37 protein-coding genes and 1 pseudogene are annotated in these 44,450 nt (G+C 45.2%); 16 read left to right on the top strand and 22 right to left on the bottom strand.

Annotation, left to right across the window (positions count from 1 at the left end):
• The 4 genes from mraW to KUL49_RS19320 form a co-directional block, all read right to left on the bottom strand.
• Window positions 1-357: 16S rRNA (cytosine(1402)-N(4))-methyltransferase (gene mraW / locus KUL49_RS19335; protein ID WP_131138317.1), on the bottom strand; the 357-nt coding region annotated here is incomplete at its 3' end.
• Window positions 354-812, bottom strand: coding sequence for a division/cell wall cluster transcriptional repressor MraZ (gene mraZ / locus KUL49_RS19330; RefSeq protein WP_012519465.1), 459 nt, complete (start codon window positions 810-812; stop codon window positions 354-356). The genes mraZ and mraW, both read right to left, overlap by 4 nt.
• 490 nt (window positions 813-1,302) lie before the next feature.
• Window positions 1,303-2,157 carry a putative porin gene (locus KUL49_RS19325; RefSeq protein WP_131138316.1) on the bottom strand — a complete coding sequence of 285 codons (855 nt, stop codon included), beginning with the start codon at window positions 2,155-2,157 and terminating at the stop codon, window positions 1,303-1,305.
• 158 nt (window positions 2,158-2,315) lie between these two features.
• Entirely contained in the window at window positions 2,316-3,086 is a 771-nt protein-coding gene (locus KUL49_RS19320) for a SapC family protein (RefSeq protein ID WP_014950439.1), read from the bottom strand.
• A gap of 393 nt (window positions 3,087-3,479) precedes the next feature.
• Between KUL49_RS19320 and KUL49_RS19315 the strand changes: the two are divergent.
• Window positions 3,480-4,707: pseudogene (locus tag KUL49_RS19315) on the top strand (dipeptidase).
• A gap of 85 nt (window positions 4,708-4,792) precedes the next feature.
• Here KUL49_RS19315 and KUL49_RS19310 read toward each other — a convergent pair.
• The 6 genes from KUL49_RS19310 to KUL49_RS19285 all read right to left on the bottom strand — a co-directional run bounded on the left by KUL49_RS19310 (window position 4,793) and on the right by KUL49_RS19285 (window position 13,992).
• A complete protein-coding gene (locus tag KUL49_RS19310) occupies window positions 4,793-8,023 on the bottom strand; it encodes an efflux RND transporter permease subunit (RefSeq protein ID WP_131138315.1) in 3,231 nt (1,076 codons plus the stop codon).
• A complete protein-coding gene (locus KUL49_RS19305; RefSeq protein ID WP_131138314.1) occupies window positions 8,016-9,779 on the bottom strand; it encodes an efflux RND transporter periplasmic adaptor subunit in 1,764 nt (587 codons plus the stop codon). Before KUL49_RS19305 ends, KUL49_RS19310 begins: the two co-directional genes overlap by 8 nt.
• Before the next feature lie 5 nt (window positions 9,780-9,784).
• A complete protein-coding gene (locus KUL49_RS19300) occupies window positions 9,785-11,194 on the bottom strand; it encodes a TolC family protein (protein WP_131138313.1) in 1,410 nt (469 codons plus the stop codon).
• A gap of 187 nt (window positions 11,195-11,381) precedes the next feature.
• Window positions 11,382-11,852 (bottom strand): hypothetical protein, encoded by a 471-nt coding sequence (locus tag KUL49_RS19295; RefSeq protein WP_242633898.1) that lies wholly within the window; start codon window positions 11,850-11,852, stop codon window positions 11,382-11,384.
• A 226-nt stretch (window positions 11,853-12,078) separates the two neighbouring features.
• Window positions 12,079-13,167 (bottom strand): carboxylesterase, encoded by a 1,089-nt coding sequence (locus tag KUL49_RS19290; protein WP_181412781.1) that lies wholly within the window; start codon window positions 13,165-13,167, stop codon window positions 12,079-12,081.
• Between the two features lie 84 nt (window positions 13,168-13,251).
• The gene (locus tag KUL49_RS19285; RefSeq protein WP_014950446.1) at window positions 13,252-13,992 is read right to left on the bottom strand and encodes a glutathione peroxidase; all 741 of its coding nucleotides are present in this window, start codon (window positions 13,990-13,992) and stop codon (window positions 13,252-13,254) included.
• A gap of 225 nt (window positions 13,993-14,217) precedes the next feature.
• Here KUL49_RS19285 and KUL49_RS19280 point away from each other — a divergent pair, with 225 nt between their 5' ends.
• From KUL49_RS19280 to KUL49_RS19265, 4 genes are all read left to right on the top strand, one after another.
• Window positions 14,218-14,913, top strand: a complete 696-nt coding sequence (locus KUL49_RS19280) for an AAA family ATPase (protein WP_014950447.1) — start codon at window positions 14,218-14,220, stop codon at window positions 14,911-14,913.
• Window positions 14,873-15,196 (top strand): hypothetical protein, encoded by a 324-nt coding sequence (locus KUL49_RS19275; RefSeq protein WP_014950448.1) that lies wholly within the window; start codon window positions 14,873-14,875, stop codon window positions 15,194-15,196. Before KUL49_RS19280 ends, KUL49_RS19275 begins: the two co-directional genes overlap by 41 nt.
• A 128-nt stretch (window positions 15,197-15,324) precedes the next feature.
• The gene (locus KUL49_RS19270) at window positions 15,325-17,457 is read left to right on the top strand and encodes a GGDEF domain-containing protein (RefSeq protein WP_131138310.1); all 2,133 of its coding nucleotides are present in this window, start codon (window positions 15,325-15,327) and stop codon (window positions 17,455-17,457) included.
• Between the two features lie 18 nt (window positions 17,458-17,475).
• The gene (locus tag KUL49_RS19265) at window positions 17,476-17,793 is read left to right on the top strand and encodes a hypothetical protein (RefSeq protein ID WP_039227925.1); all 318 of its coding nucleotides are present in this window, start codon (window positions 17,476-17,478) and stop codon (window positions 17,791-17,793) included.
• 93 nt (window positions 17,794-17,886) lie between these two features.
• On the opposite strand, the gene prsR is transcribed toward KUL49_RS19265, so the two are convergent.
• The 4 genes from prsR to KUL49_RS19245 all read right to left on the bottom strand — a co-directional run bounded on the left by prsR (window position 17,887) and on the right by KUL49_RS19245 (window position 24,877).
• Window positions 17,887-19,248 carry a PEP-CTERM-box response regulator transcription factor gene (gene prsR / locus KUL49_RS19260; RefSeq protein ID WP_131138309.1) on the bottom strand — a complete coding sequence of 454 codons (1,362 nt, stop codon included), beginning with the start codon at window positions 19,246-19,248 and terminating at the stop codon, window positions 17,887-17,889.
• 75 nt (window positions 19,249-19,323) lie between these two features.
• Window positions 19,324-21,396, bottom strand: coding sequence for an XrtA/PEP-CTERM system histidine kinase PrsK (gene prsK / locus KUL49_RS19255; RefSeq protein ID WP_131138308.1), 2,073 nt, complete (start codon window positions 21,394-21,396; stop codon window positions 19,324-19,326).
• 146 nt (window positions 21,397-21,542) lie between these two features.
• Entirely contained in the window at window positions 21,543-22,667 is a 1,125-nt protein-coding gene (locus tag KUL49_RS19250; protein ID WP_049586044.1) for a beta-ketoacyl-ACP synthase III, read from the bottom strand.
• Window positions 22,668-23,074: 407 nt separating this feature from the next.
• On the bottom strand, window positions 23,075-24,877 hold the full coding sequence (locus KUL49_RS19245) for a choice-of-anchor I family protein (protein WP_131138307.1): 1,803 nt from the start codon (window positions 24,875-24,877) through the stop codon (window positions 23,075-23,077).
• Between the two features lie 502 nt (window positions 24,878-25,379).
• Here KUL49_RS19245 and KUL49_RS19240 point away from each other — a divergent pair.
• On the top strand, window positions 25,380-26,177 hold the full coding sequence (locus KUL49_RS19240; RefSeq protein ID WP_014950456.1) for a M48 family metallopeptidase: 798 nt from the start codon (window positions 25,380-25,382) through the stop codon (window positions 26,175-26,177).
• Between the two features lie 144 nt (window positions 26,178-26,321).
• On the opposite strand, the gene KUL49_RS19235 is transcribed toward KUL49_RS19240, so the two are convergent.
• Window positions 26,322-27,164 carry a mechanosensitive ion channel family protein gene (locus KUL49_RS19235; RefSeq protein ID WP_014950457.1) on the bottom strand — a complete coding sequence of 281 codons (843 nt, stop codon included), beginning with the start codon at window positions 27,162-27,164 and terminating at the stop codon, window positions 26,322-26,324.
• 908 nt (window positions 27,165-28,072) lie between these two features.
• On the opposite strand from KUL49_RS19235, the gene KUL49_RS19230 reads away from it, so the two are divergent.
• The 4 genes from KUL49_RS19230 (at window position 28,073) to ruvX (ending at window position 31,012) form a co-directional block, all read left to right on the top strand.
• On the top strand, window positions 28,073-28,801 hold the full coding sequence (locus KUL49_RS19230; protein ID WP_131138306.1) for a 16S rRNA (uracil(1498)-N(3))-methyltransferase: 729 nt from the start codon (window positions 28,073-28,075) through the stop codon (window positions 28,799-28,801).
• A gap of 138 nt (window positions 28,802-28,939) precedes the next feature.
• A complete protein-coding gene (gshB, locus tag KUL49_RS19225; protein ID WP_049586041.1) occupies window positions 28,940-29,893 on the top strand; it encodes a glutathione synthase in 954 nt (317 codons plus the stop codon).
• 128 nt (window positions 29,894-30,021) lie between these two features.
• Window positions 30,022-30,588, top strand: coding sequence for a YqgE/AlgH family protein (locus KUL49_RS19220; RefSeq protein ID WP_014950460.1), 567 nt, complete (start codon window positions 30,022-30,024; stop codon window positions 30,586-30,588).
• Entirely contained in the window at window positions 30,581-31,012 is a 432-nt protein-coding gene (gene ruvX / locus KUL49_RS19215; RefSeq protein ID WP_014980071.1) for a Holliday junction resolvase RuvX, read from the top strand. The genes KUL49_RS19220 and ruvX overlap by 8 nt, the downstream gene beginning before the upstream one ends.
• 46 nt (window positions 31,013-31,058) lie before the next feature.
• Here ruvX and KUL49_RS19210 read toward each other — a convergent pair whose 3' ends face one another.
• The 3 genes from KUL49_RS19210 to KUL49_RS19200 form a co-directional block, all read right to left on the bottom strand.
• The gene (locus tag KUL49_RS19210) at window positions 31,059-31,376 is read right to left on the bottom strand and encodes a DUF2007 domain-containing protein (protein ID WP_039227917.1); all 318 of its coding nucleotides are present in this window, start codon (window positions 31,374-31,376) and stop codon (window positions 31,059-31,061) included.
• A gap of 140 nt (window positions 31,377-31,516) precedes the next feature.
• Window positions 31,517-32,629 (bottom strand): PilT/PilU family type 4a pilus ATPase, encoded by a 1,113-nt coding sequence (locus KUL49_RS19205; RefSeq protein WP_131138305.1) that lies wholly within the window; start codon window positions 32,627-32,629, stop codon window positions 31,517-31,519.
• Between the two features lie 8 nt (window positions 32,630-32,637).
• Window positions 32,638-33,681, bottom strand: coding sequence for a type IV pilus twitching motility protein PilT (locus KUL49_RS19200; protein WP_014950464.1), 1,044 nt, complete (start codon window positions 33,679-33,681; stop codon window positions 32,638-32,640).
• Between the two features lie 27 nt (window positions 33,682-33,708).
• On the opposite strand from KUL49_RS19200, the gene KUL49_RS19195 reads away from it, so the two are divergent.
• From KUL49_RS19195 to KUL49_RS19175, 5 genes are all read left to right on the top strand, one after another.
• Window positions 33,709-34,395: a YggS family pyridoxal phosphate-dependent enzyme gene (locus KUL49_RS19195; RefSeq protein ID WP_039227916.1), complete on the top strand. Its 687-nt coding sequence runs from the start codon at window positions 33,709-33,711 to the stop codon at window positions 34,393-34,395.
• Window positions 34,396-34,465: 70 nt separating this feature from the next.
• A complete protein-coding gene (proC, locus tag KUL49_RS19190; RefSeq protein WP_131138304.1) occupies window positions 34,466-35,287 on the top strand; it encodes a pyrroline-5-carboxylate reductase in 822 nt (273 codons plus the stop codon).
• Window positions 35,288-35,307: 20 nt separating this feature from the next.
• Window positions 35,308-35,844 (top strand): YggT family protein, encoded by a 537-nt coding sequence (locus KUL49_RS19185; RefSeq protein WP_131138303.1) that lies wholly within the window; start codon window positions 35,308-35,310, stop codon window positions 35,842-35,844.
• Window positions 35,845-35,940: 96 nt separating this feature from the next.
• Window positions 35,941-36,414 carry a DUF4426 domain-containing protein gene (locus tag KUL49_RS19180; protein WP_131138302.1) on the top strand — a complete coding sequence of 158 codons (474 nt, stop codon included), beginning with the start codon at window positions 35,941-35,943 and terminating at the stop codon, window positions 36,412-36,414.
• A 331-nt stretch (window positions 36,415-36,745) separates the two neighbouring features.
• Window positions 36,746-38,836 (top strand): NADPH-dependent 2,4-dienoyl-CoA reductase, encoded by a 2,091-nt coding sequence (locus KUL49_RS19175; protein WP_131138301.1) that lies wholly within the window; start codon window positions 36,746-36,748, stop codon window positions 38,834-38,836.
• A gap of 31 nt (window positions 38,837-38,867) precedes the next feature.
• Here KUL49_RS19175 and KUL49_RS19170 read toward each other — a convergent pair whose 3' ends face one another.
• The 4 genes from KUL49_RS19170 to KUL49_RS19155 all read right to left on the bottom strand — a co-directional run bounded on the left by KUL49_RS19170 (window position 38,868) and on the right by KUL49_RS19155 (window position 43,408).
• The gene (locus tag KUL49_RS19170; protein ID WP_131138300.1) at window positions 38,868-40,025 is read right to left on the bottom strand and encodes a tetratricopeptide repeat protein; all 1,158 of its coding nucleotides are present in this window, start codon (window positions 40,023-40,025) and stop codon (window positions 38,868-38,870) included.
• Between the two features lie 116 nt (window positions 40,026-40,141).
• Complete coding sequence (locus tag KUL49_RS19165; RefSeq protein WP_131138299.1) at window positions 40,142-40,477, bottom strand: VOC family protein; 336 nt, start codon at window positions 40,475-40,477, stop codon at window positions 40,142-40,144.
• A 209-nt stretch (window positions 40,478-40,686) separates the two neighbouring features.
• A complete protein-coding gene (locus KUL49_RS19160; protein ID WP_131138298.1) occupies window positions 40,687-42,531 on the bottom strand; it encodes a DUF885 family protein in 1,845 nt (614 codons plus the stop codon).
• Window positions 42,532-42,766: 235 nt separating this feature from the next.
• Complete coding sequence (locus KUL49_RS19155) at window positions 42,767-43,408, bottom strand: glutathione S-transferase family protein (protein WP_061486424.1); 642 nt, start codon at window positions 43,406-43,408, stop codon at window positions 42,767-42,769.
• Window positions 43,409-43,827: 419 nt separating this feature from the next.
• On the opposite strand from KUL49_RS19155, the gene sodC reads away from it, so the two are divergent.
• On the top strand, window positions 43,828-44,373 hold the full coding sequence (gene sodC, locus KUL49_RS19150) for a superoxide dismutase family protein (RefSeq protein ID WP_131138297.1): 546 nt from the start codon (window positions 43,828-43,830) through the stop codon (window positions 44,371-44,373).
• Window positions 44,374-44,450: the final 77 nt, after the last annotated feature.

Genomic DNA, 44,450 nt, shown 5'->3' with positions numbered 1-44,450 from the left:
AAAACCACGCTCGGCATCATCTAGCTGAGGTGATGACACCCCCAAATCCATAAGCACACCGTCAATCTTACCGGTTAGTCCCAGCGCTTCGATTTCTTCTGCCATATCACCAAACGGTGAGTGGATAATGCTAAAACGCTTATCATCGGCGAAACGTTCTGCCGCTTTGATTGCTTGCGGGTCACGGTCAAAGGCGATGAGTCGCCCTTGTTCGCCCAATGCATCCAAAATATGTGCTGAGTGCCCCCCACGGCCGAAAGTGGCGTCAATGTAGATACCGTTCGGTTTGATCGCTAGGGCTTCAATGCATTCATCAAGTAATACTGAAATATGTTTAAATTCGCTAGGCTGCGTCATAGAGAAAAGTCCTGTAATCGTTCGGTAAGTTCAAATTCGCCTTTGCGTTCGGTGTCTATATCAGCTTCAACTTGTTGTGCCCAAATATCGGCATCCCAAATTTCGAATTTGTTTAACTGACCAACTAACATGACTTCTTTTGAGAGTTTTGCGAAACTTCGCAGTGGAGTAGGAACAAGAATGCGCCCGCTTTTATCCATCTCACCTTCAGAAGCATAACCTAGTAGCAATCGCTGCAAGCGACGCTCGGCTGGGATCATGCTTGAAAGTTTAGAGAGTTTAAGCTCAATCTCTTCCCATTCGGGAAGTGGGTAAAGTAGCAAACAACTTTGTTGTGTATCGACTGTGCAGACCAGTTGTCCCTGACAATCATCCAGCAGCGACTGACGATACTTCGTCGGTATAGCCAGTCTGCCTTTTGTATCCAGATTGATTGCGTTAGCGCCGCGGAACATTCCCCTAGCCTTTTATTATTTGCTCTTGGTTTTCTTGTTTTTTGAGTACTAATCTGCAAAGTGATGATGATTTGATCCACAATTCGCCACATTTACCCACTGAGATACAGTTTAGGTATCAATGATCCCCACTGTCAAGTAGAAAAAAGGCGTGAAGGCCGCATAAACACTGGGTTTAAACTGGCTGGATATACAGTGTTTTTAGGAAGTGTATGATTAGGCGTGTAAAAAAGATTAAAAAATATTCAGCTGAGAAAAAATTAAGGTGTAATTAATCGATGAACTGCTGTTTTTGACTGTAAATGAGCGGCGAGATCTCACGATTATGTTTAACGCTGTTTTCAGCCCTATTGCACGTATGCTGAGTCGTAATTCAACCAGCTGCGCCACATCAGCACGTTAAAAAACGAGTGAGTTAACACGACTAGTGCTAACTCACTGCATTTACATCAACGCGTGTTAACGCATAGCGATGATCAAGTGTCCTAACTTAGAAACGATAGGATGCGGTAAGCGAAGCCACGTCGCTATCTACATCGCTATCAATATCTGTTTCATAGCTAGCTGACACTGAAAATTGCTCATTTACCCAGTAATCAAGCGCAACACCTGCGGTTTTTACATTATCGAACCCATCTGGTGCATTGGTATAGCTATAGCTTCCCTGAACGCTCAAACCTGGAGTGAAGAAGTATCTGGCGCTGCCCGATAAAACGTCAACATCGTCTGCTACGTACTGAGCTGTAAAGTCCCAGCCCGTTCCCGCGTTGCCTACCGTGGTATAGCGTGTAAAAACAAGTGGTGAAGTCTCATTTTCACTTTCGCTGTAACTTTCCGTACCATTATTAAAGTCGTAAGTGGCACGCTGATAGATGACACCTGCACCAATTTGCCATTGACGGGATAAGTTAAATCCTACCTTTAGGTCAATATTGGTATAATCTTCGTCACCGAATTCGTCGTCAAATTTACTGTGAGCGCCTTCTATGGCAAGCATCCACGTATCGTCTAGGTAAAAAGTGCTGCCTAAATTAAATACGTCAATACCATCTAAATTGGCGTAACCACCAGATAAACTCGATACACGCTGAAGATAAGGGTTGATAAGGTAAGCGCCGCTGTTTCCGCTAACTTCTTCAAGGTAGCGCACATATCTTGCACCGTAGAGGTTGTCATCTACCCCTTCAAAATCGACAGCAGTTACCTGTACTTCGTTTTGTGTAGTTGCATGTGCTGCTGAGACTGTAATTACTGAAGCCGTGATAAGTGATAGTGCAGTTAGCGTAGTTTTTAGCTTGTTAGTGTTAGTGTTAGTGTTAGTGTTAGTGTTAGTGTTAGTGTTCATGTCTTTTGTCCTTAAAAAATGTGTTGGGAACGAGGTGTAAGATAAGACATTAAAACTTAACGGTTTCTGAACGAAACATGACGAAGTCTGAACGTGAATTTTAGGTACAAAAAAACCCGCAACTTTGCGGGCTTTTAAACTTCAAAATGAGGGAGCGGTTACGCGTTTGGCGCCGCTTCAGGTGCGGCTTCTTCTGCTTTAACCGCAGAAAGCTGCATGCTGCGAATTGGGTTTTCTGTGTCATTAGAAAGCTCAACAAGGCGGTTTAGCTGACCAACAGACATCATTACTGCGTAGATAGCACCTAGGAAGCCTTGCTTGTGTAGCTCAAGCACCTGCTCTTCTGGCAGCTCAAGAAGCTTCTTCTCATTGATGCTCATCATGCCAGTAACATTGCGCTGTTTACCATCTTGGTATGTAAGGCGAATTTGAATTGGATCAAGAAGGTCCAGTTCAACGACTTTCGCAACAAAACGCTGAGTTAGCATTTCGCTATTCGCAAGGTCTGCTAGGAATTTCTGACGGTTATCTAGGAACTCGCTTGCTTCACCAGCTTCAGTGAATAGCGCTTGGCCTTCGTCAGAAATAAGGTCAGAGTTTTCATCAATGTAAACGCCAAGCTTGTCGCCGTCTGGACGCACGTCGAATGGATAGCGAAGGATGTTCATTGGAACGTGAGGGCCTTTCCAGCTGTCGCCAGTTAGAAAAAGGTTTTGACCTTGTTCCATACCAAGCATAGTCACAACGTGGTGACGCTTTGATGTAGTGTCTTCAATGAACACTAGCGGCATTGTCGCAGCTAGTTGTGCAAATTCACGGATCGTTGCTGCTGCAAGGTGTGTATTTTTCGCAAAGCTGAAAGATGTATTTACCGCAACCTTTAGGTCTTTATGCTTTTCTTTGTCTAGCGGTACAAAATTAATAGCCATATTTATTTCTCATACTTGTTAGCTGTGGCCCCGGCTTGATTATGTGAGAAGAGCGGGTGCCACTAAAAAATTACGTCGGCCGCGCTGATGCATAGTAGTCATCGATAATTGGCGGAGCGCTTGGGAGTATCCCGTATTCGCGCAATGAAGTCACGCAGTCTTCACAATAACAAGTTTTAAATTTTTATTGCAATGTAAACTTGAAGTAAACAAGCACAAGCGCTCTAAAAATGAGCAATATCGACTAATTTAGGGCTTAGCGAGAGCAATCTGGGGTAAATGCATAGCAAGTAAAAGCCTATTGTCGCAGTGCGCATTATCCTTTAGTCTCGTATTGCTATTAAGTTAGCGGTTGTTGACCTAAGCGATAAAAAAACAAAATAAGGATTTTCTATGAAGGGGCGCTTCCCACTCTCATCTTGCGCATTACTTATCTCTGCGCTTTTTGCTTCACACTCTGTACTTGCTGAGACCTCTACTTATTCAGCATCTGAAAAAGCTATCAAGATCGCACAAGAAACTATTATTGTTGATGGACACATTGATGTTCCTTATCGCGTAAAGGAAAAGTGGGTTGATGTCACTAAAGCCACGCAGGACGGCGACTTCGACTACCCTCGTGCAGTATCTGGTGGTTTGAACGCCCCTTTTATGAGTATTTACGTGCCTGCTAGTTTAGACAACTCTCCAGAATCTACGCAGCTTGCCCATGAGCTCATCGATTCAGTAGAAGCCATTGTTGCCCGCGCACCTGATAAATTTGCCATTGCTAAAAGCCCTTCTGACGTAAAAGCCCAATTTGAAAAAGGGTTAATTTCACTGCCAATGGGCATGGAAAATGGTTCTCCTATTCAAGGTGACTTGGCGAATTTAACGGATTTTTACGAGCGCGGGATTCGCTACATTACTCTTGCTCATAGTCAAGCCAACCACATTTCTGATTCTTCGTATGACCTGCGCAGAAAATGGAAAGGCCTTAGCCCGTTTGGCAAAACCTTAGTGGGCGAAATGAACAACATCGGCATCATGCTAGATATTTCTCATGTGTCTGACGACGCTTTTTATCAGGTTATTGAGTTAACAAAGGCGCCAGTCATAGCATCACATTCTTCACTGCGCCGCTTTACCCCCCGGTTTTGAGCGCAACATGGACGACGAGATGATCAAAAAACTCGGCGAAAATGGCGGTGTGATTATGATTAACTTTGGTTCTAGTTTTGTATCTAAAGAAGCTGGCAAGTGGCGTAGTGGCCTTACTGCAGCGCGAAAAGCCTTGGTTGAAAAAGAAGGCGAAGAAAGCCCTAAGCTAGAGAACTTTGAAGAGAATTATCGCAAAGAAGTGCCTTACCCTTATTCAACCCTTGATGAAGTGCTTGACCATATCGATCACGTGGTAAAACTGATTGGTGTTGATCATGTAGGTATTGGTTCAGACTATGATGGTGTAGGTGACTCATTACCTATTGGCCTTAAAGACGTGGCGAGTTTTCCAAACCTAGTACAAGGATTGCTGGATAGAGGTTATAGCCGTAGCGACATTGAAAAGATATTGAGCGGAAACCTTTTACGCGTTTGGCAACAAGTTGAAGATTATGCGAAAGATCACGCGGCAGCGCACTAATCGCACAATGCTTTAAAAATAAAGCGCAGGGAAGCGTGTTATCGCTTCCCCATGCTTTATCTACTCTACTACACTTTCAACTCTATTATTTTTTGCGTGACACAATTAAGTAAAACGCGCTTGGCAATGCCAACAGCGTTAATACCAGTGCACTCGCCATACCGCCTACCATAGGCGTCGCAATTCGCTGCATCAACTCACTACCGGTTCCAGTGGCATAAAGCACAGGTAATAAGCCCACAATAATTGAAAGCGATGTCATCATTACAGGGCGAAGCCTTGCCGAGGCGGCATGGACAATAGCCGTTTTAACAAGCTCATCTTTTTTAATGTTGCCATTTTCTGTTGCGTGCTTAGTAAGTGCATCTGATACATATTGGTTTAGATAGACCAACATGATAACGCCTATTTCTACCGCTACGCCGGCTAAGGCAATAAACCCTACGCCTACCGCCACCGAAAGATTAAAATTAAGAAGATAAAGCAACCATACACTGCCCACCAGCGCCAACGGTAAGGTAGCAAGTATGAGTGCCACATCGCGAAGACGTTTGAATGCCAGATAAAGCAAAAGGCAGATAATGGCTAACGTTAGCGGTATAACCACCGACAGTTTTGCTTTCGCGCGCTCAAGGTAAGCAAACTGCCCCGCCCACGTGATGGAGTATCCGGTGGGTAAATCGAGGTGCTCTGACAAATGACGTTTCGCGCTATCTACATAGCCCCCTAAGTCAATACCTGTGGCTGAGTCTGACGAGATATCAATGTATACCCATCCATTTAATCGGGCATTTTCGCTTTTAATTCCCGCCGGCCCGTCGTCAATACGCACAGTTGCCACATCTCCAAGGGTAATGTGAACACCGCTTGGCGTGACGAAAGGCATGGATGCTAAAGATTCAGGCGTATCGCGGTAGTGCTGTAAAAAACGCATGGCGATAGGAAAACGCTCACGCCCTTCCACTGACTGCGTAACCACTTTGCCGCCCACTGCCGAGCCCACAATACTGTGAACATCGTCTATCGTCATGCCATAACGCGCCGCCAACTGCCTGTCGATATCGATATAAACATAACGGCCACCTACCACCCGCTCAGCGTAAACTGATGCTGTGTTGGGCAGGTCTTTAAGCAGTGTCTCTATATCCATTCCGATGGCTTCAATGCCGCCGGTTGCCAACATGTCGATGCGGGTTTTAATTGGCATTACCCACGCATTGGTCAGCCCAGGAAATTGCACCAGAGCGTTAAGCTCTTCTTTGAGCTTTTCAGTGGTCATGCCCGCCCTCCACTGGGCTTTCGGTTTAAGCTGAATGAAGGTTTCAATCATCGTCAATGGTGCAGGGTCTGTGGCCGTATCTGCGCGTCCAATTTTCCCGAATACCGTTTCAACCTCGGGCAAGGTTGCAATAAGCTTGTCCGTCTGCTGTAAAAGCTCTCTGGCTTTACCCACTGAAATACCCGGGTAGGTTGTAGGCATATACATCAAATCGCCTTCGTCCAGTTCGGGCATAAATTCACTACCTAGTTGGCTTAACGGCCAGTACATGGAAAGCAACAAGCAAAATGCCCCCGCCAAAGTGAGCAGTGGGTAGTTAAGCAACCGCGTCAGCAATGGTTGATATACGCGCTCTAAAGCTCTATTTACCGGGTTCTGGGCTTCAGATCGTATTTTTCCGCGTACAAAATAACCCGCCAGCACAGGTACCAAGGTAATTGCCAGCGCCGCAGCTGCTGCCATGGCATAGGTTTTGGTAAAGGCAAGAGGCGCAAAAAGACGCCCTTCTTGTGCTTCTAACGCAAAAACAGGAATAAAGGATACGGTTATAATTAGGAGCGCAAAGAATAAAGCTGGGCCAACTTCGGTGGTCGACTTAATCACCAGTTCCCAACGTTTGACTGCCGAAAGCTTTGCAGATGTTGGCGCAGAGGCTGGTAAAGATGTTTGCGACTGGGCACTCCCTGACCCCACCTGACTTGCTGAATCCCTTTGACTCGCTGCCCTCACCTGACGTACTGAACCCACCTGACTTGATGAAACAGCATGCTGATGAATGTGCTTGTGTAAATTTTCAACCACAACAATAGCGCCATCCACCATTGCACCAATAGCGATAGCAATGCCACCTAACGACATGATGTTGGCATTAAGTCCCTGCAGCTTCATTACGATAAACGCGGCGAGAATACCAATAGGCAAACTGATTAGCGCAACCATAGATGAACGTAAGTGAAACAAGAAGATAGCGCATACCAAACCAACGACCAGCAATTCCTCCACCAACTTATTGGTGAGGTTATCGACGGACTTATCAATAAGGGAGGAGCGATCGTACACGGGAACGATATTCACCCCTTCCGGCAAGCTCGCTTTTAATGAATCCAGCTTAGCTTTAACCGCATCGATAGTGGCTTTTGCGTTTTCACCATAGCGCATCACTATAATGCCACCCACGGTTTCGCCATTCCCGTTTAGTTCAGCAATACCGCGGCGCATCAACGGGCTTTCTACCACTTGTGCTACATCGTTAATCGTTATGCTAACGCCGTCCTTGATAACGCCTGTAGGCAACGACAGTATGTCGTCAATGCCCTGAATGTAGCTTTGCGCACTAACCATGTACTCTGCCTCGGCCATTTCAATAACCGAAGCGCCTGACGCGCGGTTACCCCGTTTAAGGGCAATTTCTATCATGGATGGCTGAATGTTGTAGGCACGTAATTTTTCAGGGTCGACAATAACTTGGTATTGTTTAACCATCCCTCCAACAGACGCCACTTCAGATACGCCTTCAACTGACTGAAGCTCAAACTTCAAGAACCAGTCTTGCAACGCCCTTAACTCACCAGCATCTAGCGCATTTGGCTGACTAGCATCGTTCTCCAACGCATAAATGTAAACCCAACCTACCCCTGTCGCATCTGGACCTAACTGAGGTGTCACGCCTTCTGGAAGTTGCGAAGACGCTTGGCTTAGGTATTCCAGAACACGGCTTCGAGCCCAGTACATGTCTGTATCGTCATCAAAGATTATATATACGTAGGCATCGCCGAAGAATGAATACCCTCGCACCGTCTGTGCGCCAGGCACTGACATTAGCGCAGAGGTGAGAGGAAACGTCACCTGATCTTCCACCACTTGCGGCGACTGACCGGGATAGTTTACTTTCACTATAACTTGGACATCAGATAAATCAGGGATAGCATCGACGGGGGTGTTTTTCACCGCCCAGACACCAGCAATACTGAGCATAATAGCGCTCAGCAATACCAGTATTCTATTGTTTACCGACCAGCGAATTACCGATTCAATCATGGTGCATATGCTCCTTATGATTTATCGATTTTTGTTCTACCGACTTGTGAACCATTGACTTATGAACCATCGACTCGTGAGCATCGCTTTGCTCTCCATCGCCCTTCAGGTTGCTCGTATCATGTTTATGATTGCTGTGACCTGAGTCATGCACCATACCCTTGTCCACTGCATGTTCACTGCGCTTTCGCATATCGATAACCGTGAATTCTTTGCCAGTCACAAAGGTGAACATTATGTTGTCACCTTCTTTGAACTGAGATAAGTCAATATGCTTTGATACCGCAAATGACATTGTCGCAGGTCCCCGCCCCCATTTTTCAATCGGACCGCGAGCGATCACTAAGTTTGCGTTATTCCAAGCGCCATTCGTTTCGGCGTCAGCGGGCAATTCAATTGCCTCAATAGTACCTGTTGTCGTGGCCTGGTGTTCTGGCGCTTTCATTCGCTTAAAGTCACTGCTTTTCGACGACTCTGAATCAATCAAAAATTGTGCTGATACCACAACATCATCCTCTGGCAACAAGCCTTCGACTACTTCAAAATGTGTACTATCGCTTTGCCCCAGTGTTACGCGTACTGACTTAAAATTGCCATCGCCTTTACTGAGTACCACTTTTGCGCCCTCAGCCGTGCGAATGACGGCACTACGAGGAACCAGTAACGCCGCTTTACGTTGAGTAGGCTTTATTCCAACGTGGGCAAACATATTGGGCCTTAACGTGTGGTTGCTATTGTTTAGCGGTATGCGCACTTTCAAGGTTCGGGTTGTTTCTGACAAAGACGGATAAATATATTCTACGTGGCTTTCCCATTTAGCATCGAACCCATGGTCCATTTCGTCGAGGGTAACCACAGCGCTATTATGAGGCGCGATAATTAGCGCGTATTTTTCAGGTACCTCAGCAATCACCCACACCGTATCTAGCTGTGCGATGCTCATCAAGGTTGTCCCGGGCTGAACGTAAAATCCTTCCCTTATATTCAGCGCTTCTACCACACCGCTTTGCGGCGCGTTAAATGTGACGGTTTGTGTTACTCGTCTAGTTTTTTGCAACGCTTCAATAACGCCCTTTGATAGCCCCAGAGTTTTTAAGCGCTCGGCTGCCCCCTCAATTAAACGTGCGTCTCCTCGTCTAAGGGCTAGAACGAATTCTTCTTGTGCGCTAACTAATTCTGGCGAATACAGGGTATAAAGTGCCTGCCCTTTCTCAACTTGCTCACCTTGGGATTTAATGAAGAGCCTGTCGACCCAACCTGATACTCTAGGGTGGATGTGCACAATACTCTCTTCATCGTAGGCTACGTTGCCCACCGCCGTTACGGTCTTTTGAAGTGTTCCAATGGAAACAGGCGCGACTTTAACCCCCATATTGTGCTGTACATTTGGCGGAATCATTACGGTACCAGGCGAACGCTCATTACTTTTCGCAGATGTTGCGTCGTCATTGGCGTATACGGGCACTAAGTCCATTCCCATCGGTGACTTTCCCGGTTTGTCACGGCGGTAGCTGTCATCCATAGGCGCTACCCAATATAAAGGGGCTTTGTTGTCAGTTCCGTCGCTGTGGGCACTGACTCCGCTGTGGGTGTTTACTCCGCTGTGGGCACTTTCACCATTTCCGTGTTTTGATGAATCAGACAACAATAGTGAGGCCAAGCCAAACGCTAAAAGGCCGCCGAGTAGCAGACCTATTAGCAAGCCCCTTATTAGCGAGCTTTTTGTATCTGGAGCAGGTTGAGTTGAAGATGTCATATTTGCTACTCTTTATTCGAAAAATGGACGTGAGTGGGCAGGTACAAGTAAGCAAGTGACGCCAATGTTCTGGCGCGCTCGATGTCGATTTTGAGTAAATCATCCTGTACCTGTACTTGCTTGAGATTGGCATTGACAACATCACCGATATCACCGGTGTCTGTGGTATAAGCTGTCAGTTCAGCTTCAGAAAGTTGCCGTGTTTCACCAATTAACGCCGTTTCATAAAGCGCTTTGCGCTCACTTAGCGCTGACAAGCGTGATTTAAGCACCTCTGCATTCGCGGCAAGCTCGTTCACTTTTAATCGGAAGTCCGTTTCAGACGCACTCATTTTGGAAGCCGCCGCGGCTATTGAAGCGTCTTGACGAGACTTATTGAAAAACGGAAGGTCTACTTGAACACCCAATGACACAAAGTCAGCTCGGCTTGCGCCATTTTGCGCGTCTTGTCTGTATCCATAGCTTGCTTCAAATGCCCACTGAGACTTAGTTTGCTCTCGCGCTATGTTCACATTTTGCGCTTCTATCTGGGTCTGAATTTGAAGCAGCATAGCCTCAGGATGATGCTGTAGTATTGAAAAAGGCTCACTGTTCTCAATAACCGTTAAGAACGAAGAAAGGCTGAGGTTGCTGTCGTTTAAGATAACATCGAGCTCGATACGCGTTGGATAAGAAGGCGTTGATTGAGCCAGCGGTGCGCTTACAGAGTCATCTAGCGGCGCACCAAACCATTTTGAAAGTGCCGATCTCGCTTCATTTTTTTGCTGGTAGGCCTGCACATATTTGTCGTCTAGTGACAACAATGCCAAGCGCACTTGCAGTATGTCTTGTTGCGCCGCTGCACCAACGCCTTGGCTGTATCTGGAGTCAGTAAAATCGAGTAGCTGTGTAAGCAATGATTTCTCTTTGTCCAATAATCCAATGCGACGTGTTGCATAGACCCAATCTAACCAGGTAAGGGTAACCTCACGTTTAAGCCACGCCTTTCTCGCTTGGCTCTCTACCGACATTTGATCAGCCATAACCTGATACTTTTGCTGGCTGTAGAGGTTTTCATCGCCTCGCGGTAACTGCTGCTTCAAACCAACTTTAAATTGCGTCATAGGCTCTTGGTCAAATGCGAAGCCGTCGGTAGGCAAGTTTTGTACAGAAGCTGAAACCTGAGGACTTGCCCAATATGATGACGCTTCAGCTTCTGCATTAAAGCGATCCTTTCGATGCGCATTCCCTTTAAGCAAAGGGTCGTATTGAATAGCTAACTGCAGCGCTTGTTCCAGGCTTAGGGTCTGCGCGACAACGGGCTTATTAGCCATCAAAAAAGAAGAAAGCACAAAAATTAAGGCGAACAAAGCGCTTACTTTACAAGGTCTGTTAGCGCTTTCGTTCACTTTTTTGGGTACCGAATAGTTGCTCATGTATAACATCACTTTTCAGGTGTAAGGCGTAGTGACGTTGCATGCTTTTCGCTAAATTCGACAAAGGAAATTAGCAAAACCACTTACCACGCGTTACATAGATAAAAGATCAGAGATATCTCAAAACGAAAAGACACCTCGTTGAATCAAAAACGTCTCTGCGGCAAAGCAAATCCGCAAGATGGATCTATGCTGTGAAAAGTGATTTAGGTGGGCGAAACTGCCCGAAGTGAGGAGGTGTACTCTGCCCTAGAATAGGCGCAGTGGCAGCCATTCTGGCTACTGATATTTCGGTTTCAACGGTAGGCTGAATTAGCGCACTCGCGCTAAGATTAAAACAGTGATCGGCTGGGCAATTACATTCATCCTTGCAGCAAGACATGTCACTCATCTTCGATGCTTTCACGCTATTCACGCCTGCATCGCTAACTTGTACGCCGTCGAACTGAGCGGGTTTGCTCTTGCTGTTTTTAACACTTAAATCCGCATGTTGTGATGACAATTCTTGGTGCTGACAATGTGTATTAGCAGACTCAGGGGTTTGAACCTGATGGTTAGCATGAGCAGCATCCGACTGCGGTGTCATCACCGACATTGAATGGGCATGTTCGTATGAATGTTCGATAGATACAGCGCTACCTGACGACACGAGGGCCATCATTAAGAACAGTGTAAGGATAAACGAACTTGCATTCGCCGACCTATACCGTTTGCGCGTTAAACCAATCCGAAACTTTCTCAAATACTGTACTCAAAATATTGCTGTCTATTGTGCAACGAAATAATAGCGTGATGTAACCAAGCAGTAAAGCTAGCCTTTAATGTCGCTAAGCTAGGGCCTGTTGACCTTTGTTGTACACCAGAGGTCAACAGGCCCCAGTAACTTATTCAAACTGAGACAGGTAATCTCGCAACATAAGGCCCATGGTTGAAAATAGCGGGTTTGCTTTAGGTACCGCACACTCTTCTTGCTGATTAACCATGCTTGCGTTGAAATTCATTTTATTGAGCAAGCTTGTATTCACAACTAAATCTGCATGGCACAACCCGTACGATTCATCGATAACGAAAAAGGTATTCGGACCTTTACTTGCGTCCATTAACTGCTCTATGCCGCGAATTGGCGTGGTTACATCAGCTTGAGAATGAGCGGCAAATAGCGGCACTTCAATTTGCTGTCCTTCCTCGACTTTGTCCCGAATGATGTTTATTAAATCCATCAATTCCAACCCTGCTAAACCTGCCACATTTGGATACTTATAAGGGTTGGGGCCATGCGTTTGATAGGTTCCATCAATAATTCTGGCTAAAAGTTTAATGCCCCAAATTCGAGACATACTTTCAGCATTATCAGACAGCGCCAGCGCGCCAGAAAATAGCATAAGACCATCAATATTATTTACTTCGTTTCCTGCACTATCCAGATAATGTTCAACCGCCAGCGCACCACCTGTAGAGAAGCCACCTACAAGCAAAGTATCACCCATGCTATCAGCCAATTTAATGACTTCATCCACGTGTGACTGCCAGCGCTCAGCTAAATCCCAGTCAGACATGTCATCGTCAGCATCTCGTTTACCATGCCCAGGCAAAAGCGGCACGACTACAGTGAAACCCTGTTCAAATAAGATGTTGGCGATTTCACGCATGAAGAAAGGTGAGTCGCTTAAGCCGTGGATAAGCACTGCCACCTTGCTGCTTGATTTGTTGGTCAGCATGAAAGGCGAATTGCCTTCATTGCGCAATACGTTGCTGCATACCGAAAAACGATTGAGTGCCGTTTCTCTACACGGCTGGGTTTGGCCCCACTCTTTTTCGTAAAATGCTTTGAACTGATTTTGAAGGTCTGAAAAACTTCTGCTTTTCATTTCGCTCGTATCGGGTATAGATAAATTTGCGGCTATAGCCATATTTACACCTAAAAGCGCAACAATACCTATGAGCATTTTTACAAAAAACTTCGATGACACTATTATTCTCCGCTACGGATAATTAATAAAAAACGGGAGCAGTTTACCATGCTCCCGTTTCTTGTGACGATTAATACGTATATTACGTTAGCTAAAGTAAACCTCTAGATCGTCAGAACCACCAATATGTTTACCACCGATAAAGACCTGCGGCACAGTCTCACGACCGCTAATCGCCGTTAAGCTGGTTAGTGATGCATCTTTACCCAACACGATTTCTTCGTACTCGTAGCCTTTTTCATCAAGCAGTTTTTTCGCTTTAGCACAGAAAGGACAACCCGGTTTTGTGATAATAGAAACAGGCGCGTTAGTTTGCTCTTCTGGCGCAATGTAAGCCAGCATGGTATCTGCATCCGACACTTCAAACGGGTCGCCAGCTACATCAGGCTCAATAAACATTTTGTCTACCACGCCATCTTTCACTAGCATCGAGTAACGCCAACTTCTTTTGCCGAACCCCAAATCCGCTTTATCTACCAGCATACCCATGCCATCGGTAAATTCTCCGTTACCGTCGGGAATAACGGTTATGTTAGCGGCTTCTTGATCTGCGGCCCATGCATTCATAACAAAAGTATCGTTTACCGATACACAAACAATCTCATCAATGCCGTGTTTCGCAAACTTTTTCGCTAAAGCGTTATAGCGAGGCAAGTGGGTAGAAGAACAGGTTGGTGTAAAAGCACCTGGAAGTGAGAACACCACGACATTTTTGCCAGAAAATAATTCATCTGTCGTTTTCGTTACCCACGTCTCACCTTCTCTGCACGGAAATGAAACGCTAGGTACTTTTTGGCCTTCTTTGGAAGTGAAGCGACTTTCTGACATAACAACCTCTTATCGGTAATCTCAATTATAAAGTAAGAAGACTAGAATGAGTTTTTGCACAAATCAATAGGTATTGTCTTACATTCGTTAATATCGATTTTGATGCTGAACCTAGCTGATAGCCTGCCTATGCTTTGAGTGGAGGTTAGGTACGGTCGTGACACCATTCACGACCCACCGAAACGCTCAGTATTTTAACATAAGCGATATTCGAGGGTTATCACCATGATTATTTTGGTTGGTGGAGAAAAAGGCGGTAGCGGAAAGAGCTGCCTGGCGCAAAACATTGCAGTGTATCTTCGCACTGAAAAAGGTGCCAAGGTGTTAATGGTCGACTGTGACCCGCAGCGAACGACCTCAGACTGGATCCAAGAGCGTAAAGCTAACCCTCGTCTCGCTGAAATTAACTGTGTTCAGTTATACGGTAAAATACGTAACGAATTACTTAGCCTGCGTCAGTATTACGATTACGTTGTAATAGACTGTGGTGGACAAGATAACCTAGCGCTTCGCTCGTCAATGGCGGTTGCTGACCATATACTGATTCCACTTAGACCCAAACGTCGCGATCTCAAAACGGTACCTCACATGGAAGATATTTTATCTACCTGTAAAATGGTTAACCCGAAAATGAACGCCGCGTTCGTTATCACACAGTGCCCTTCTCTACCTAGCCTGGCAAACCGTATTCTAGAGGCAAAAGAAGTGTGTCGCTCATTTGGTATTCCCGTCCTAAACTCTGTTACTTTTAGTAGAAACATGTATGACGATTCAGAAGAGTCAGGGCAGTCAGTTATTGAGAGTGAACCAGAAGGTAAAGCGGCCACAGAAATAAGAACCTTGTTTGAAGAGCTACTAGCTGGCAAAGTGGAGGATGCTTATGAGTTTACTCAACCTCAAAAAGTCGAAGCCGTTAGCTAAGCCCAATCTACGAACTGTAGAAGATTTTATCGACGATGCGCTGCTTTATGCCCAAGGTAAAGTGGATAAAAAGCAACCATCGGCGGCAAAAAACGATTTAAAAGACGTTCGTACAGACCGCGTCGTGCCGATAAGAAAGCCTGCAAAATCAGAAGGTATGCGACATGCTACTTTTACGTTAACACCGCAATGTATTGAAAAACTTGCAAACATTGCCCAAAAGACAGGTAAAGCTAAGTCTGCACTGATTCGAGAGTGGATTGAAAATAACAGCATAAATTAGACTAAAGTATAAATCCAAATACGTATTTCATTCGTTTTATCCTTCACAATAATAATGTTGCCTTGGCGTTAGCCTACTGGGATACTCACCGACAGCATGTTCTGACAGCGTATAGGAGATACAATCGAATGGGCCGTGAAGGATTTAGCACAGTGCGCGTGCTGGTGTGTGCCCTGCTAATTGCTGTGCATGGCGCACAGGTTAAAACGGTAGAAGCGTTCGAGCTTTTCAATACCGAGATTGCTGATGTCGAGAACCTTTTAAATGCCAAGCAATATACTGACGCCGATAGCAAGGCACTGTTGCTTTTAGAGCAAGCGCTACAACAGCAACAAATGTCTGCTGATACATTTTCTGCCCTCGGACTCTTACTTCAAAACGCATCGCGTTTTGAGGTGTCAAAAGCCATTTTTAATGCCGCCTTAGAGCGCTACACCACAGATGGTGAATTAAACAAAATGGCGTCAACGCTATTACAACTAGCCACCTCAGAAAGACACCTCTCAAATTATGCCATTGCACTGACTTATGTGCGTCGCGCTATGTCTATTGCTCAAATTGAGCGTAATGAATTACTTAAGGCTCAATTGAACCTTGAGCTAGGCATAATTCAACAAGAACAAGGCGAAATTGAAACCGCTTTAGAGCCGTTAAAGCAAGCGCTACGTTACTTTCGTGAAAATAACATGGCCAGTGAAATGAGTGTTACGTTGCTGCGCATCGGAGAGATATACAGTTTGCTCAACCAAGCTACGTTGGCTCATACCTACTACCAAGACGCTTTCGACAGTATCGAGGAAACACAGGAGACCCGATTACTTGGTGTGATCAAAACTCGTATTGGTGCCTTATCTCTAAAAACAGGCTCTGTAGACCAAGCAATAAGAGCAATTAACGAAGGTCTTGAACTCCTGCTATCCACCTCTGATGTAGGGGCCATAGCCGAAGCAAAAATGCTATTGGGAAGAGCATTGGTTGAAAACGGCGATACGGCTAAAGGGCGAGAGTTATTGCAAGAAGCCATGCAATTTGCCGATTCATCGGGTCAGGCAAAATTGGTCAAAGAAGGCAGACTCGCTTTAGCGCAAGCCTATATGAAAGAGCAGAGTTTCGAATTAGCCTTGGAAGAGGCTCGCACGGGTACCATTGACGCGAGAAAAAATAGAGACCTTAGAGGACAGCTTAGTTTTCTTTCGTTACAGCTAAGCGCCTTTGTATCACTAGGCGAATTCAAAAAAGCCTTAGATATTCAATCTGTTATGCAGCAGCTGCGTGAGGTGCTACTTGATTCAGAAAACAAATCTGCCATTGAAGGCCTGCAGGCTGAGATTGAGCTTGTGAGGCAATCTAGGACGTTGGAGAAACTGGAAGAATCCAAGCAGCTGGCGTTAGCGCAAGCTGAGCGAGAAAACCTGCAGACGACTCTTTTTTGGAGCATATCATTAGCAGCGTTACTCTTGACGTTTTTAGTGTGGAGCCGCTACAAACAACGTCAGCAAACGATTATTTTGCGCCGAGAAGTACGCCAGCAAACACTCAATCTTCAAGAAAAAAATCAAGAACTGGAAAGAGCCTATAAAACGCTAGAAGAGGTAAGCCTGCGCGATCCGTTAACGGGTTTGTACAATAGGCACTACCTCGAATCGCAGCTTCCCGGTGAAATAAGGCGCAGCCAGTTCTCGGCAAAACAAAGCCCCAGTACAGGAAAGACGAAACAAGACTTACTTTGCTTACTTATTGATATCGACCACTTCAAGCGCATCAACGACGACTATGGGCATATTGCCGGCGATAAAGTGCTATCAGCGTTTGCCAATGTCCTCAAAGAGGTGTTCAGACAAACGGATTTAATTATTCGATGGGGAGGCGAGGAGTTTCTTGTGGTTTGTCGCCAATCCACTCGTGAAGAGCTCCCTGAGGTTGCCGAGCGCTGCCGAGAAATGGTCGCAAGCACCCCTTTTGATATCGGCTTAGAAAAACCAATCAATATTACTTGTAGCATTGGCTTTTCGCTGCTTCCTCCAGATAGAGAGGAAGACTTTGATACCGCGTGGAAACGTACATTCGCTGTTATCGATTACGCGCTGTATGCCACTAAGTTATCAGGGAGAAATGGATGGGTTGGCGTAATCGAAACGCTTAAAACTCAAAGGGAATACCCCACTCCACTAGATACGAAGTTTAATTTTCCTGGTTCGAGAATTGCCACATCGTTCAACAACGTGGCAAGTATCAAATGGCCGGAGACCCTCGAGAAATAGCAGTAGAGGAATAGAGATATGTACAGAGGAAGCTGCAGCTGCCAAGCAATTCAATATGAAATTGATCATATCGGAGAGCTTGACGCCGATGACGAAACGCTAAGCCATTCAGATACCAGTGAACTGCGCGTTACAATTGAAAAAGAGCAGCTGGTTATTGACTGTGCACCGTCAGCGCTAGCGGAACTACACGAGGCTAATGACGAAACCCACCACGTGTGTAACATTTGTGGGAGCGTTATCTTTGTTGAGCGTGGCTCTAACCAAGTGTCGGTTGAGGTGACCTTCAGCGGTCATGACGTCTTAGCAGAGTCTCACTGCCAGTTTGTATTTTAAGTGGGTACACAAGGATAAAGGTGAACTGCGAGTTCGCCCAGATATCAACAGGTGAGAAGTACATTTCTCTCCTGTTTGGTAGTCATGTCTACCCTAGTCGCTATTTTTGATGTCTTCCATATGGTATTTATCAATGAGCGAATACAACGTGGGACGAGTGACGCCAAGTAATTCTGCCGTTTTCGACATATTCTTATCTGCTTTTTGATAGGCCCTGCGAATAGCTCGACTTTCAGCAATTTCTCGCACTTCACGCAGATTCAACGTTTCAGGCTCATCATGGGCATCTACAGGCATCAAGCCTAAATCGTCAGGTTGAATTACCGTACCTTCAGCCATAATAACCGCCGACTTTAGCTTGTTTTGCATTTCTCGAATGTTGCCCGGCCACTTATGGGCTAGCATGGCGTTAACTGCAGTTTCTGAAAAGCTCTTCGCTTTAGCTTTGAATTCTTCGCGATAAATATTCAAGAACGTACGTGCAAGTAAAATAATGTCTTGGTCTCGTTCACGTAAAGGAGGGATCATGATCGGCATTTCCCCCACACGGTAATATAAATCTTCCCTGAACGTTTCTTGCGCCACCATAGCCTGTAAATCGCGGTGCGTTGCACAAATTACGCGTATATCAACGGGAATTTCATTGCGTCCACCAACGCGCTCGATCACGCGCTCCTGCAAGAACCGAAGCATCTTAGCTTGCAGACCAATGGGCATATCACCAATCTCATCTAAAAACAGTGTTCCGCCTTGTGCTGTTTCTATCTTGCCGATGGTGGTTTTGTTCGCGCCAGTAAACGCCCCTTTTTCGTAACCGAACAACTCACTTCCTAGTAAGTTCTCTGGGATAGACGCACAGTTAATAGCAACAAAAGGTTTGTCTTTTCTAGGGCTGTGTTCGTGAATACTGCGCGCAAAAACTTCTTTACCTGTGCCACTTTCACCAAGTAACAGAGTGCTTATGTCGGTATTGGCAATTTTCTCAGCGCGACGTACCACTTTTTGAATAGCTTCGCTGTTACCCACTATTCTGGACATGCCAGAACGGGTGCGGGCAAGAATGCTATTCTCATGCTCTAACTTAGACAGGTTAAGCGCACGGTGCACCAATAATTTGATGGTATCTGAATCGATAGGCTTCTGATAAAAATCGTATGCCCCAAAATCGATTGCTTTTAATGCGTGTTGTTTATCGTTATTACCTGTAACAACGATAACTTTGGTTCTAGGCGCTAGCGCAATGATGTCGTGAAGAATACGCAAACCTTCCGACGCATTCGCTGGATCTGGCGGAAGCCCTAAATCTAGGGTAACAACCTTAGGTTCAAAACGACGGAGCTGGGCTATGGCAGATGTGTGATCGTCCGCAAAAACAACGTTGTAATCGGTAAGACTCCATTTAAGTTGCTTTTGGATACCTAAATCATCATCTACTACCAAGATGGTATCGGTCATTTCATCATCCTATTATTCTACTTCATCCATCGAAAGGGAGTGGATTTGATAATATCCACTTTTTAGTTATACACCCTATCCTATCGGAAAATACAGCGTAAAACAGCTACCGCGTCCAGGTTCACTTTGAACAGTTAGTTTGCCACCGATAGACTCGATATATGTTTTTGCATCATATGCACCAATACCCATACCAGCATTGCCTTTCGTGGTATCAAATGGCTTGAATAGTCGCTCTTCAATAAACGCTTTATCCATACCTGACCCTGTATCTTCTATCAAAACTAGCTGCGTTTTGTTGTCAGAATTTCCAGTAATCACCACGTCGACTTCTCCGTCATCTGCGGTTGCCTGCTGAGCGTTGCTGATTAGGTGATAAAGCACGTTTGCCACCTTATCCTTATCAACCGTCACGGCCGTTTCTTTTAGCACATGAACTGTTGGTAGCGGACGTAAACCTGAACAGCGGTTGTTAACCACATCTTTGGCCAGCTCCGAAATCAAAAATTCTGAGTTTACACCTTCTTCAACGGCCTTCTTATCAGTCAGCTGCTTGAGCATTTTTTCCATTCTTGCCTTAGTATGCTCCAAGGTTTCGAAGGTGTCTTCGATAAATTCAGGGTTATGTTTATGCTGTTGAGCATTGGCAAGAATAAGGTCGACTTGAGCTAGTACATTTTTTAAGTCATGTAAAACGAACGCAGACATTCGATTGAATGCCGCAAATTGGGCGTTTTCTGCTACCACTTGAGCGGCCTCGTGGTGCTGCATGTACGTGCCTACTTGCTCAGATACGGCGGTTAGATAGTCTTTCACTTCCCAATTTAAAGTGATTTTTTCATTGTCTCCTGACGCGAGAACAGCAAATCCCCACAGTTTTCCCTCTTTTAAGAAAGGCACGAAGAGTTGGTAGCCCCATGCTTTTAGTGCATCTCTATCTAGCTTTAACCCCTCGTAATCGAATGGTTTGACGAGGTAGGCGTCCGTATCAATGATCCAGCCATTTTTGTCGCTGTAACTTGCGAGCGTTTCCAACGTTGTACAGGTAGCGTTGTTTTCTTTCGAATCAGTTGACGATTCATTGTTATCTGTTGCCGCAGTGTTTGTAATAGGTGATGCCTTAGCCACGCATTCATAGCCATTCTGCGTTACTTTAAACAGCAGACCTGACTCATATTGAATGGCGTTAAGCATTCCTGTTAGGCCAGCGTGGTAAACATCTGATGAGGTATCCCCTGCACGTGTTAACCACTGCGTTAATTTCACCCATTCAACCCGGTAGTCGAACTGATTCGCAAAGAAATGTTTAGTGATAAATACTTTTATCTTAGTGCGAAAGCCGTTGGACAAGAATACCGTGGCGAGCAATGCGAATGACATCACAACCAATATGATTTGAACCGTCGCTCCCCAGTTGCCTCCCATATAACTTATGGCGTAGCCGACAACAGCCATCACAAAAAGATAACCGCCCGCCACTAAGAGTAAAGAGCTGTGCAATACCACGTCCCGCGAGATAAAGATATCAATGCCCCAGTGATGAATTCGTCGAATCGATATGACGAGTAAGGGCATTAACAAAAAGTAAATATAGCCTCGTGCCGCTATGTAGCCAATTTCAACCTGGTTTACCATGGTAGCGTTTGCATAAGTAACGAACTCAAACAGGTTGGTTGCTCCCAGATAAATAATGATTGGTTTAAACGCCCACTGCTCACGCCCCGCCTGTCGATATACAACTTCCAGAAGAACAAGCACTTCTAATGACAGCACGATCAGTACAAGAAAGCTCCACGCGGGATTTACTACCAATAGATAAGGGGCTAGCAATGCTGCTAGTGCGGGGGCAATAATAATTAACGTTACAGGTCGTTTTAGAACGTCGAAGATGTTGCTAAAGCTGGTCTGTATACAGCCAGCCAAAAAGAGTAGCCATGCGAGCTGCTTAAGCACGTCAGCGCTGAGTAACCAGCTTAGCGAGATAGGTCCAAATAGCGAAGTGATTAAGGTTGTAGACCATAAAAAGGTGGCTGCGGTCGCCAATACCAACAAATGCTTGGCTACGCCGGGTTTGCGTACCGTTAACAACAGCAATAAAAGGGCTAAGTGCGCCAGACTATTTAACCCATAGCCTACATCTGAAATCATCCTTTTATCTCACCTTTATTATCATTATTTAGGAGATGAAATTCAGGGAGGCGCATTGATGCAACGTCCCTGAAACCTTCGATATACAGCACATAACGTTTTCAGCTAGGTACGGTGCGCAGGCATCGCCCGCGCTATGATAAAAACTATCGTTTACGGATCACTAGTGAGCCAATTGAATACCCTGCACCGAAAGAGCAAAGTACTCCCACGTCACCGGCAACCAGGTCTTCATGGTTTAAACCAAACGCAATCACAGAACCCGCAGAAGCAGTGTTGGCAAACTCGTCCAACACAATTGGCGCTTCAGTACGGTCAGCATCGCGACCTAACAGGCGTTTGCAAATCAAGGTGTTCATATTGATATTAGCTTGGTGAAGCCACCAACGCTTGACGCCTTCTGGCGTAATATCGTGACTCGCTAAATGCGCTTCAATATGCGCTGCTGCCAATGGACACACTTCCTTAAAAACTTTGCGACCCGCTTGATGGAACAGCTTATCAGGTCCATACGGATCAACGTCTTCGGCACGTGTCATGTAGCCAAAATTAGAACGAATATTGTTTGAGAATTTCGTCAATGCTTTGGTGCTTAGCACGTCGTACACGTGCTCACTTTTGGCGGTTTCAGCAAGCTCAAGCACCGTCGCCGTAGCCACATCGCCAAAAATAAAGTGACTGTCGCGATCAGCGTAGTTAATTTGCGGTGAGACCAACTCAGGGTTAATAACCAATACGCGAGTCGCATTTTTCGCGCTCAGCATTTCATAGGCGCGATGCATACCGAACGTTGCTGCAGAACAAGCAACTAGCATATCGAAACCAAACCCTTCAATATTAAGAGCTTCTTGTACTTCAATTGCAATCGCAGGATAAGCACGCTGGGTGTATGCACACGACACAATCACAGCATCAATTTCATCGGCCGTAACATTGGCGGATGCCAGAGCTAACTTGGCGGCTTCGACGGCAATTTCAGCTTGGTGAGAAAGTTCGTCATCTGCTCGAGGGGCAATCTTAGGCTTCATTCGAGTGATGTCTAGCGCACCCTCTTTTTGATAGATGTAGCGACTTTTAATTCCTGATGCTTTTTCGATGAACTCTGCACTTGAATAAGGCATTGCTGCTACATCACCTGATTCGATTTGCGCTTTATTTTCTTCGTTAAACGCATCTACGTAAGCATTGTAGCTGTCTACGAGCTCTTCGTTAGTTATACTGTCTTTAGGGTGCCATACACCCACACCACTAATCACAACTTGCTGAGACATAGGCATTCTCTATTATTTGATAGCACTATGGCGGTATTGAGCATTGCGTTACTCTGTGTCCTAAACGCATCTATACCAGTGCAATTGAGCCTAATCGTATTTACCTTAAAAAATACGACTGCGTTTTATGGGTTATAGCTTACCTTAATCCTTAAACGGTGTAACCATTGTGAACGCAAGGAAAGCTCTATTCCTCCTTTTAATACCAGTCCGCATAGATAATTACCCACTCAGCGAGACTTAAAATGTTCGTAATCGTGGCGTGTTTTCGCAGGTATAGTGGCTCTACATCAAGGTGACACAACAAAGAGTAAGGACATTTTAAACTCGCCCTTCGGGAAGGTCTGGCAAGCTACCAATAAAAAACCCCGCTTCAAAGCGGGGTTTCATGTAATCAACGCGGGAGCTTACAGCTGGTTGATTTGCCACACCGTTACTGTGCCGCTAACTTCGTTGCCTACAACAAGAAGAGGCACACCGCTTGGGCTGTCTTCAGCGCTAACAAAAACCAGGCTTTCTGGCGCTAAGTCACCAATGAAATCGTCGCTTGTCAAACCTTGGGTTAGGTCACGGTTAATTACATATTCTGCAAATTGAACGTCATAAGGGTTAGTAACGTCGTATACGAAAATACCGCCCATGCGCTCTGTGCCGATAAACGCGTAAGTGCGCTCGCCAACTTGACCCACGGTTAACGCTTCTGGCTCTGGACCTTTATTCTCTGAGCGCGAGTCGCTTGCATTTTCATCGTCACCATTGTTGAACTGCGCCCCATGAACCGACGCTGTAATGCGTTCAAAATCATCACCCGAGTCATAAACCACTAAACCATTTTGATCCCAGATAGTGAATGAACGTGCACCGTAAGCGTACGCTGCATCGTACTCGCCGTTTCCGTCAGCATCACCCATAGCTGAAGTTACACGTAAGTCGTCCGCTTCACCTGTCGCCTGTAGCATAGCTAATTCAGAGTTGGCGGCAGCGGTAAGATCTTCTACTTTAACTTCGTCTGTATAAGCTAGACAGCCATCATCTTCGTCAAAATCAACACCACCTGCAGCAGTACATGCCGCCTCATCAGCAGCGTCAAAGAAGTACTCACGGGCATCGCCTTCGTTAGCGGTAAGAATGAAAGTCGCATCCTTCCACGTAAAATTAGCAATGGTATCAGGCTGGTATACACCATAAATACCTGTGTACTGACCAAAACTCACCGCATCATTTTCTTGGATATCAATATTAAGTCCAGCCCAAGACTTAGTTCCTAGGCCGACGACATCTACCGTTAACTCTTCCAAGTCAATAATCGCAAGGCCATTGTTTTCCTGAAGACTAACGTATGCAACGTCGTTAGTAGCGGTGATGTATTCTGGTTCCAGATCTTTCGCTACCGTTGAGGTAATAGCTGTGCCGTTAATCGTGCGTCCTGCTGGGTTAGGAAACATCATTCCCTGCGCCATCAAATCTGCTTCAGTACCGTTTAGAGCAGTAAAGCCAACGGTCGTCCCCGTTTCTTCTGGCTCACCACTTGCAAGAATATTAATGACGCTAACAGAACCTTCAGGGTCAATGGTGTAGTCATCAGAAGGCTCACCCTCGTTCGCTACCAACACTTTGCCACCATCTGGCGTAAAAGTGACCATATCAGGTAGTGCGCCAACCTCGACAGAATCCAAAAAGGCTGGAGCAGAACTGTCTAGCCCGTTGTAGAACAACACATAACCGTTATCAGTTTTAACGTCTGCAGGTACAGCTACAGCCATAAGGTCACCGCTAACCGCAATACTTGTTAAGCTACCTAAAGTCACACCATTTATATCGGCAGGCAGTGCGATAGTGGTAAGCGTTAGCGTAGTGGTGTTTATCGGATCAGCCATAGTAGCCGTGCTTACGCTAGAGGCATCAATAACTGCTATTGTATTCGTCTCGCCGTTTGTCGCGTAAATCGTATTGGTCTCAGCATGGTACTGAACAATTTCTGCGGCCGTTTGATTACCTAAGAAAGCACGACCAACGATATCCATTGCAATGCCGATTGACGCGTCGGTACCATCACTTCCGTCTGTCCCTGGGTCACCTTGTTCCCCTTGAGGTCCTTGAGCTCCTGTTTCGCCCTGCGCACCGTCGTCACCATCAAGGCCACATCCCGTGAGCGCCGCTGATACTAAAAATGCAAGTAACCCGTATTTAAACTTATTACGCACTGCCATTTGATTTCCTTTTTATTTGTATTTTTGTCGTACGTTATGAGGCTCGAGAAACCCAAGGATTTTTCCACCTTGTTCTCGCAAAGCGAAGGAAGAAAACAGGGATCCCTAACCTTAGTACACCAGAAATTTTATGTAACTTCTATGTATAAATTAGAATCAGTTTATGACACAAATATTAAATAGGCAAAAGCGCGTAACTTTTCTATAACAATAGATGGCACACACGCTGCTTTAAATATGGACAGCACGGAGCAGTAGGCTCAAAGTAATCACACTTTGCTCATGCAATTGTAAGCATATATTTCAAATATCCTAATGCGTGTAAGGAAAAACGGTTTAGCTTAACAGCGGAACACGCTTCGCTTTTTCAAAGGTATAGTTTTATTTATAAGCACTATCTGATACTAATATTGCCAAATAGACGTATAAACTGAGTGGGATAGTGCTTTAGCGCGCAAAAGTGAGCGAAGCGAGAACATTCAGTGATAAAAAAGGATTAACCATGAAATTGAAATTCACAGCTTCGGCAGTTATTGCCGCAGCGCTTACTTTAACAGCCTGTGCAACATCTCCTACGGGTAGAAATCAAGTGTTGCTCTATTCTGAAACTCAGCTCGCGCAAATGGGTGATCAGGCATTCACGGGCATGAAAGAAGAATTAAAAATTTCGAATAAAGCGGTTCAAAATTCTTACGTAGAATGCGTTGCAAATGCCATCACTGCTCAAGTACCAGCCACGGTATTCAATGGTCAATGGGAAGTCGTTGTATTCGACGATGAACAAGTTAACGCATTTGCGCTACCCGGTGGAAAAATTGGTGTCTATACAGGCTTGCTCAACGTTGCAGAAAACCAGCATCAACTTGCTGCTGTCATTGGCCATGAAGTAGGTCATGTTATTGCAGAGCATGGTAATGAGAGAATGTCGCAGTCAACATTGATAAATATGGGCAGTCAGGCGGTAGGCCAAGTTTTAGCCGCGAATGAAGTGCCTCAGTCGGGTCCCATCATGGCTGCGATCGGATTAGGTGTTCAAGTCGGTGTCCAACTTCCTTTTAGCCGAACTCATGAATCTGAAGCCGATGTCATTGGTCTTCAGCTAATGGCGAAGTCTGGGTTTGACCCAAGACAATCTGTAAACTTGTGGCAAAACATGGACGCAGCAAGCGGCGGCAACCGCCCAATGGAACTTTTGTCGACTCACCCAGCACCCCAAACCAGAATTGATAATTTACAAGCGAACATGCCTAACGCCTATGCAGACTATCAAGCTACTGCTTACCGCCCGAACTGTCGCTAAAAGTAAGTAATACCATTTCGTATAGGTCATTACCCGCTCATCGAGAGTTAAAATGTTCGTAATCGCGGCGTGTTACGTCGCACTTAATCTTAGGATAAAAAAAACGCTGCGAAATGCAGCGTTTTTTGTTTGAAACCAACGAAATTATTCGCTGTCTGCTTTGTGAAGATGTACATCCATTTGTGGAAATGGAATTGAAATACCCTCTTCATCAAAACGCAGTTTAACGTTTTCAGTGAAGTCGAATTTAACACCCCAGAAATCGGCAGAATTCACCCATGGACGAACAATAAAGTTCACGCTGCTGTCGGCCAGTTCAGATACTGCAATTTTAGGCGCTGGCTCCGCAAGAATACGCTCATCAGCCGCCACCATTTCTTCAAGAATTCTTTTCGCTTTAAGAAGGTCAGCGTCGTAACCAATACCAACAACCATGTCTACACGACGCGTGTCTCTTGCTGAATAGTTAGTGATGTTGCCACCGTAAATATTGCCATTAGGAACAATAATTTCTTTATTGTCTGGTGTGTTCATTGTTGTGGTGAAAATACCAATCTTAACAATAGAACCAGCAGTACCTGCAGCTTCGACAAAGTCACCCGCTTTAAATGGTTTGAAAACTAGAAGCATTACGCCAGCTGCAAAGTTCTTAAGCGAGTCTTGCAATGACAAACCAATAGCTAAACCAGCAGCACCTAATATAGCAACTAACGACGTTGTATCTACGCCTAGCTGATCAAGCGAAGCGACAATAACAAACAGCATTAGAATGGCGCTAAGGATAGCTTCCAGGAAGTCCACTAGCATGTTGTCGTATTTAGACTTGGCCATTAGGCGTCTAAATACAGATAAAATGAATCCAACTACGATCCTACCTATTACATAAATCGCAATTGCCATCAGAATGTTAATCCCCCACGGGATGGCGTAATCGTTTATGTACCTTTCAACATCGCTTGCAGAAAAAAGCGAGAGTTTTTCTTCCATAATATGGTCCTTGTTATGGTTAGTTGATAATTGCTCAAATACGGTAGCAGCTATTTGATTTAAGACCAATATAATATGGGCTCAAACACAGTAAATTTGCTCTAAAGTCTAAGCTACATGGGTGTTTAAAAGCGTTAGTATTATACAAAAGTAGAGGAAATTCATTTGTTTTACTTTAGGATCTACTGTCCTTTTCTGTACATTTTTGCCGCGGTTTGTTGGCCATCTAGGCAAGGCGGATGTTTGACGGTGTAGTGGTTCTAAATCGACAAGTTTCTATGCCGTATAGGTGGCACACAGGCGCTAGAATGAAAAAACAAAAAATGAACGCTTTTTATTCGCTTGTCACACGCTTGTCACTCAACAAGCGCATCCTTCATCACGAAGCTTAAATGCGCTTTGTGTTTTTTTTCCATTTTTTGGAAGTTACCGAGTTATAAGACATTTTTTTTGATGATTTTTTAGCCTCAAAGTTTTAGACTAAAGTCTCATGAAAGTTGACTGTTCACTACGCCTCATCAGTGTGTGTTGAGCAACTTCATGAAGGAGCTTTAGCAAACTATGTCACGTAAAGGATTAACGCATGTTGCTTCTCATAACCCTGTTTTCGGTGGTTTTGTGTTTATTTTTATATTCACTGTGCACTGATAAAGGAAAACATACTAAGTACGCAAGAGCGGACTACCGCCCAGCAGCCCAATCGAAGTCTTCATCCAACGTGTTGAAATCTACTTCGAGAAACTCTTCGCCTTCCGCGGCCTAGAGAGTGAGTCATGTGATTCTTAAATAGGCAGCATGCTGTCGTTTGCGTAAGTTTTTGCATATTTACTTACGCGATGTTGTCGACAGCATTGCAACCTGTATCCACACACGTATTATACGCGTTAAAACTACACATCTGATTTGCTATGCGTATACCAAGAGTTTATTACCCCAATCCAATCCCGTTAGAACAAGAGTTTGAGTTAACTGAAGACGCCGGTCATCACATCGCGACGGTTCTGCGTATAAAGCCTAATCGCCCTATTGTGCTTTTTAATGGCGACGGCAATGAATACAGTGCGCAAATTATTAGCGTTCAAAGAAAAAAAGTGACGGTTGAAGCCGACGCTTGTTTATCGCTAGCGAAAGAATCCCCGCTTCATTTGCACTTAGGTCAAGGGGTATCTAAAGGCGATAGAATGGATACCGTGCTACAAAAAAGCGTGGAACTTGGCGTATCAGAAATAACGCCCGTGATCACTGAACGCTGTACGGTTAAACTCGACGAGTTACGCTGGGAAAAGAAAATTCAGCAATGGCAGAAGATCATTATTGGCGCCTGTGAACAAAGCGGTCGCAACATTATTCCCGCGCTCAACGCCCCGGTTAGTCTTAATCAATGGTTGTCGTCTTCAACCAATACCACAAGATTAGTTCTCGCACCGGGCGCTGTACAAAGTTTGGCAAGACAACCTTATAATGCTCAAGGCTTTCGTTTGCTTATTGGCCCTGAAGGTGGGTTATCTGAAACAGAAATTCATCAGGCAAACGAAAACGGCTATCAGTCGGTAAGTTTGGGCCCACGTATTTTGCGCACCGAGACAGCGGCGATTACAAGCCTAAGTATTCTTCAAGCTCAGCACGGCGACTTCTAAGTCAGTATTTTAGGCAGCTATATAGCAAGCATAGTGCTAGCTCAGTAACTTGAAGAATTCAGGTGTGCCCCCATATAAGTTTACAATCAGCTGGGCCATCTGAGCCGGCATTTTATCAACATTCAAGGTGAAAACATTATGCAATATACCGTTGGCGTAATTATGGACCCCATCGCGAGCATTAAGCCACATAAAGATACAAGCTTTGCGATGATGCTTGAAGCTCAGCGCCGCGGTGCAAAGGTTGTATATTTTGAATTAAAAGACCTGTATTTAGACAATGGTAAGCCTATGGGTTTAGGTAAAACCGTATCGGTCAAGGATCAAGCTACAGATTTCTACACCATTGAAGACGAGTCTACGTTGTATTTAGGCGACGTTGATGTGTTACTCATGCGCAAAGATCCTCCTTTTGACAGCGAGTTTTTGTATGCGACTCAGGTGCTGTCGCTTGCGCAGGACGCGGGAGCGCTAGTTGTAAATAACCCTCAAGCGCTTCGCGACTACAACGAGAAGCTTTTTACGTCGTACTTCCCAGAACACATTCCCAATACCTTAGTCACGAACAACCAAGCGCTTATCCGTGAGTTTCACGCCAAGCACCAAGACATTATTTGCAAACCCCTAGACGGTATGGGCGGCGCATCTATTTTTAGAGTGAAACCTGACGGTAATAACTTAGGCGTTATTATTGAGACCCTAACCAAGTTAGGCACGCGCTACATGATGGTTCAAGAGTACCTACCAGAGATTAAAGACGGCGATAAGCGCGTACTCATCGTTGATGGTGAAGTCATGCCGTACTGCTTAGCGCGACTGCCTACCAAAGGGGAAACCAGAGGTAACCTAGCCGCTGGCGGTACAGGACGCCCTCAGCCAATCTCAGATTCTGACCGCGCCCTAGCCGAAGCCATCGCGCCAACGCTCAAGGAAAATAACATTTTATTTGTAGGACTTGATGTTATTGGCAGCAAAATTACTGAAATAAACATTACTAGCCCAACTTGCGTAAGAGAAATAGAAGCAGCTTACGATGTTAATATAATGGGTGCGCTGTTTGACGCCATTGAAAAGCGCTTGGCCAGTAAATAAAGTAAGGTTGTATTGGTAACACAGTGCAGTTCGTATCGTAAAAAGCAAATATGAGTGGATAGAGCGCCTTTAGCTTCAATAGTGTAAAGGCCCTCACAGAGCAAAAGATAGTAGATAAAAGACAAACTATGACGGAATTAAAAAGCCTACAAAATCATTTTCTGGTCGCGATGCCTAGTTTGGACGATCCGTATTTTTCTCGCTCACTCATTTATATTTGTGAACACAACGCTGAAGGTGCTATGGGTATTGTAGTAAATCAACCCTCTACCATGAACGTGAAGCAGCTTCTTGAACAGACTGACAAAGAACTCACTGTGTCTGACGACAAAGCAGAGCAAATCGTGCTGGCTGGCGGTCCTGTAAGCCAAGAGCGAGGATTTGTGCTGCACTCGTCGCAAAGAGAGTGGGCATCTAGCTTAAAGCTTGCACCAGGGGTTATGGTGACCACCTCCAAGGACATTTTGACTGCTATTGCCAATGATGAAGGCCCTGAAGACGTTTTGATTGCTTTGGGGTACGCGGGCTGGACAGCCGGTCAGCTTGAGAAGGAAATGCAGGAAAACGCATGGCTCACCATCGAAGCTGACGAAGAAATTCTGTTTAACACGCCTATGCACAAGAAATGGCAAGCAACAGTAAATAAACTCGGTGTGGATGTATGGCAGCTAGCACCGGGAGCGGGGCATGCCTGATATAGGAAATCGTACGGTACTTGCGTTTGATTTTGGTACCAAAAGCATTGGCGTGGCGGTAGGTCAGGAAATTACCGGTACGGCTTCCCCTCTTGCAGCGCTGAAGGCACGAGACGGTATTCCTGACTGGACGTTAATAGAAAAGCTTTACGAAGAATGGCAACCGCATATCGTGGTGGTGGGTTTACCGCTTAATATGGATGGTACTGAGCAGGAGATGACTCAACGCGCCCGCAAATTTGCAAACCGTCTACATGGGCGTTTTAAAGTGGCCGTTGACACCTGTGATGAGCGACTGACTACCACAGACGCTAAAGCCATGCTGTTTGAGTTAGGTGGCTATAAGAAACTGACTAAAGATAAGGTTGATAGTGTGTCGGCATGCGTAATATTCGCTAGCTGGAGCGAGAGTCAGTACGAATAATTGTTAGGGGCTGTTGACCTTTGTATGCTGCTGGCTCTTGCTGTTATTACTTTTCTGCCCCACACTGCCAGCAGACATCAAAAGCAGCCCCGTTTTGTTCACTGCACTCACCACAAATCCAGTCTTCACTAGATACTGCCTTATCGTTTGATTTCTGAATGAAGAGCTCAATAACTTTCGACGCTCTTGCATACCAGCTATCGTCAACAAGCCACACTTCCTGCTGAGAATCTTGCCAAGGCAGCTCTCCGATTGCGCCACTGGCGAACTCATTTTTTACCATATAAGGAATAGATAAAGCGTCAAGCTCGCTGCGAACCGCTTGAAGTTCAAAAGCGTCTTGTGAAGTGAAGAGTTTTTTCAATGGCTACCCTCTTGTTAAACACAAAAGCAGCCCGTGGGCTGCTCATCATGCGAGAAAAACGTGTCTCTCTACTGCTTTATTTCAGTAAGCGTTTCAAACGCAGCTCCCCCTAAAGGGATTTCAGCATAAAGCGAAAGCAATTAGTCATCCATATCAATAGATACATTTGACAGTGTACCTAAGCTAGAACCGTCGCTGGTATCAAGCTTGATCATCAAGCGCAAATCGTTGGGCGAGTCGGCGTGGTGCAGCGCTTGGTCCATATCAATCTTACCCGCTTTGTACAAATCATACAGGGCCATATCAAAGCTCTGCATGCCCTGCTCTTTGCCTTTTTTCATTGCTTCTTTTAACGCGCCTATTTCATTGCGCTGTATTAGGTCGCGCACTAGCGGCGAATTAAGCAATATTTCTATTGCCGCAACCCTACCCTTGCCGTCTGGAGTTGGTACTAACTGCTGAGCCACGATGGCGCGGATGTTTAAGCTTAAGTCAAAGCGCAACTTATCGTGCTGATCTTTAGGCGCTAAATGCATAATACGCTCAATAGCTTGGTTCGCGTTGTTAGCGTGCAGCGTAGCCACACACAAATGCCCTGTATCAGCAAACGACATAGCATATTCCATGGTTTCCATTGAACGAATTTCACCAATAAGAATGACATCAGGCGCCTGACGTAGCGAACTTTTAAGGGCGTCGTCGAAAGACTGAGTATCTATGCCCACCTCGCGCTGGGTAATAACACAGTTTTTATGCTCGTGCACAAATTCAATGGGGTCTTCAATAGTCAGTATATGCCCGTGCGAATTTTCATTTCTATGTCCAATAAGCGCAGCCAGTGACGTGGACTTACCCGTGCCTGTTCCACCTACAAATAGAACAAGACCGCGTTTAGCCATAATAATTTCTTTTAATACTCGCGGCAGACCCAAATCATCAGCTTTAGGAATTTGAGTAACGATGCGGCGAATCACCATGCCCGCTTGGTCACGCTGCCAAAATGCAGAGCAGCGGAAACGACCAATGCCCTCTCGTACTATGGCGAAATTACATTCTTTGGTCGTGTGAAACTCATTCTGCTGTTTTTCAGTCATCGCTTCGTGAACCAGCGCCAGCGATGCCTCTTCCGAGGTCGCGCTTTCCGTCACTGGCGTAAGTTTGCCGTTAATTTTGGCACTTACCCGAAACCCCGCCGTTACGAATAAATCCGATGCGTTGGTATCGACCATTTTTTGTAGTAGTGAATCTAACATATTGGCCTCTAGAAACTGTTCATCGACTGTTTATCAACTGACTTTGCTGCGGCGTCTTGTTTGGTAATAACCCCCATCGCCACTAAGCGCTGAAGACACTGATCCATGGTTTGCATACCGTGAGCCTGACCCGTTTGAATAACCGAGTACATTTGCGGCACTTTATCTTCTCGAATAAGGTTACGAATAGCGGGGATCCCCACCATGATTTCATGAGCCGCAACTCGGCCCCCGCCTACTTTCTTAAGCAGTGTCTGTGAAATAACCGCACGCAATGATTCCGACAACATAGAACGCACCATGGCTTTTTCTTCTGCCGGGAAAACATCGATAATACGGTCAATGGTTTTTGGTGCAGAGTTGGTGTGAAGAGTGCCGAATACTAAATGGCCGGTTTCGGCAGCTGAAATGGCAAGGCGTATGGTTTCTAAGTCACGTAGCTCACCGACTAGAATTACGTCTGGGTCTTCACGAAGCGCCGAGCGCAGTGCGTTATTAAACGAGTGCGTATCGCGGTGTACTTCCCGCTGGTTTACCAAGCTAAGCTTGTTGTCGTGCACGAATTCGATAGGGTCTTCAATGGTAAGAATATGTTCACGCTTGTGGGTGTTGATATGGTCGACCATGGCCGCAAGCGTGGTACTTTTACCCGAGCCGGTGGCACCTGTCACAAGTACAATGCCGGTAGGCTGATTTATAATTTCCTTGAAAATTTCAGGCGCGCCAAGGTCGTCTAAGGTTAATACTTTACTGGGGATAGTACGTAATACTGCGGCGGCGCCTCGGTTTTGCACAAACGCGTTAACACGAAAGCGCGACAAGCCATTAACTTCGAAAGAAAAATCGGTTTCCAGGTTTTCTTCGTATTCTTTGCGCTGCATGTCATTCATAATCTCATAAACGAGACCATGTACTTGCTTGTGATCGAGGGCTGGCACGTTCAGTTTACGCATTTCGCCATCTACACGAATTATTGGTGGTAGGCCCGCTGATAAGTGTAAATCTGAGGCGTTATTCTTAACACTGAAAGCCAAAAGTTCGGTAATATCCACAACCACTTCTCCAAAACAAGGTGAATAATGCAAACAATAGCAGAAAGACTAGATTCCGCACGAAAAGGAATAGACCAAGCCGCTACCAGTGCACATCGTCCACCAAATTCCGTTAAATTGCTAGCGGTTAGCAAAACAAAACCCGTATCAGATATCATGGAAGCGTATGAAGCCGGACAACGTATGTTCGGCGAAAATTACGTGCAGGAAGGTGTTGAAAAGGTTCAGGAACTTTCTCACTTAAGCGATATAGAGTGGCACATGATTGGTCCAATCCAATCGAATAAAACCAAAGTGGTAGCCGAACACTTTGATTGGGTTCAGTCTGTAGATAGAGAAAAAATTGCTCGTCGCTTAAACGAACAGCGGCCTGACTCAATGCCGCCGTTAAACGTGTGCATTCAGGTTAATATTGATGACGAAGAGAGTAAGTCAGGGGTAGCCCTAAGTGAATTAGATGCGCTAGTGGAGTTTATTAACTCTCAAAAGCACCTGACCTTGCGTGGACTAATGGCCATTCCCAAAGCTGATCCTAGTGAAGAACAACAGCGCGCCACACTGTCTAAGCTAAAAGAATTATTCGACCACTACCATACATCATTGAGCAATTTTGATACCCTATCCGTAGGAATGAGTAGTGATATGACAGAAGCGATTCAACACGGGTCGACTATGGTGCGCATCGGTACCGCTATTTTCGGTAAGCGAAACTAGCGCGCTAACCCAACGGATAGCGCTTCGCCTCGCTACACAGACTTAAACGCAACCAACAAATAGGATTTACATGCAACAGAAAAAATTAGCATTTATTGGCGCGGGTAACATGAGCCGCAGCATCATCAGTGGTCTTATCAAATCTGGGTACGCGAAAGAAAACATCCTTGCGGCAAACCCTTCCACACCAAAGTTAGACGGCCTGAAGGCCGAGTTTGGTATTCACACCACACAATCTAATGATGAAGCCTGCCAATTCGCTGATGCCATAGTCCTTGCGGTAAAACCACAAATAATGGGCGATATGTGCGGTGAGCTTCAGAAAAACAATGACCTTTCGGGCAAGTTGTTTATGAGCATTGCAGCTGGGCTGCCGGTAGCCAGATTGCAAGAAATGCTAGGTGGTGAATACCCTGTTGTTCGTATTATGCCAAACACCCCGAGCTTGTTAGGCAAAGGCATGTCTGGGATGTATGCCGACGACACGGTTTCTGAGTCAGACAGGCAATACGTTGACGATGTAATGAACAGCGTTGGCGAAACCGTTTGGGTAGATAATGAAGAGGGTATTAACGGTGTTATCGCCGCAGCGGGCAGCAGCCCAGCTTATTTCTTCTTATTCTTACAAAATATGCAGGAAGAAGCCATGAACATGGGCTTTGACAAAGCGCAATCTCGCTTAATGGTCCAACAAGCCATGTTAGGCGCAGCCGAAATGGTTTGTAACAACCCAGACCTTGAATTAAGCGAGCTTCGTGCCCAAGTTACGTCTAAGGGCGGCACTACCGCAGAAGCCGTTAACACTTTCATTAATGAAGGTTTAAAAGATATTGTCAGCAAGTCGATGCGCGCCGCCGTAGCACGTGCTGAAGAAATGGCAAAACAGCTATAACGTTTTAGGAAAAACACAACATGAACGCAACGGTATTTTTGGTTGATACCTTATTTAGCCTTTATTTGATGGTGGTTATTCTGCGCCTTTGGTTACAAATGGTTCAGGCAGATTTTTATAACCCACTCAGTCAATTTGTAGTAAAAGCAACCCACCCTATCGTGGGGCCGTTGCGCCGTATTATTCCGTCAATCGGCAGGTTCGACACCGCTACCTTTGTTTTAGCCATAGCGGTATGCGCGCTTAAGTTAATAACCCTAGGGTTGATGTTTGGCGGTAGTCTAAACCCAATCGGTATTGCGATTTTGTCAGTAATTGGTGTGATAAAAGAAACCCTGTCGTTAATGTTCTGGGTGTTGCTACTACGTGCTATTTTGAGCTGGGTGTCACAAGGTCAGTCTCCGGTTGACTATGTTCTGTATCAGCTAACCGAGCCGTTTTTAGCGCCAATACGCAAAGTCATTCCACCATTAGGCGGTTTGGACTTATCAGTGCTTATTGCCATCATCGCATTACAGTTTTTACAGCTTCTGATCCAAGACACTTTCCCTATGTAACTAATGTCAGTTCAAGACACTGTTAGGGAAAGTATTGGCCTTGCAGTTTGGTTCATAGAGTAAAACAAGCTGTAATGGGTAAGAATTGAAAATAAGATGAAGGCAGAGGTAGTTTCTATCATGGGTAGAATAAATCAAATCAAAAAAGCTTACGTCGCACTTCTTGTGATGGCTATGTCATGCTTAAGCGTTTCCGCATTTGCCGAGCAGAAGCAAACGCTTGGTGAATGGGATGTTCACTATATGGTGGTGAGTACGCCATTTCTCACACCTGAAGTGGCGGCTAGCTACGGTATTGTGAGAAGTAAGTTTAATGCGTTGGTTAACATTTCGGTGTTAGACAAAGTTTCCGGTGAAGCGCAACGGGCAGATGTCACAGGTACGGCTAAGAATCTGTTAGGTAACTCGCGTAAGCTGACTTTCAAAAAGGTGGAAGAAGGTGATGCTATCTATTACCTTGCCGTGCTGCCATTTCGCGATCAGGAAACCTTTAGGTTTGAGATTGACGTTCAAAAAGATAGCAGCAAACAAACGCTGAAGTTTCAGCAAAAAATGTACGTTGACGAATAATTTATAAGGCGAGCACTGCGTTAATAATACCAATATCGTAAGTAAGCGCTCACCTGTAATGCATTCATGCTTGTGATAAAAAGCAGTGATTAACGAAGCGAGATATCCGTTAGCCCGGTATCTCGCTTTTTTATTATGTTAAAAATAGGGTAACTGCACTTTACCAATTGAATGTGGTGGTAAATAATCAAAGCAACTGGTCGGGCAAGTTAGTGTGGTCGGATTATGTGTAACCATTAGCACTTAAATCATGAAAGACAGATGAGCACTGCGCCGCAGCAAAGAGCGACATGCACTAACTGCCTTCATAGCAAATAAAAAGAGAACAATTATGAATACGCCCTCGTCTCAGACCGTATCTCAGACAGCTACACCGCAGTCTGCCCACAATTCAGAACAACTCTCACCTTACTTCCCTAACTTATTAGCTCCGTTAGATTTGGGCTTTACTCAACTTCGCAACCGTACCCTAATGGGTTCAATGCATTTAGGTTTGGAAGAAGAGAAAGGCGGATTTGACAAACTTGCTGCGTTTTACGCTGAGCGAGCAAAAGGTGGTGCGGGGCTAATCGTAACAGGTGGTATTAGCCCTAATATTTCAGGTTGGGTAGCGCCCTTTGCTGGCAGAATGACCCGCTCTCGCCACGCGAAAAAGCACCGTGTTATTACCGACGCTGTGCATAAGGAAGATGGCAAAATTTGCATGCAAATTTTGCATTCAGGCCGTTACGGTTATCATCCACTTGCTGTTTCGGCTTCACCGATGAAGTCGCCCATTACCCCTTTTAAGCCCCGCGAATTATCCTCTCGCGGCGTAAGAAGCACAATTAAAGACTACGTAAAATGCGCTAGCCTAGCTCAAAAGGCGGGCTATGACGGCGTGGAAATTATGGGTTCTGAAGGCTACCTCATAAATCAGTTTTTCTGTGAGCGCACCAACCACAGAAATGATGAATGGGGTGGCAGCTTAGAAAACCGCGCTCGCTTAGCGATTGAGATAGTAAAAGGTGTGCGCGAGAAAGTGGGCACTAACTTCATCATTATTTATCGCCTGTCTATGCTGGACTTAGTCGAAGGCGGCGCTAAGTGGGAAGAAGTCGTGTATTTAGCCAAAGAAATCGAAAAAGCAGGCGCTACGCTAATTAATACTGGCATTGGATGGCACGAAGCACGGGTACCCACTATCTCCACATCCGTACCTCGCGCGGCGTTTACCTGGATAACCGAACGCATGAAAAAAGAGGTGGCTATCCCTCTTATTACGACTAACCGTATCAATACGCCTGAAGTTGCAGAATCGGTACTCTCACAAGGCCATGCTGATATGGTATCGATGGCGCGACCTTTCTTGGCTGACGCACACTTTGTAGCGAAGGCCATGCGCAATGAGTCTAAGCTAATCAACACGTGTATTGCCTGTAACCAGGCTTGCCTAGACCATGCATTCGAACAAAAGCGTGCAAGTTGCTTGGTAAACCCACAAGCGTGCTACGAGACCGAACTTACCTTTCCTCCTACTCAAAATAGGAAAAAACTAGCGGTAGTAGGCGCAGGGCCTGCGGGTTTGGCGTTTTCCATGTATGCCGCAGAACGCGGTCACGAGGTACATCTATTTGATAAAGCCAGTGAAATTGGCGGTCAATTTAATTACGCCAAGCAAGTGCCGGGTAAAGAAGAGTTTTACGAAACCCTACGCTACTTTGACAATCAGCTAGCTCAAGTGGGCGTTACGGTTCACCTTAACAACGAGATTAACGCAGAAAGCCTTGCCGATGAGAGGTTTGATGAAGTGGTGCTAGCCACCGGTATTAATCCTCGTACGCTTACAATTGAAGGGCACGACCACCCTAAAGTGATGAGTTATTTAGACGTATTGCGCGACCACAAGCCAGTAGGCAAGAAAGTAGCTATTGTTGGCGCTGGCGGCATTGGTTTTGATGTAGCTGAGTTCTTGGTTGAACACGAACATTTAGCCAAAGATAAAGAAAAATGGCTGGCGCATTGGGGTATAGATAAAGACTATGCGGCACCGGGTGCACTAAAGGAAAAAGCCATAGAGCCTTCTGAGCGCGAAGTGTATCTATTGCAACGTAAAACGTCTAAAGTGGGCAAAGGGCTAGGCAAAACAACGGGCTGGATCCACAGGCAATCGTTGAAACACCACAATGTTCAAATGATAAATGGTGTGAGCTACGAGAAAGTAGACGATGAAGGTCTACACGTGCTGATTAACGACACGCCCAAAGTATTGCCGGTCGATAACGTCATTGTATGTGCTGGTCAGGAGCCGTTTAAGCCTCTGCAACAACCTCTAGAAGAGGCAGGATTTACCGTGCACATTATCGGCGGTGCTGACGTAGCGGCAGAGCTTGATGCCAAGCGTGCAATACGCCAAGGGGCAGAATTGGCAGCACGTATTTAATACGTGCTGACTGGCAAAACCTAACTAAGCACTACCTGCTATTTTGAATAGCGTTCAATTTAGCAGTGTACAGCTCTCGATTTTCTGACGGCAATGTAAGCGATACAGCCTTCTCCATCATACTTTCTGCATGCACCATCTTACCTTGCATAAAGTAAACTTTCGCCAACCCAGAATAACCCTCGCCTAAATAAGGCCCAGCAGCAATAGCCTTATTGAAAAAGGTTTCGGCATCTGAAAGATTGCCTCTTGCCAAAAACGCATCGCCTAAATCAACCCATCGATAAGGGTTATCATCATCGGCTTTCAAATACATATCGCCAATTTTCGCTAACGTTTTCATGTCACCTACTTTTTTAAGCAGCACCGCAAAATTTGACAGTGTATGCACTGATTCAATATCGTTTTCAATGGCAAATTCATACAGCGCTCTGGCTTCTTTAGTGTAGCCATTTGACCGATAAAGTACTGCAAGCGTATTTAGCGTAGACGCATTAGCAGTGTTTAACTTCATTGCTTGAGCTATATAGCTGTAAGCTAAATCGGGATTTTTTCCCAGCACTTCAGCTGACTTATTTTGGTAATACATTGAAATGAAGTCGGCTTCCGAAATATAGTTACCACGGTCGTTTAGCCTTGAAGGGAAATAATCGATGATTACTCTCTTTCTAGTAAAAATGATATCACCTTTTCTTTCAGGCTTAGGCCCCAGAACAACGCTGCGAACGTGGGTTGAGGTCGTAAGAATGCCATCAATTCGACGATACAGAGGCGGTGTGTGAACTTGCTGATACTTCACATCTAACCCAACAAGTTTCGCAAACGCGGTAGTAAGTAATGCCAAAGAAAGGCAGTTACCGTAGCGATTACCAACGACATCTTGCGCTTTCAATGTGTCGCCAGCATAGCTAAACGTTGACATCAAATCTTCTAAATAATAAGCAAGTCGAAGATTTGGTAAAACGTTCTTGTGGGCAGGGTCGTTATAGTAGGTTAAAAAATGTTGCTCTTGTTGAGGCGATAATTTGAATAAATCGGCAGGCGTTTCAACATCAGTAACTTTGAACGCATTAAGCTGCCAGCTTGGCGTTAATTGCTCAACTTCATTTACATATTTGTTTTCATCAAAGCTTTGACATGCAGAAGTAGCCACTACTGCGGCGGCTAAAAATAACGGTTTTAAATCCAATTCCCTTTCCTTTTGAAAACCTTTCTATGTTTGGAGATTAAAGGTCCAATAGGTACTTTACAAGGCTAAAGTCGCTCATCAACAGTGACACATTCTAAGAAAATGAAAACAATTCATCAAAACTGATCGAACATAATCGCGTTTCCATCTGGGTCTTTAACAATTAAATGCCCTGGACCACTTTCCCCTTTTACTGGTACTTCTAAAGCAACACCCTGTTCAACTAGCTGGGCTTGAAGTGCCCTAACATCACTTGGGTTGAAGGTCATAATGTTATCTTCAAACATCCCTTCGAATAACCCTATCATGGTGGTGCCATTTTTCATCATTAACCATTTATCTTCCACCGAGCCGCATGAAGGCATGGCTTCAAAGCCCAAGGCCTCATAAAACGTCTTCGACTTGCTGATGTCTTTAACCGTTAAACTTAACGAAAATAGCCCTAACTCCACTTTATTCTCCCTTAAATTTCGTAACCATTGTTCACTTATACCAATTAATACTCTAGTGAAGCTTTTGAACAATATCACTGCCATTAGTCGCAAAAAGAAAAAAGCCAGTAATACTGAATATTACTGGCTTTACGTCAAATATCGGCGTCTTACTGCTCTTAACCTAACGCTGATTGCGCTGTAAAAAGTTTAAATAAAAATATTATTCCTTAACTTTTTTGACTAGCGATCCAGCGATCAATTTTCTGCTCAAGAATAGCAAGTGGAATGCCGCCCGTGTTTAACACTTGTGCGTGGAACTCACGGATATCGAAATCATCACCTAATGCCTTCTCCGCGCGCGCGCGCAATTCTTGAATTTTAAGCGCGCCCACTTTGTAAGATAGCGCTTGCGACGGGATCGCAATATAACGCTCTACCTCGGCAACAACTTCTGTGCGGGTCATGCCTGAGTTATCAAGCATAAAGTCGATGGCTTGTTCGCGGGTCCAACCTTTCGCGTGAATACCTGTGTCTACCACCAAACGCATGGCGCGCAACTGCTCATCTTGAAGCGTGCCATAACGATTCCATGGATCGTCAAAGAACCCCATTTCATACCCTAGCGTTTCAGAATACAGCGCCCAACCTTCACCGAAGGCTGGTAGGAAGCTAAAGCGCATAAACGAAGGTAGCGCTTCATTTTCTTGCGCTAGACTCACTTGAAAATGGTGACCAGGAGCGCCTTCGTGTAGGTACAAGGTGACGTTTCCAGTGGTTAAACGGCTAGGCAAATCGTAGGCATTAAAGTAGAAAGTACCTGGACGAGAGCCGTCTGGCGTGCCCGGCTGATATGATCCACCTGCACTGAATTGCTCGATAGCAGGGTCGTAGGGTTTGATTTCTAGCTCAGACTTCGGCAACAGTGAAAAATACTGATCAATTTTCTCATCAACTTCACGGCCAATATCGTAATAGCTCTGTGTTAGCGCTTCACGGCTTTCAGGCTTGAACTTAGGATCGGTACGTACATAGTCGAAGAATTCGTTTAATGTCCCTTCAAACTTCACTTCGTCCTTAATTTCAAGCATGTCATTTTTGATACGCTTAACTTCTTTTAAACCAAGGTTATGCAGTTCATCAGGCGTCATTGGTAGTGTCGTTGAACCTTCCACCATCAATTGATAAAGCTTTGCACCACCTTTCATATCGCTAAGGCCAATGCTTTCACGTGCAATAGGCAAATACTCATCGCGAAGGAAGTCGCGCATACGCGTGGTTGCATCGTAAATCTCTTGCGTCGCTTTCTCGTAGTCAGCGGTTAAACGGGCTTTTTCTTCGTCAGAGAAACTTTCTGGGAACATAGTAATTGGCCCCCAAAACTGTGACTCTTTAATTGGGATAGCCAGCTGAGTATCGAACTGCTTGATCACGCGATCGATAGTCAGCTTAGTTTCAAGAACACCGCTTTCCATGCCCTCGCGGAACTTTCCGATAGCGCGGTCAGAAATAGCAATGTAATCCTTATGGCGAGATAAGTTATTTTCGTAATCTTCTACTGTTTTAAATGGCGCTGCGCCCTTTCCGCTCGCGAAGGTCGGGTAGAAGGTGTGGAACCCACTGAAGTGATTTACAGGACGCACTTCCGTTAGCGCTTCAATCTCGTCGGTAGACATTTTTAGCGAGCGCTCTTCGTTGTATTTAAATACGTCGTAGGCGAGTTTATCGGTGTCGCTTAACTTACTGCGGTCAATTTGTTTAAGTTCAGACAAATTCAGCAATGTCGCTGTCTTTCCCGCTAAAGCGTGAGAGTCTGTTAAGAAGTCGCCCATTCTGTCTGCGTAACGCATGTCGCCGCGAAAAATGGCCATAATTGGGTTTAGCTCAATATCACGCTGGTCAGCGGCTGCAAATAACGCAAAAAGTTTTTCGTGCTCAGACGCTTCTTTTGACACTGAAGTACTTTTTGATGAACTCTGCACATTTGCGTTGCCGTGTTCATGTGCCACTGCTGAGCTAAGGCCCAGTGCCATGGTTACTGCACTACTTACAAGTAGTGTTTTGAATGCTTTCATTTTTTGTTCCCTTGTTATTTCTTCGCTGTTTTTGCTTATATTTCGCAAAAAAAAGCGCTGTCGTTATGTGTTTTCTTGATTCTATATACCGCGTGACAAGCGCATTTAAACCTAATAATGCGTTCCTGACGCCAGATATCAGGCATACCGGCTGTACAATGCAATTCAACGTTTACTTAATTAGCCACATCTTCACACGGTATCTATTCATTTAAGGTTTTTCAGGATGCACTGTTTATTCAGGCAAATGATCCATCTCTTTTCGCCACGCCCTTTCATACGCCTCACGGCCTAACACGCGTTGCGCGTACGCGGCTACATTGTCTGTTTTACCGTCTAGCGTGATATCTAATTTACTGCCTTTTGCCCACGCCAAAATATGACCGGCTATTATGTCAGCCATGGTAAACATGGTGCCGCATACAAATTCTTTATCGCCCAGCATAGAAGAAAATACAGGCAACACGCGCTTGAACTCCCACACCGCTACATCACGCATTTGTTCAAGTCTTTGCTCTTTGGGCAATGCAAAGGTGTGCTTTGCCAAATTCCAAATCGGTTGCTCTAACTCATTGGTAAGAAACAACATCATTTCTTCATATTTGGCTCGCTCGAAGCTACCAGGCTCAGGAATGAATTCATGCATGCCGTGACGTTCAGCTAAAAAAGTGACGATAGCCGCCGATTCCGTCAAGGTACCTTCCGGCGTCGAAAGCGCTGGGATTTTAGAGGCAGGACTTATGGCTTTATATTCTTCTGACAGGTGTTGCCCTTGTTTTAAGTCAACTAAGCTGTACTCAAAAGGTAAACCTAGCTCTTCCAGTGCCCATGCCACGCGAACCGAGCGAGTTTTCGGATATCCGTAAAGTGTATACATACCTATGCCCTTGCTTATGTAATGTGAGCTAACTGTAAGTCGAATAGGGAAAAAGTGCTACTGCCATATTGTTACTGAGTTTTAACACTGTAACTTCTGTATGACAGTACCGCCTAATTATGGAGAGGCTCCATATCCAAAGACTATATAAAGAGGCTACCTTCAAAAAGAGTGAAAATAATAAGGAAAAGCCAAAAAGATAAGGTAATGGTCGGTAACTTTTTCACGTAACCAATATAATGATTTCCGTAAATGCCAGTAGCTATGCGCTAACACACAACTCGGTTGTCGCTTCAACGCCCTAGTATTCATAGTCTTGCGTAGTATCCCTGAGTTATGCGCCACAATGGTTCACTTTATGCTCATCTCACTTCAATGCTTTCAACAAATTTGTTAATAATTGAGTGAAGGAGAACACGATGAAGAAACGTTTATTATCTACCTTAGCAGGCTCACTGACATTAATATTAAGTGCGAGCAGTTTCGCAGGCCATCATGATAGCGATGGAAAAGAAGTGATAATGAATAACCTGGAAACAGGGATGAGCATGGGCTCAGTAATGGTGAGCAGTTATGATGATGACGGTGTGGTGTTCACACCCAACCTATCAGGATTAACCCCGGGCATTCATGGTTTTCATGTTCATCAAAATGGTGATTGTTCACCAGCAATGAAAGATGGAAAAAAAGTGTTGGGCGGCGCAGCGGGCGGCCATTTCGATCCAGAAGATACCGGTAAACACCGTGCTCCTTGGTCTGAGAAGGGTCACGAGGGCGATCTACCCGTGCTTTATGTTGATGAAAATGGAAACGCAACCCAGCCTATCTTTGCACCAGAGCTTGAGTTAGATGATATTGAAGGCCGCGCCTTAATGATTCACGCAGGTGGCGACAATTACTCTGATTCACCTAAAAAGTTAGGTGGCGGTGGTGACCGCGTAGCATGTGGCGTAATTGGGAAATAAACTAACGCCACCTCATGTTATGCAATCAATATTTTATATAAAAAAGCGGCTTCAAAAGCCGCTTTTTTATACTTCAC

Source organism: Alteromonas sp. KUL17 (assembly GCF_006538305.1).
GTDB classification, from domain to species: Bacteria; Pseudomonadota; Gammaproteobacteria; order Enterobacterales; family Alteromonadaceae; genus Alteromonas; species Alteromonas macleodii.
The sequence above is the reverse complement of the archived record's forward strand: the minus strand, read 5'-3'. Positions and strand labels throughout refer to the sequence as shown.

Coding starts and splice junctions, on each gene's coding strand:
- mraZ (WP_012519465.1), bottom strand. CDS start 812: ATGTTCCGCGGCGCTAACGCAATCAATCTGGATACAAAAGGCAGACTG.
- KUL49_RS19325 (WP_131138316.1), bottom strand. CDS start 2,157: ATGAACACTAACACTAACACTAACACTAACACTAACACTAACACTAAC.
- KUL49_RS19320 (WP_014950439.1), bottom strand. CDS start 3,086: ATGGCTATTAATTTTGTACCGCTAGACAAAGAAAAGCATAAAGACCTA.
- KUL49_RS19310 (WP_131138315.1), bottom strand. CDS start 8,023: ATGATTGAATCGGTAATTCGCTGGTCGGTAAACAATAGAATACTGGTA.
- KUL49_RS19305 (WP_131138314.1), bottom strand. CDS start 9,779: ATGACATCTTCAACTCAACCTGCTCCAGATACAAAAAGCTCGCTAATA.
- KUL49_RS19300 (WP_131138313.1), bottom strand. CDS start 11,194: ATGAGCAACTATTCGGTACCCAAAAAAGTGAACGAAAGCGCTAACAGA.
- KUL49_RS19295 (WP_242633898.1), bottom strand. CDS start 11,852: ATGGCCCTCGTGTCGTCAGGTAGCGCTGTATCTATCGAACATTCATAC.
- KUL49_RS19285 (WP_014950446.1), bottom strand. CDS start 13,992: ATGTCAGAAAGTCGCTTCACTTCCAAAGAAGGCCAAAAAGTACCTAGC.
- KUL49_RS19280 (WP_014950447.1), top strand. CDS start 14,218: ATGATTATTTTGGTTGGTGGAGAAAAAGGCGGTAGCGGAAAGAGCTGC.
- KUL49_RS19275 (WP_014950448.1), top strand. CDS start 14,873: ATGAGTTTACTCAACCTCAAAAAGTCGAAGCCGTTAGCTAAGCCCAAT.
- KUL49_RS19270 (WP_131138310.1), top strand. CDS start 15,325: ATGGGCCGTGAAGGATTTAGCACAGTGCGCGTGCTGGTGTGTGCCCTG.
- KUL49_RS19265 (WP_039227925.1), top strand. CDS start 17,476: ATGTACAGAGGAAGCTGCAGCTGCCAAGCAATTCAATATGAAATTGAT.
- prsR (WP_131138309.1), bottom strand. CDS start 19,248: ATGACCGATACCATCTTGGTAGTAGATGATGATTTAGGTATCCAAAAG.
- prsK (WP_131138308.1), bottom strand. CDS start 21,396: ATGATTTCAGATGTAGGCTATGGGTTAAATAGTCTGGCGCACTTAGCC.
- KUL49_RS19250 (WP_049586044.1), bottom strand. CDS start 22,667: ATGTCTCAGCAAGTTGTGATTAGTGGTGTGGGTGTATGGCACCCTAAA.
- KUL49_RS19245 (WP_131138307.1), bottom strand. CDS start 24,877: ATGGCAGTGCGTAATAAGTTTAAATACGGGTTACTTGCATTTTTAGTA.
- KUL49_RS19240 (WP_014950456.1), top strand. CDS start 25,380: ATGAAATTGAAATTCACAGCTTCGGCAGTTATTGCCGCAGCGCTTACT.
- KUL49_RS19235 (WP_014950457.1), bottom strand. CDS start 27,164: ATGGAAGAAAAACTCTCGCTTTTTTCTGCAAGCGATGTTGAAAGGTAC.
- KUL49_RS19230 (WP_131138306.1), top strand. CDS start 28,073: ATGCGTATACCAAGAGTTTATTACCCCAATCCAATCCCGTTAGAACAA.
- gshB (WP_049586041.1), top strand. CDS start 28,940: ATGCAATATACCGTTGGCGTAATTATGGACCCCATCGCGAGCATTAAG.
- KUL49_RS19220 (WP_014950460.1), top strand. CDS start 30,022: ATGACGGAATTAAAAAGCCTACAAAATCATTTTCTGGTCGCGATGCCT.
- ruvX (WP_014980071.1), top strand. CDS start 30,581: ATGCCTGATATAGGAAATCGTACGGTACTTGCGTTTGATTTTGGTACC.
- KUL49_RS19205 (WP_131138305.1), bottom strand. CDS start 32,629: ATGTTAGATTCACTACTACAAAAAATGGTCGATACCAACGCATCGGAT.
- KUL49_RS19195 (WP_039227916.1), top strand. CDS start 33,709: ATGCAAACAATAGCAGAAAGACTAGATTCCGCACGAAAAGGAATAGAC.
- proC (WP_131138304.1), top strand. CDS start 34,466: ATGCAACAGAAAAAATTAGCATTTATTGGCGCGGGTAACATGAGCCGC.
- KUL49_RS19185 (WP_131138303.1), top strand. CDS start 35,308: ATGAACGCAACGGTATTTTTGGTTGATACCTTATTTAGCCTTTATTTG.
- KUL49_RS19180 (WP_131138302.1), top strand. CDS start 35,941: ATGAAGGCAGAGGTAGTTTCTATCATGGGTAGAATAAATCAAATCAAA.
- KUL49_RS19175 (WP_131138301.1), top strand. CDS start 36,746: ATGAATACGCCCTCGTCTCAGACCGTATCTCAGACAGCTACACCGCAG.
- KUL49_RS19160 (WP_131138298.1), bottom strand. CDS start 42,531: ATGAAAGCATTCAAAACACTACTTGTAAGTAGTGCAGTAACCATGGCA.
- KUL49_RS19155 (WP_061486424.1), bottom strand. CDS start 43,408: ATGTATACACTTTACGGATATCCGAAAACTCGCTCGGTTCGCGTGGCA.
- sodC (WP_131138297.1), top strand. CDS start 43,828: ATGAAGAAACGTTTATTATCTACCTTAGCAGGCTCACTGACATTAATA.